The sequence below is a fragment of the Polaromonas sp. genome, assembly GCF_029945925.1.
GTDB lineage: Bacteria > Pseudomonadota > Gammaproteobacteria > Burkholderiales > Burkholderiaceae_C > Polaromonas.
The window spans coordinates 1-48,210 of sequence record NZ_JAQSDN010000026.1 but is presented as its reverse complement, the minus strand read 5'-3'; the positions used below and the strand labels follow the sequence as shown (position 1 = coordinate 48,210).

The 48,210-nt window shown below is 66.0% G+C and carries 42 protein-coding genes, 3 tRNA genes and 1 pseudogene; 24 read left to right on the top strand and 22 right to left on the bottom strand.

The genetic code is table 11. From position 1 onward, the window contains the following. Window positions 1–317 precede the first annotated feature (317 nt). The 6 genes from PSV40_RS06745 to PSV40_RS06720 all read right to left on the bottom strand — a co-directional run bounded on the left by PSV40_RS06745 (window position 318) and on the right by PSV40_RS06720 (window position 4,315). Entirely contained in the window at window positions 318–626 is a 309-nt protein-coding gene (locus tag PSV40_RS06745) for a hypothetical protein (protein WP_300535830.1), read from the bottom strand. Window positions 627–927: 301 nt separating this feature from the next. After that, window positions 928–1,389, bottom strand: a complete 462-nt coding sequence (locus PSV40_RS06740; protein WP_300535827.1) for a GNAT family N-acetyltransferase — start codon at window positions 1,387–1,389, stop codon at window positions 928–930. 34 nt (window positions 1,390–1,423) lie between these two features. Then, window positions 1,424–2,395, bottom strand: coding sequence for an alpha/beta fold hydrolase (locus tag PSV40_RS06735; RefSeq protein WP_300535824.1), 972 nt, complete (start codon window positions 2,393–2,395; stop codon window positions 1,424–1,426). A 26-nt stretch (window positions 2,396–2,421) separates the two neighbouring features. Next, entirely contained in the window at window positions 2,422–2,898 is a 477-nt protein-coding gene (locus PSV40_RS06730) for an OsmC family protein (RefSeq protein ID WP_300535822.1), read from the bottom strand. Beyond that, on the bottom strand, window positions 2,895–3,812 hold the full coding sequence (locus PSV40_RS06725; RefSeq protein WP_300535819.1) for an alpha/beta hydrolase: 918 nt from the start codon (window positions 3,810–3,812) through the stop codon (window positions 2,895–2,897). Before PSV40_RS06725 ends, PSV40_RS06730 begins: the two co-directional genes overlap by 4 nt. Before the next feature lie 2 nt (window positions 3,813–3,814). Next, a complete protein-coding gene (locus tag PSV40_RS06720; RefSeq protein ID WP_300535817.1) occupies window positions 3,815–4,315 on the bottom strand; it encodes a nuclear transport factor 2 family protein in 501 nt (166 codons plus the stop codon). Between the two features lie 154 nt (window positions 4,316–4,469). Here PSV40_RS06720 and PSV40_RS06715 point away from each other — a divergent pair, with 154 nt between their 5' ends. Then, the gene (locus PSV40_RS06715) at window positions 4,470–5,453 is read left to right on the top strand and encodes an LLM class flavin-dependent oxidoreductase (RefSeq protein WP_300535814.1); all 984 of its coding nucleotides are present in this window, start codon (window positions 4,470–4,472) and stop codon (window positions 5,451–5,453) included. A 180-nt stretch (window positions 5,454–5,633) separates the two neighbouring features. Here the strand turns inward: PSV40_RS06715 and PSV40_RS06710 are convergent, their stop codons facing one another. Further along, a complete protein-coding gene (locus PSV40_RS06710; RefSeq protein ID WP_300535811.1) occupies window positions 5,634–6,071 on the bottom strand; it encodes an FKBP-type peptidyl-prolyl cis-trans isomerase in 438 nt (145 codons plus the stop codon). Window positions 6,072–6,370: 299 nt separating this feature from the next. Beyond that, window positions 6,371–7,186 (bottom strand): hypothetical protein, encoded by an 816-nt coding sequence (locus PSV40_RS06705; RefSeq protein WP_300535809.1) that lies wholly within the window; start codon window positions 7,184–7,186, stop codon window positions 6,371–6,373. Window positions 7,187–7,392: 206 nt separating this feature from the next. Here PSV40_RS06705 and arsA point away from each other — a divergent pair, with 206 nt between their 5' ends. Further along, entirely contained in the window at window positions 7,393–9,207 is a 1,815-nt protein-coding gene (gene arsA / locus PSV40_RS06700) for an arsenical pump-driving ATPase (RefSeq protein WP_300535806.1), read from the top strand. Here arsA and PSV40_RS06695 read toward each other — a convergent pair. Next, window positions 9,202–10,086, bottom strand: coding sequence for a LysR family transcriptional regulator (locus PSV40_RS06695; RefSeq protein WP_300535803.1), 885 nt, complete (start codon window positions 10,084–10,086; stop codon window positions 9,202–9,204). The genes arsA and PSV40_RS06695 overlap by 6 nt on opposite strands. Before the next feature lie 96 nt (window positions 10,087–10,182). Here PSV40_RS06695 and PSV40_RS06690 point away from each other — a divergent pair, with 96 nt between their 5' ends. Continuing rightward, complete coding sequence (locus PSV40_RS06690; protein ID WP_300535801.1) at window positions 10,183–11,223, top strand: epimerase; 1,041 nt, start codon at window positions 10,183–10,185, stop codon at window positions 11,221–11,223. Further along, window positions 11,220–12,389, top strand: coding sequence for a nitroreductase family protein (locus tag PSV40_RS06685; protein ID WP_300535799.1), 1,170 nt, complete (start codon window positions 11,220–11,222; stop codon window positions 12,387–12,389). Before PSV40_RS06690 ends, PSV40_RS06685 begins: the two co-directional genes overlap by 4 nt. A gap of 24 nt (window positions 12,390–12,413) precedes the next feature. Here PSV40_RS06685 and PSV40_RS06680 read toward each other — a convergent pair whose 3' ends face one another. Genes PSV40_RS06680 through PSV40_RS06670 form a run of 3 tightly spaced genes read right to left on the bottom strand, consistent with a single transcriptional unit; the run spans window position 12,414 to window position 14,702 of the window. Further along, window positions 12,414–13,658, bottom strand: coding sequence for an MFS transporter (locus tag PSV40_RS06680; RefSeq protein WP_300535797.1), 1,245 nt, complete (start codon window positions 13,656–13,658; stop codon window positions 12,414–12,416). 7 nt (window positions 13,659–13,665) lie between these two features. Beyond that, the gene (locus PSV40_RS06675) at window positions 13,666–14,175 is read right to left on the bottom strand and encodes a CinA family protein (RefSeq protein ID WP_300535841.1); all 510 of its coding nucleotides are present in this window, start codon (window positions 14,173–14,175) and stop codon (window positions 13,666–13,668) included. Further along, window positions 14,169–14,702 carry a phosphatidylglycerophosphatase A gene (locus tag PSV40_RS06670; RefSeq protein ID WP_300535838.1) on the bottom strand — a complete coding sequence of 178 codons (534 nt, stop codon included), beginning with the start codon at window positions 14,700–14,702 and terminating at the stop codon, window positions 14,169–14,171. Before PSV40_RS06670 ends, PSV40_RS06675 begins: the two co-directional genes overlap by 7 nt. Before the next feature lie 694 nt (window positions 14,703–15,396). On the opposite strand from PSV40_RS06670, the gene pgaA reads away from it, so the two are divergent. The 4 genes from pgaA to PSV40_RS06650 are packed head-to-tail and all read left to right on the top strand — an operon-like array spanning window position 15,397 to window position 21,698. Then, window positions 15,397–17,760 carry a poly-beta-1,6 N-acetyl-D-glucosamine export porin PgaA gene (pgaA, locus tag PSV40_RS06665; RefSeq protein ID WP_300535794.1) on the top strand — a complete coding sequence of 788 codons (2,364 nt, stop codon included), beginning with the start codon at window positions 15,397–15,399 and terminating at the stop codon, window positions 17,758–17,760. Continuing rightward, window positions 17,757–19,892 carry a poly-beta-1,6-N-acetyl-D-glucosamine N-deacetylase PgaB gene (pgaB, locus tag PSV40_RS06660; RefSeq protein ID WP_300535791.1) on the top strand — a complete coding sequence of 712 codons (2,136 nt, stop codon included), beginning with the start codon at window positions 17,757–17,759 and terminating at the stop codon, window positions 19,890–19,892. The genes pgaA and pgaB overlap by 4 nt, the downstream gene beginning before the upstream one ends. Next, the gene (gene pgaC, locus PSV40_RS06655; RefSeq protein WP_300535788.1) at window positions 19,889–21,166 is read left to right on the top strand and encodes a poly-beta-1,6-N-acetyl-D-glucosamine synthase; all 1,278 of its coding nucleotides are present in this window, start codon (window positions 19,889–19,891) and stop codon (window positions 21,164–21,166) included. The genes pgaB and pgaC overlap by 4 nt, the downstream gene beginning before the upstream one ends. Beyond that, window positions 21,156–21,698, top strand: coding sequence for a PgaD family protein (locus tag PSV40_RS06650; RefSeq protein ID WP_300535786.1), 543 nt, complete (start codon window positions 21,156–21,158; stop codon window positions 21,696–21,698). The genes pgaC and PSV40_RS06650 overlap by 11 nt, the downstream gene beginning before the upstream one ends. Before the next feature lie 62 nt (window positions 21,699–21,760). Here PSV40_RS06650 and PSV40_RS06645 read toward each other — a convergent pair whose 3' ends face one another. The 4 genes from PSV40_RS06645 to PSV40_RS06630 form a co-directional block, all read right to left on the bottom strand. Next, the gene (locus PSV40_RS06645) at window positions 21,761–22,657 is read right to left on the bottom strand and encodes an alpha/beta fold hydrolase (protein ID WP_300535783.1); all 897 of its coding nucleotides are present in this window, start codon (window positions 22,655–22,657) and stop codon (window positions 21,761–21,763) included. 7 nt (window positions 22,658–22,664) lie between these two features. Further along, window positions 22,665–23,162 (bottom strand): LysR family transcriptional regulator, encoded by a 498-nt coding sequence (locus PSV40_RS06640; protein ID WP_300535780.1) that lies wholly within the window; start codon window positions 23,160–23,162, stop codon window positions 22,665–22,667. A gap of 233 nt (window positions 23,163–23,395) precedes the next feature. Continuing rightward, window positions 23,396–25,066 (bottom strand): FAD-dependent oxidoreductase, encoded by a 1,671-nt coding sequence (locus PSV40_RS06635; protein ID WP_300535778.1) that lies wholly within the window; start codon window positions 25,064–25,066, stop codon window positions 23,396–23,398. 8 nt (window positions 25,067–25,074) lie between these two features. Further along, window positions 25,075–26,055 carry a tripartite tricarboxylate transporter substrate binding protein gene (locus PSV40_RS06630; protein WP_300535775.1) on the bottom strand — a complete coding sequence of 327 codons (981 nt, stop codon included), beginning with the start codon at window positions 26,053–26,055 and terminating at the stop codon, window positions 25,075–25,077. Window positions 26,056–26,176: 121 nt separating this feature from the next. On the opposite strand from PSV40_RS06630, the gene PSV40_RS06625 reads away from it, so the two are divergent. Next, on the top strand, window positions 26,177–27,106 hold the full coding sequence (locus PSV40_RS06625; protein ID WP_300535772.1) for a LysR family transcriptional regulator: 930 nt from the start codon (window positions 26,177–26,179) through the stop codon (window positions 27,104–27,106). Here the strand turns inward: PSV40_RS06625 and thiL are convergent. The 5 genes from thiL to apaG form a co-directional block, all read right to left on the bottom strand. Then, a complete protein-coding gene (gene thiL, locus PSV40_RS06620) occupies window positions 27,094–28,068 on the bottom strand; it encodes a thiamine-phosphate kinase (RefSeq protein WP_300535835.1) in 975 nt (324 codons plus the stop codon). The two genes, PSV40_RS06625 and thiL, sit on opposite strands and share 13 nt — an antisense overlap. A 159-nt stretch (window positions 28,069–28,227) precedes the next feature. After that, window positions 28,228–29,385, bottom strand: coding sequence for a YbdK family carboxylate-amine ligase (locus PSV40_RS06615; protein ID WP_300535769.1), 1,158 nt, complete (start codon window positions 29,383–29,385; stop codon window positions 28,228–28,230). After that, window positions 29,378–30,634, bottom strand: a complete 1,257-nt coding sequence (locus PSV40_RS06610; protein ID WP_300535766.1) for a cation:proton antiporter — start codon at window positions 30,632–30,634, stop codon at window positions 29,378–29,380. Before PSV40_RS06610 ends, PSV40_RS06615 begins: the two co-directional genes overlap by 8 nt. Before the next feature lie 294 nt (window positions 30,635–30,928). Then, window positions 30,929–32,923, bottom strand: coding sequence for a site-specific recombinase (locus PSV40_RS06605; RefSeq protein WP_300535763.1), 1,995 nt, complete (start codon window positions 32,921–32,923; stop codon window positions 30,929–30,931). A 3-nt stretch (window positions 32,924–32,926) separates the two neighbouring features. Next, window positions 32,927–33,334 carry a Co2+/Mg2+ efflux protein ApaG gene (gene apaG, locus PSV40_RS06600; protein ID WP_300535760.1) on the bottom strand — a complete coding sequence of 136 codons (408 nt, stop codon included), beginning with the start codon at window positions 33,332–33,334 and terminating at the stop codon, window positions 32,927–32,929. 97 nt (window positions 33,335–33,431) lie between these two features. Here apaG and rpe point away from each other — a divergent pair, with 97 nt between their 5' ends. The 5 genes from rpe to gph all read left to right on the top strand — a co-directional run bounded on the left by rpe (window position 33,432) and on the right by gph (window position 40,031). Beyond that, window positions 33,432–34,127, top strand: coding sequence for a ribulose-phosphate 3-epimerase (gene rpe, locus PSV40_RS06595; protein ID WP_300535757.1), 696 nt, complete (start codon window positions 33,432–33,434; stop codon window positions 34,125–34,127). Between the two features lie 97 nt (window positions 34,128–34,224). Further along, on the top strand, window positions 34,225–35,844 hold the full coding sequence (locus PSV40_RS06590) for an adenylate/guanylate cyclase domain-containing protein (RefSeq protein ID WP_300535755.1): 1,620 nt from the start codon (window positions 34,225–34,227) through the stop codon (window positions 35,842–35,844). A gap of 131 nt (window positions 35,845–35,975) precedes the next feature. Next, window positions 35,976–38,507, top strand: a complete 2,532-nt coding sequence (locus tag PSV40_RS06585) for a PAS domain S-box protein (protein ID WP_300535753.1) — start codon at window positions 35,976–35,978, stop codon at window positions 38,505–38,507. 56 nt (window positions 38,508–38,563) lie between these two features. After that, entirely contained in the window at window positions 38,564–39,262 is a 699-nt protein-coding gene (locus PSV40_RS06580) for a VIT family protein (RefSeq protein WP_300535750.1), read from the top strand. Window positions 39,263–39,281: 19 nt separating this feature from the next. Beyond that, a complete protein-coding gene (gph, locus tag PSV40_RS06575) occupies window positions 39,282–40,031 on the top strand; it encodes a phosphoglycolate phosphatase (protein ID WP_300535833.1) in 750 nt (249 codons plus the stop codon). A 21-nt stretch (window positions 40,032–40,052) separates the two neighbouring features. Here the strand turns inward: gph and PSV40_RS06570 are convergent, their stop codons facing one another. Beyond that, complete coding sequence (locus tag PSV40_RS06570) at window positions 40,053–40,640, bottom strand: chalcone isomerase family protein (RefSeq protein ID WP_300535747.1); 588 nt, start codon at window positions 40,638–40,640, stop codon at window positions 40,053–40,055. A gap of 490 nt (window positions 40,641–41,130) precedes the next feature. Between PSV40_RS06570 and trpE the strand changes: the two genes are divergently transcribed. The 10 genes and pseudogenes from trpE to PSV40_RS06520 all read left to right on the top strand — a co-directional run bounded on the left by trpE (window position 41,131) and on the right by PSV40_RS06520 (window position 48,208). After that, window positions 41,131–42,630: an anthranilate synthase component I gene (trpE, locus tag PSV40_RS06565; protein WP_300535744.1), complete on the top strand. Its 1,500-nt coding sequence runs from the start codon at window positions 41,131–41,133 to the stop codon at window positions 42,628–42,630. Between the two features lie 10 nt (window positions 42,631–42,640). Next, the gene (locus tag PSV40_RS06560) at window positions 42,641–43,213 is read left to right on the top strand and encodes an aminodeoxychorismate/anthranilate synthase component II (protein ID WP_300535742.1); all 573 of its coding nucleotides are present in this window, start codon (window positions 42,641–42,643) and stop codon (window positions 43,211–43,213) included. Between the two features lie 66 nt (window positions 43,214–43,279). Next, window positions 43,280–44,326 (top strand): low-specificity L-threonine aldolase, encoded by a 1,047-nt coding sequence (ltaE, locus tag PSV40_RS06555; RefSeq protein ID WP_300535739.1) that lies wholly within the window; start codon window positions 43,280–43,282, stop codon window positions 44,324–44,326. Between the two features lie 10 nt (window positions 44,327–44,336). Then, window positions 44,337–44,888: pseudogene (locus PSV40_RS06550) on the top strand (LysE family translocator); the annotation flags it as partial. A 250-nt stretch (window positions 44,889–45,138) separates the two neighbouring features. Continuing rightward, window positions 45,139–46,182 (top strand): anthranilate phosphoribosyltransferase, encoded by a 1,044-nt coding sequence (trpD, locus tag PSV40_RS06545; RefSeq protein ID WP_300535737.1) that lies wholly within the window; start codon window positions 45,139–45,141, stop codon window positions 46,180–46,182. A 3-nt stretch (window positions 46,183–46,185) separates the two neighbouring features. Then, the gene (gene trpC, locus PSV40_RS06540; RefSeq protein ID WP_300535735.1) at window positions 46,186–46,986 is read left to right on the top strand and encodes an indole-3-glycerol phosphate synthase TrpC; all 801 of its coding nucleotides are present in this window, start codon (window positions 46,186–46,188) and stop codon (window positions 46,984–46,986) included. 16 nt (window positions 46,987–47,002) lie between these two features. Beyond that, a complete protein-coding gene (locus PSV40_RS06535) occupies window positions 47,003–47,773 on the top strand; it encodes a uracil-DNA glycosylase (protein WP_300535732.1) in 771 nt (256 codons plus the stop codon). A 62-nt stretch (window positions 47,774–47,835) separates the two neighbouring features. Then, window positions 47,836–47,921: transfer RNA gene (locus PSV40_RS06530), tRNA-Tyr, on the top strand. 84 nt (window positions 47,922–48,005) lie between these two features. Next, a tRNA-Gly gene (locus tag PSV40_RS06525) sits at window positions 48,006–48,079 on the top strand. Between the two features lie 54 nt (window positions 48,080–48,133). Beyond that, window positions 48,134–48,208: transfer RNA gene (locus PSV40_RS06520), tRNA-Thr, on the top strand. Window positions 48,209–48,210: the final 2 nt, after the last annotated feature.

The following is a 48,210-nucleotide window of genomic DNA, read 5'->3' as shown; positions in this document are numbered from 1 at the left end:
ACCGTCAACGCAGCAAGGTGCTCTTTGGCCAGGGCTTATTCAGCGTAGCCCTAAAGCCCACAAGCCCTGCGGCAGATCCCACCACGTAGCAACCGATGGCGATGCCAAAGCAAACCAGAGCGCCGCCGTGAAACCCCCTGATTTGACGCTTCGCACGCACGGGCGTATCAGGGGCCGGCGAAAGAAACTGCGCGTCACATTCGCCGCACTGCTGCGACAGAGGTTTTACGAACGCACCGCAAGCAGGACATCTGGCCATTGCGGTCTAACGTTGAAGGCCAGGCGCGGCCAAGGGCCGTCGCCTCTGGGCCGACCAGTTAAACCGCTTGCGCATAGACCAACTTTCCGTCACGGTGGACCCTCGCTTCGTGGTACGGGTAAACATGGTTCCCACAGTGCTCAGTGAACACTGCAATTGCGCGCTTTGCATCACTCACAAGGTGTAGGGCGCACTCGAACTGCACGACTGAACCATCCATCAATTCCACCCGCAATTTGCCGTGGGGGAATTCAAACCAAGGGCGAACAGGCGACAGCACTTCTTCGGCGGTTTTCTGGAAGTAGGTAGCCAGCTCGGGCGCCCACTCGCGTTCAATCTGTTGAGCTAATGCGGCAACGGGATACATGCGGTTTAACGTAATGTCGACCGCAAAACCTGCGGTTTAACTTGGTCATCAAAATCTCCTGCAAATGGCGTGGCTGTTGGGTTTTACCGCAATACGCTGCAAATTCATACAGGTATAAAAAATTTGCGAAACACCGCAAATTCCCTTTTTGCACTTCCCGACGCGCAGGTCAGGCAAATTCAATAGTCTTTTTGGGCTTCAGCCCAATGGGGACGGGCGCAAGCAGCTATCTATTTTGTAGCAGATCAAGCTAGCCGCTGGACGTCACAGGTCCATGGCAAGCAGCACCGTCGCGTGGCTTTCAAACCTCCTGCGAATAAACGATGAAGCCCATGTGTTGGGCCACCTTGTCATAAAGAAGCCGGCGGGCTGAATTGGTGGTGTGTGTTTGCCAGTACACCCGTTTGATGCCCGCTGCCTTTGCCTGCGCGTACACACCTTCGATCAAGGCGCGCCCGACACCCTGGCCGCGAATTAGCGGATCGGTGAACAGGTCCTGCAGGTAACAGGTGAGCTCGATGCGGGTGGTGCTGCGGTGGTACAGGTAGTGGGTCAGGCCGCAGAGCTTGCCGTCGCGCTCGGCGACCAGGGCAAAGACGGGTTCGGCTGGATCAAAAAAGCGCTGCCAGGTGATTTGCGTGATTTCCGGGGCCAGCGCGGTCTTGCCTTCGCGGCCGTAAAAGGCGTTGTAGCCGTCCCAGAGCGGCGTCCAGGCGGTGAAGTCGGTTTCGCGGAGCGGGCGAATCAGAATGGCAGAGGCCATGGGGTCGGGGGGGCTGGTTGTTAATGGCTTGTTGTCAAGGGGCGGATTTGCCTTCGTAGACGCGCGCCAGCAGCAGTCCGAAAGCGGGCAGGCTGGCGGCCGGCGTGGGGCGAAGCACGCCTTCGGCTTGCAAGATGGCAATCAGCTTTTTGGGGGCCACCTGCTTGTCGCCGACGATCTCGACATGGCCCGCATCGACTTCCACCCGGCGCGCCCGCGTGTCGGTTTCCACCAGCGGGTTGCGCTGCTCCGCCAGCGAAAAAATGTCGTCGCCTTCCACACAGCGCCCGTTTTCTTCACGCCGGCAAGTGCCGCTTTCGTTGGTGTCTATCTTCAGGTAGTTGGCCACTTGTGGCGCCAGGGCACCGGGCTCGCGAATGAAGGACGAGGAATAGGTGATGTCGGCCCATTTCGGGCCTGTCACCAGGTAACAGCTCAGCGGCACCATGCCCAGGGTGAGCGGGTAGAGCCAGGTCTTGCCGCAAGTTCTGGCCGACTCGATGCCGGCAAAAGGCCCGGAGATGGTCACCAGGCGCACATCGACAGCGCGGCCCGAGGGCGCTGCGCCGAAAGATTCCGTCATCGACCTGCGCGCAACCAGCGCGCCCTGGCTGTGGCCGATCACCGTGACCTGGGGGACCCTGGATTGCGCCGCGAGCTGGCCGACGGCGTGCCTCAGCTCGTCGGCAACTTCGGCGAGCCTGGCACGGTCGTCATAGGTGAAACAGGCCGTTTGCTGGCCGTGAAAGGCCAGCACCTGGGCCAGCCCCCGAAACTGGCCGGAGGAGCCAAAGCAGCCATGCACCAGAATGTGGACCGGCTGGGTCGAATCAATACGCAAGGTGCGGTCCGGGCTGTCGGTGCAGGGGCCGAGGCCGGGAATGTTCAGGCTGATGTCCGGCGACGGCAGGCGGCCCGGCTCGAGATCGGCGGGGTTGAGCGCTTCGCGCGAAGCGCAGCCGGCCAGCAGGCCGAGAAGGGCGATGAGAATGGCGATGTGTTTCATGTCTTCCTTTCAAGCATGGCGTCGGCTCATGCCAGCGTACCGTACACCGGCTCGCAGCGCACCTCGGTCTTGACCGAGTTGGCGATGAAGCAGGCGTCGTGTGCCTCATGGTGCAGCCGGTCCAGCTCTTCGCGGGTCGGCTGGCGTTCGCCGGAAAACTCCACGTCGGGCCGCAGGGTCACCAGGGTCATGGCCATTTTTCCATCAGCATTCCTTTCCATGACCCCTTCCGCGGCGTCGAAGTAGCGGTCCACGCAGAATTTTCGTTTGGCCGCAATCGACAGGAACCACAACATGTGGCAGCTCGACAGCGAGGACACAAAGGCTTCCTCCGGGTCCAGCGCCGAGGCGTCGGACATTGGCAGCGGCACCACATGCGGTGAGGACGAACCCGGCACCTCCAGGCCCCCGTCAAAACGCAGCAGGTGCCGGCGGCTGTAGCGGTTGCCCGCAAAGTCGCCTTCGTTGCGCAGCCATAAAACTTCAGCGGTGTAGTGCGTCATGGTGATTTGAAGAAGGTGTGCAGGGCGTGCGCCGTTTCCAGCGGCAGCTCTTCGGGGATGAAATGCCCGGCCGGCAAAGCCTGGCCGCTGACGATGCCGGCGCATTGCGCCTGCCAGAGGTCGAGCGGCTGGAACAGCTGCTGCACCACACCGCGCTCACCCCACAGAACATGGGTGTCGCAGGCGATCTTGCCGCCGCGCGCCCGGCTCTCGCGGTCGTGCACCAGGTCGATGCCGGCGCTGGCGCGGTAGTCCTCACAGGCGGCGTGGATCGCCTCGGGTGTGCAGAAGCAGCGTTCGTATTCGATCAGCGCCTCGGGTTCGATGTAGCTCAGGCCCCGGCTGCCCCAGCCGCCGAGCTTGGCGTGCAGGTAGGCGACGGCGCAGCCGCCAATCATGGTTTCGGGCAGGGGGGTGGGCTGGATCAGGTGGAACCAGTGGTAATACGCGGTGGCAAAACGCATGTCGGTGGCGTTGTACATGTCCAGCGTGGGTGCAATGTCGATCAGGCACAGCCGGTCCACGCGCCCGGGGTGGTCCACGGCCAGGCGGTGCGCCACGCGGCCGCCGCGGTCGTGGCCGCACAGGCGGAAGTTGCCGCGGCCCAGCGCGTCCATCACACCGATGGCATCCTGGGCCATGTTGCGTTTGCTGTAGTTGCTGTGGTCGGGCAGGCCGGCCACCTTGGACGAGTCGCCGTAGCCGCGCAGGTCGGGCAGGACCAGAAAAAAGTACGCCTGCAGCGCCAGCGCCACGCGGTGCCACATCACATGGCTTTGCGGAAAACCGTGCAGCAGCAACAGCGTCGGGCCGGCGGCATTGCCGCCGTAGCGGGCGAAGATGGAGGTGCCGTTGACTTCGAAGTCGCGTGCTTCGAAGCCTTCAAACCAGGCCTGCGGCAGGGTGGAGGCCATGCTCAGTGCCCGCCCTGTTTGCGGCGCGCCAGGTAGGTGTGCAGGTTGGCCGCGGCCGTTTTGCGGACCTTGCTGCGCAGAAAGGGCGTCCAGCCCAGCAGCAGGCCCGGTGTGCCCAGCGCCTGGCGCGCCCAGGCCCAGAAGTCGAAGCGGTCACGGTGGGTGGCGATCAGCCCCTGCGGCGTAAAGGTGAAGCGCCCGTCGATCACGTTGTGCACCATGCGCCCGGTGGCGCTGAAGCGGTAGTGGGCCTCCCAGTGCGCCTGGCCGGCGGCCGCATCGGCCTTGACTTCGCTGTAGTCGAGTTTCCACACCTCGCGCCCCCTGGCCCGGGTGGCGTCGCACAACATGTGCCACATGCCCGTGACCTGCTCGTGCCCGCGCAGCGAAAACGCCTCGTCGTCAAAGGACGCGTCGGGCGCATAACACTGCGCCATGGTGTCCGGGTCCAGGCGCGCAAAGGCACTGTAGAACTTCTCCAGGGTCTGCTCGTTGGGGTGCATAAACGCTTTCGGAAGTGAGGGCGCGCGGCGGGGATCAACCCGCGAAATCGTACACCGTCCGGGTGCGCCTGCGCAGCGACCTGTAACAGGGGGCAGGCACCCCGGCGACAGGCCGGGCATTGATAATGCGCCAACGCGACCCATCTGCTCCACCATGATCCCATTTTCCGTTCTGGACCTCTCCCCCATCGTGGAGGGCGGTGACGCCGCGCAGTCCCTGCGCAACACCCTGGACCTGGCGCAACACGCCGAACGCTGGGGCTTCCAGCGTTACTGGCTGGCCGAGCACCACGGCATGGCCGGCATTGCCAGTGCGGCCACGGCGGTTGTCATGGCGCATGTGGCCGGCGGCACCTCGCGCATCCGCGTGGGTGCCGGCGGCATCATGCTGCCCAACCATTCCCCGCTGGTGATTGCCGAGCAGTTCGGCACCTTGGAATCGCTGTTTCCCGGCCGCATCGACCTCGGGCTGGGCCGGGCGCCGGGCTCCGACCAGGCGACGGCACGTGCGCTGCGGCGCGACCTGAACGCCGACCCCAACGAGTTTCCGCAGGACGTGGTTGAACTCATGCATTACTTCGAGCCGGTGTCCGAGGGCCAGCGTGTGCGCGCCGTGCCTGGCGCCGGCCTGAAGGTGCCGGTCTGGATTCTGGGCTCCAGCCTGTTCGGCGCGCAGCTGGCGGCCCAGCTCGGCTTGCCGTTTGCGTTTGCCTCGCACTTTGCCCCGGCGCAGATGATGCAGGCCATCGAGGTCTACCGCGGCCGCTTCCGCCCCTCGGAACAACTGGCGCGCCCCTATGTGATGCTGGGCTTCAATGTGTTTGCGGCCGACAGCGACGAGCAGGCGCAGCTGCTGTCGTCGTCGATGCAGCAGGCCTTTGTCAACCTGCGCAGCGGCCGGCCTTCGCGCCTGCAGCCGCCGGTGGCCGGCTACGAGGAGCGCCTCACGCCGCCCGAGCGCGCCATTCTGGAACAGACACTGTCGTGTTCGGCCATAGGCGCCCCGACGACGGTGCGCCATGCGCTGGAAGCCTTTGTGGCCCGCACCGGCGCCGACGAGCTGATGATCACCTCCCAGATCTTCGACCACAAGGCGCGCCTGCGCTCTTACGAGATCACTGCGGGCCTGCAGGACTGAGGCTGGTCGGAGGACATCCTTCGACAGGCTCAGGACGATCGGACAGGAAATGAGCCAGCGCGGCGGCTTTCAAAACAAGCAGGGGCCGCGGGTCCGGCTTTGCCGGCCCGCAGGCGCAGCGGCCCCCCCGGGGGGCAGCGTATTACACGCAGCCGAAGGCGAAGTGAAAAGCGTGGGGGCTTATTTCTTGACTTCCAGCAGCTCAATCTCGAACTGCAAGGTTGCATTGGGCGGAATCACGCCGCCTGCGCCGCGCGAGCCGTAGGCAATCGCCGCCGGGCAGGTCAGCTTGGCCTTGCCGCCCACTTTCATTTTCTGCACACCTTCGGTCCAGCAGGGGATCACGCGGTTCAGCGGAAATTCCGTGGGTTCGTTGCGCTTGTAGGAGCTGTCGAACTCCTTGCCGTCCGGAAAGCTGCCGCGGTAGTGCACCTTGACGGTGTCGGTGGCGGCCGGGCTGGCGCCGCTGCCGTCTTTCAGCGAGCGGTAGACCAGCCCGCTGGCCGTGACGGCCGCACCGGCCTCCTTGGCGGCAGCGGCCGCAGCCGCATCGGCTTGCGCCCAGGCGGCGGGCAAAACAAACAATGACAAAACGCTGGCGCAGAGGATGGATCGCATGAAAATTCCTTAGGGGATGGTCAGAAAGGCCGATTGACTTGGTGCAGCCATGTTAGCGCGGTGCAAAAAGTTGCATGAAGCGAGTGAGCGGGAATGAGCAACCGCGGGGGTCTTCATATCAGCCGGGGCCGCGGATCTGGCTCCGCCAGTCCGCAGGCGCAGCGGCCCCCCGGGGGCAGGGCGCTACACGCAGTGAGCAACCGTGGGGGCCCTGTTTTTCCGCAGGGCCGCCCCAAGGAAAAATGCGCCCCCTCGGGGGGCAGCGCAGTACGCGAAGCGACAAGCGTGGGGGCCAGGTTCTACCGCGGCGCATCGCGCAGCAGGTCCCGGTTGTCGTTCCACCAGGGGTCGTTGACGCCTTCGAGCAGCTTGTCGAAGGCAAAAGCCTTCTGGCTGATCACCAGCCGGGCCGCGCAACGCCGCACGGCGTGAAAGGATTCGTCCGTGCTGTCCAGGAGCGGGCAGCGGGCGCTGAGCTTCTGGAAATAGTAGGGCGGCCAGGTGCCGGTGGTGTTGACCTCCTGTCCGGACAGCCAGTACACCCCGTCGGTGCGGCCGGCCCTCCAGCGCTCGTACACCGGCGCGGGCAGGCCCTGCTTGAAAAGGTAGTTGCGCAGCCGGTCGGTGGGCGCCTTGTCCCGCGCGGAAGCCGGCGGTTGTTGCAGGCCAATCCGCCCGGCGGGCAACAGGCGCCAGGCGCCCGCCAGCCAGACGATGGCACAGGCGCCCGCGCAGTCGGCGGTGGTGACCGTGTGCGGGTACAGGGCGGCCAGGGTGTCGGCCAGCAGCAGGGCTTCCGCGGTGTCGCCGCCTGAAATGGCCAGTTCGACCCGCCCCAGGGCGTGCCAGGCGTCAGCCGGTTTGCGCCGCACCAGCTCGGTCAGGCGGGCAGTGTCGCCCGGAGCCAGCTCACCGCTGATTCTCAGGCTGCGGGCCACACCGGCCAACGGGCCGTCGGGGAAGGGGTTGCTGTAGCTGAACTCCAGCGCGTGGGCGCAAGGCAGGGCCAGCAAGGACCCCAGCAGGGGCAGCAGCAACATCGGTGCGGGGCCTGGCACGCGGCCGGTCGCACCGGAGCGGTGCCAAAGCGTCTGGAGCCAGCGGGGTATCAGCATTCAATCCTTGTCAAACCCGTCAGCCGCGCTGTGGGTGCTTCTGTCCAAAAAACAAAACAACTTTACACGTCCCGCCTCTGCGGCGCTGCAGGGCAAGGCCTACTTTACACAGCCCGCAAAACCCTTCACCACGAAACCCTGGCCACTGTCGGCCTGGCGTTGATCTGCGGCAAGCCAGCCTGGCGCCCGTGTGTCATCCTGTCGCCATGAACACAGCCACCGAGTCTGCCCCGGGTTTTCTTTCTGGCGCCACGCGTTTTCTTTTTTTTACCGGCAAGGGCGGGGTGGGCAAGACCTCCTTGTCGGCCGCGTCGGCCATTGCACTGGCTGATGCAGGCCGGCGCGTGCTGCTGGTCAGCACCGATGCCGCTTCCAATCTCGACGAGATGCTGGGCGTGCCGCTGCGCAACCAGCCGGTGGACGTGCCCGGCGTGCCGGGTCTTGCCGTGCTCAATATCGACCCCGACGCGGCCGCCGAGGCTTACCGCCTGCGCGTGCTCGCCCAGCTGGAAGCCGATGCCAGCGAGGACGAACGTGCCACCGTGCGTGAGCAGCTGTCCGGCGCCTGCACCACCGAGATTGCCGCGTTCGACGAATTTGCCGCCTTGCTGGCCCAGGAGGGCGATGGTTGGGACCACGTCATCTTCGACACCGCGCCCACCGGCCACACCTTGCGCCTGCTCAGTCTGCCCAAGGCCTGGAGCGGTTTTCTGGCCGGCAACGACCGCGGTGCCTCCTGCCTGGGCCCGCACTCGGGTCTGAAGATGCAGGAAACGCGCTTCAACGCCGCCCTGGCCGCGCTCAGCAACGCGGCCATCACCACCGTGGTGCTGGTGACGCGGCCCGACCCGCGCCCCATGCAGGAGGCCGCGCGCACCGCCGATGAGCTGCGCACCCTGGGGCTGTCCAATCAGCGCCTGGTGGTCAACGGCGTGTTTCACGCCACCGTGCAGGAGGGCGGCAAGGTGGACCCCACCGCCCGGGCCGTCGAGGCGCTGGGCCTGCAGGCTCTTGCGCAGATGCCCGACGCGCTGGCGCACCTGCTGCGCGACGAGGTGCCGCTGCGCGCTTTCGACACCGTGGGCCTGCCGGCGTTGCGTGCGTTGTTGGGGGTCGGTCCGATGCCGGCGACCGTGACCGATGCTGCTGCAGGTGTGGCCCCCTTGCCGGCCGAGCCGCTGTCCCGCCTGGCCGACGAACTGGCGGCCCTGGGCCACGGCCTGATCATGGTGATGGGCAAGGGCGGCGTCGGCAAAACCACCATTGCCGCAGCACTGGCCGTGGGCCTGGTGCAGCGCGGCCACAGCGTGCACCTGACCACCACCGACCCGGCCGCCCATGTGGCCGAGACGCTGAACGGCAGCCTGCCCCACTTGAAGGTCGGCCGCATCGACCCCCAAGCCGAGACCCAGGCCTACATCGCCAAAATCATGGCCACGCGCGGCCAGACGCTGGACGAACAAGGCCAGGCGCTGCTGCTGGAAGACCTGCAGTCGCCCTGCACCGAAGAGGTGGCGGTGTTTCATGCCTTCAGCCGCGTCGTCAACGAGGCGCGCAGCGCCTTTGTGGTGCTGGACACCGCGCCCACCGGCCACTCGCTGCTGCTGATGGACGCCACCGGCGCCTACCACCGGCAGATGATGCAGCAGTACGAGGGCAGCAGCAACGCCGTGCACATCATCACGCCGCTCATGCGCCTGCAGGACGCGTCCATGACCCACGTCATCCTGGTGACCCTGCCCGAGGTCACGCCGGTGAGCCAGGCCGCGGCATTGCAGGACGATTTGCGCCGCGCAAAAATCGAGCCCTGGGCCTGGGTCATCAACAAAAGTGTGGCCGCCACCGGCACCACCGACCCGCTGCTGCAGGCCCGCCTGGCCGGCGAACACCGCCAGACCGCGCGTATTGCCGGCGGCCTGGCGCGCCGCACGTTTGTGCTGCCCTGGCTGGCCGAGCCGCCGGTGGGCGTGTCGGCCCTGGGCGCGCTGGCTGCGCCTGCCGCCCAGGCGGCGAAGTCATAGCGCCTTCGGCACCGCCTGGCTCAAAAAGTCATACACCGCGCGAATGCGGCGACTGGTGCGGATTTCGCGGTGCACGGTGAGCCAGATCGGAATCGGCGGCACCTTGATCATGGGCAGCACGGCGACGACGTTCCTGTCGGTGGCGGCCAGGTAGTCGGCGATGAATCCTATGCCCAGACCGGCGCGCACGGCCTCCCAGTACGCGATCAGGTCGTCGCAGCGAAACGCAAATGCTTCGCGTGTGACCGGCAGGCCAAAACCCGCCATGCCCTTGAGAATGGCCTCGTCGCGGTCGCTGCCCACCAGTTCGTGGTTCAGCAGATCCTGCGGCTGCTTCGGCGTGCCGCGCCGGCGCAGGTAGTCGCGGTGCGCATAAGTGCCCAGCGTGACCTTGGCAATGCGCTTGACCACCAGGCTGGCCTGGTCGGGCTGCACCATGCGCAGCGCGATGTCGGCCTCGCGCCGCAGCAGGTTGCTGACCGCGTTGCTGGCCACCAGCTCGACCTGGATGTCGGGCAGGGCCAGGCGCATCTGCGCCAGGATGGGTGGCAGCACAAAACAGGCCACCGGCTGGCTGGCGGTGATGCGCACCGTGCCCGAGATGCCCGGCTCCAGGCCCGACACGTTGCGCGCGAGTTCGTTGGCGGCGTTGTCCATAGCGCGGGCCGACTCGGCCAGCTGCAGCGCCGTGGCGGTGGGCAGCAGGCCACGCCCGGTGCGCTCGAACAGCAGCACGCCGAGCTGGGCTTCCAGCTCGGCGATGTGGCGGCCGATGGTGGGCTGGCTGGCGCTGAGCACGCGCGCCGCAGCCAGCAGGCTGCCCTGGTCCAGCGCCGCCAGGAAGGAGCGCACCAGGCGCCAGTCGAAGTTGTTATTCATGAGTGAATACCTGATGTGAAGCGTTAGGGGATTGTCGAACAGCTGGCAGGTTTCCACAATCATGCCGACGTCCACCGCTTTCTTAAGGAGATTTCCATGACTGAGTCTTCCACCGTTCTCATCCTCGGCGCCCGTGGGCGTTTTGGCCTGGCGGCCACGCGCGCCTTTGCCCAGGCGGGCTGGCGGGTGTTCGCCCAGCTGCGCCCGGGCGCCAGCGGCCCGGTGATTCCCGGTGTGGTGTGGCTGGCCGCGCAGCCCGGCGATACGGCCCGGCTCGCCGCCGCCGCACATGGCGCCGCGGTGGTGGTGCAGGGGCTCAGTCCGGTGTACACACACCAGGCCTGGCGCCGGGACCTGCCCGGCTTGACGCAGGCCGCCATCGACGTCGCGCGAGAACTCGGGGCCTTGCTGATGCTGCCGGCCAGCGTCTACAACTTTGGCGCGACCATGCCGCCGCTGCTGCGCGAGGACACGGTGCAGGCGGCCAGCACCTTCAAGGGCGGCCTGCGTATCGCCAGCGAAGCGCAGGTGCGCATGGCCACGCAGGATGGCCGCATGAAGGCGGTGGTGATTCGCGGCGGTGACTTTTTTGGCAGCGGCACCGGCTCGTGGCTGGACGAGGTGATGGTCAAGGCGATTCAAGGCGGCAAGTTCACCTACCCGGGTCCCCTGAACGTGCCGACCGCCTGGGCCTGGCTGCCCGACATGGCGCGCAGCTTTGTGGCGGTGGCCGGGCAGCGGCATCGGCTGCCGGCCTTCGAGACCCTGCACTTTGCCGGCTACAGCCTCACGGGGCAGGACTGGGCCGATGTATTGGCCGACATTGCGTGGGAGCGCGGCTGGCTGCCCGCCGGCGGCAAGCTGCGCACCCGGTCGCTGTCCTGGCCGATGATGCGGGCGCTGAGCTTGGTCATGCCGAAAATCGCGGCGCTGTGTGAAATGCGCTACCAGTGGCACACGCCACATGCGCTGGTCAACACCCGCATGGCCGCCCTGACCGGCGCCGAGCCCCACACGCCGTTTCCCGAGGCGCTGCGTGCGGCACTGGCAGAGCTGGGCCTGTTGACCTCGCGCAAGGAGGTGGCGGCAAAAGGCGCTACGGTGACGGCACAAGCCTTTGAACGGAGCGTCTCATGAACCTGAACCGCAGAAACTTTGTTCGCATCGCCGGTGGCGGGGTAGTGCTGGGCGCCACAGCCGGCTTGGCCGGCTGTTCATCCGAGCTGCCGCCCGAGGCGATTGCTGCCTGGAACGGCCCCGCGGCTGACACCGTGGACGTGCGCCACTGGATCCTCAGCTACGCCATCCTCGCGCCGCACTCGCACAACCTGCAGTCCTGGCTGGTGGACCTGCGCCAGCCCGGCGAGATCATGCTGTACTGCGACCTCACGCGGCTGTTGCCCGAGACCGACCCGCAGTCGCGCCAGATCATGATGAGCCAGGGCACTTTTCTGGAGTTGCTGGACCTTGCCGCCAAACAGAAAGGCCTGCGCGCCGACATCACCCTGTTCCCGCAAGGCGAGTTCGGTCCGGCCACGCTGGACAAGCGACCCGTTGCGCGCATCGTTTTGGCCGCAGATGCCGACATCAAGCCGGACCCGCTGTTTGCCGACATCCTCAAGCGCCACACCAACCGCGAAGCCTATGAGATGCGCGAGCCCGCAGCTGGTGCCCTGCAGGCCATTGCCGCCAGCGTTGCGCCCTTTCCCATCCGCACCGGCTTCGTGGGGCCCAGCCAGCCGGACCTGCTGCAACAACACCGCGCCATCGCCATGGAGGCCTGGCGTATCGAGCTCGTCACGCCGCGCACCGTGCTGGAGTCGTTCAAGGTGCTGCGTGTTGGCCCGAGCGAAATTGCCGAGCACCGCGACGGCCTCACCATCAACACCCCCATGGTGCGTGCGCTGACGGCGCTCGGCCTGTTCGACCGCAGCAAGGCGCCAGGGCCGGATGACACGGCCACCACCGGCCAGATCAAGGATTTCAATACCAAGATCGCCGCGACACCGGCGTTTTTCTGGATGGTGACCGAAGGCAATGCGCGTACCACCCAGGTCAACGCCGGCCGGGCCTATGCCCGTGCGCAGCTCGCGGCCACCGCACAGGGCCTGGCCATGCAGCCGCTGTCGCAGGCCTTGCAGGAGTACCCGGAACAGGCCAAACCCTATGCCGACATCCATGCCCTGCTGCAAGCGCCACAGCCACGTTACACGGTGCAGATGTGGGCGCGGCTGGGTTATGCGCCGAGAGTCGGCCCGTCGCCACGGCGCGGTTTGCAGGCCCACCTCATCACTGCCGCTTAGCGAGGGGCCGATCGGGCCAGCGCGTTATGCCGCGTGCGCCTGGGCTTTCATCGGGCTGAGCGTGCGGCGCAGCAAAAAAAACACGACGGCGAAGTTCAGCAGGTTCCAGGCAATGCCATTGAGAAAAGCAGCGTTGTAGGAGCCGGTGAGGTCAAACACCTTGCCCGACATCCAGCCACCCAGCGCCATGCCCACCATGGTGAACATGATGACGGTGCCGACGCGGGCGCCGGCTTCGGCAGCGGGAAAATGCTCGCGCACGATGATCGCGTAGCTCGGCACAATGCCGCCCTGAAACAGGCCGAACATCGCCGAGATCACATACAGCGAGACCATGCTGTCAAACGGGATGAACAGCAGCAGCGCCACGGTTTGCAAGGCCGAGCCCAGCAGCAGCGTGCGCAGCCCGCCGATGCGGTCGCAGATGGCGCCGGAAATCAACCGGCTCACAATGCCGCAGGCCAGCATCAGCGACAGCATTTCAGCGCCACGCGCCGCGCCGAAGCCGAGGTCGGTGCAATAAGCCACGATGTGCACCTGCGGCATGGACATGGCCACGCAGCAGGACAGGCCGGCCACACCCAGCAGCGCCTGCGCCTGGCCCAGCGTCAGGCCGAAAGGCCGGTCGCTGGCGGCGACACCCCGGACAGTGACCGGCGCCAGCGCGAGTGCCGGCGGGCGCTGGCGCATCAGCTGGGCCAGCCCCAGCATCGCCAAGCTGCAGAACACGGCCAGTCCCCAGTAGGTCTGGCGCCAGCCCACGCTTTCCACAAAGTGCTGGATGATGGGCGGCCAGAGGGCTCCGCCCAGGTAGTTGCCGCTGGCGCACACCGCCACGGCAATGCCGCGGCGCCGCACAAACCACAGCGAGGTGTCGGCCAGCAAGGGCGAAAACGTGGCGGAGCTGCCCAGCAGGCCAATCAACACACCGTGCGCCAGCGCAAACAGCCAGACGCTGCCCGACAGCGCGGCTGCGCCGAAACCCAGGCCCATGCCGATAGCGCCCACACTGAGCGGCAGCGCCACACCGAAACGGTCAGCCAGCCGGCCCATGAGCATGCCACCTATGCCAAAGCCGACCATCAGCAGGGTGTAGGGCATGGAGGCATCGGCGCGCGCCACGCCGAAGTCGGCCTGCACCGCCGGCAACACCACGGGCACCACATACATGCCGGCGGCGCCGACGGTCATCAGCGCCAGGGTGACCAGCAGGCGGCGCCAGGCCGTGGCCGAGTCAATCAGATGGGCAGCAGCAGGGATGGCGCGCATGAGCGGCTCAGTCCAGCAGTTCCACCAGCCGCCGCAGCGCATGTTGCACGGTGGCCGCACGCACGGCCGCGCGGTCGCCGTCGAAACGCTGCATCTCGCTGCTGAGCCGGCCGTCCACCATGAAGCCGAACCAGACCGTGCCCACCGGTTTGGCGCGGCTGCCGCCGGTGGGGCCGGCCACACCGGTCACCGCCACGGCGACCCGGGCCTGGGAATGCCTGATGGCGCCTTGCACCATGGCGCGCGCGACTTCTTCGCTGACGGCGCCATGGTCGGTGATCAACGCCGCATCCACGCCCAGCATGTCGGTCTTGGCCTCGTTGGAGTAGGTGACAAAGCCGCGCTCGAACCAGTTGCTGGAACCCGCCAGATCGGTACAGGCGGCGCTGATCATGCCGCCGGTGCAGCTTTCGGCGCTGGCCAGCAACCAGCCTTTTTTGAGAAGCAAATTGGCCAGCAGCCCAACCAGGGCGGGCGCAGGCAGCTCACCTTTTGATAGTGAAGAAGGGCTCACCAGAAGCTCCAGGCGGCGATCACCAGCAGCGTGCAGAACGCCGCCGCGAAGTCGTCCAGCATGATGCCGAAACCACCGCGCCAGCCAAAACCCTTGAAGGTCCTGTCGGCCCAGGCCATGGGCCCGAACTTCACCGCGTCAAAAAAGCGGAACAGCACAAAGGCCGCGAGCTGGCCCCACAGGCCCGCCGGCATGACCAGCCAGAGAATGAGCCAGAAGGCCACGACTTCGTCCCAGACGATGCTGCCGGGGTCGGCCACGCCCATGTTTCTGGCCGTCACCGTGCTGGCCCACCAGCCCAGCAGCGTGGCCACGGCAATCAGCAGCCCCATCTGCGGCGTACTCAGCCAGGGCGCCATCGCCAGCCAGGCCAGCCAGGCCCACAAAGTGCCGGCCGTGCCGGGCGCCACCGGGCTCAGGCCCGAGCCGAAGCCCAGCGCCAGCAGGTGGGCCGGGTGCGCCAGCATGAAACGGGCCGTGGGGCGCCGCGGGACAGGGGTGGCCGCCGTAGCCGGCGCGGAAGTGAACATCGGAGGAGCGTCGGGCAAACGGGTCATGGATCTGAGGCTGCTGGTCGGTTGCTCGAGCCGGCAAACCAGGTGGCCTGCTTGTCGATGCAAGCCCGATTATGGGCAGGCCCGCGGGGCGCGGCAACCGCTGCGGCATGTGCCCGTCGCTGGAAGCCCGGCACCCGACCGTCCGTCAAAGTAAAAATGGCCGCCAGTCCTTGTGGGGCGGGCGCAGATTGCTATGTTATTAATAGCGAAGGCGTTGACCGGCAAGCGGACGGGGATCACCCGCCGGCCGCGCGGCGCAGCAGCCGATGCCGGAAGGGCCCGTGGACCTGGCTTTTTTGGTGCGGCCCTTGCGTCTGTTTCAAATGGTTGCATTTGTTGCGGATAGCGCATGTAACGAATGGTCACGGCACCCGATCGCCCATGTCGTCATGCCGTACAGAAGGAAGGCGCCCCGCGCAGGAGCCCGCCGAAAGGGTCCGGCTGCCGGGCCAATGCCTCAAACAGAGCACCCTGGACAGGCGATAGGCAAGCCGCAGCGGGCGTTCTAACCTTCTCTTCAACATGTGCCGGGATTTGCTGACACGCCTTCAGAACAACGGCGAGAAGCAGGCCCCCGGTGATGGCAGCGAGCCCGGAAAAAGTCACAGAACCACACCGGGATTTCCTTTCGTTGCATTGATTGACGTGGTCAGAAAAAAGGGAGTGTATGAAAGTCCGCCTAACCCGCGATGGGAAACGTCCTGCCAGGACAGCGCTGCGGCCGGGCGCCTGGTCGGTGGCACTGCTGTGTGCGCTACCTGCCTCGCCGGTGCCGGCCGTGCCGGCTCTGGCCGCCGATGTCCAAGGCGCCGCCTGCGACTGGAAGAGGCGCGACGAGGCCCTCCACACGGGGGGCTGTGCGCGGCCGCTGGCCGTGCCGGTCCTGCAGCGGGCCCAAGACGCGCTGGCCGGCCCCCTTGATGCCGAACGAGAGCCGCTGGCGTTTGACGTCATCACCCTGGCCGCCGCAGACCCTGACGCCGCCGCGCCGGCCCGGGCTCTCACGAAAGAATTGCCGGCCGCGGCGGTGGAAGCTGCGGCAGCACCGGCTGCAGGTACCGGACTTGCCCAGGCGGACGGCCCGCGGCTTCAACCGTTTTTGGGCAACACGCCCGTCGAGGGCTGGCGACGGGCAGACAGTGACACGCGCCAGGATGCTGCGCCGCTGCTCGCAACAAGTGTTGCCGCCACCACCGCCTGGGAAGAGGCCGAAGCCGCAGAGCGCGCGGCGCCGGGGACTTTCACATCCCTGCAACTGATGACACTGCAGCAGGAGGCGCTGGCCCAGCAACTGCGCTGGGCCGTGGCCGCACGTGACCAGCGCATCGGCATGGTTCGCTTCGAGGCCCTGGACCGTGTGCTCGAAGCCTTCGCGGGCGCTGAACTGCGGCAGAAGGCCGCCGCAGCCCAGGCTGCCCCCGCCGATGCAGCCGCCTGGAATGACCTGTCCGTAGCCCTGTTGTCGGACCGCTTGCTGGCGCTGCTGGAGCGCGGACGGCCGGCTGAGACGATTGCGCTGTATGAGACCCTGCGCGCCTCGGGCGCGGTACTGCAACCCTATGCCCTGGTGGCCGTGGCTGACGCGCTGGCGCAGCAGCGCAGGTCGGTCGATGCCGTTGCGCTGTACGAAACGGCGCTGCTTGACGAGGGCAGCGGCCGGCGGATGCCGGTGGAGGCCTACTTCGGGCTGATCTACGCCTACCTGGATACCGGACGCTTCGAGGAGGCCGAGTCGCTGCTGGCAAAACTCGAGGCCGACACGCCGCCCCTGCTGCGCCTGCCGGCCGTGGCCGGGCGGGCCAATCCCGAGTACTCGAGCGTGAAAGGCATGCGCGGCTTTTTGCTGATGTACACCGGCCGCGTGGAAGAGGCCAGACAACACTTCGATGCCCTGATCGAAGAGGCCCCGTTCAATGCCGGCTACGCCCAGGGGGCGGCAGAGGCCGAGCTGCTGCGCGGCCATCCGAGGGCGGCGCTGGCGCAGCTGGAGGCGCTCAGTGCGAACCATCCCTACGACCGCAACATCCGCGCCGACTACGCCCAGACGCTGCTGACACTCAACGAATTTGCTGCCGCGCGGCGCATCGGAGAGTCGCTGGCAGCCGACTACCCCGACTCCACCTTCCAGCGCAAATTTGAACGCCAGCAGCGTGCCGCCACCGGTGCTTTTCTCGAGGTGGCCGCCGGCCTGGACACCGGCGGGGGCAACGCACTCGCGGACCGGTCCTGGAGCCTGGACACCCGCCTCAGTTCCGGCCTGCTCGGCGACGAATGGCGGGTGTTTTACGACCAGATCCTGGGCCGCGGCGAAACCGGGGACGAGCGGGCGCGCTGGGCGCGCGGCGGCCTCGGCCTGGGCTGGCAGCGCGGGGGCTGGCTGGCCGAAGGCAAGGTCCAGCAAGCCAACCAGGGCCCGTACCGCAGCAGCGCCGCGGCGCTCGTCAGTTACCGCGCCGACGACCACTGGCTGCTGTCCGCCACCGCGGATGGCAACAGCAAGGACGTGCCGTGGAAAGCGCGGGCGGCCGGCATAGGCGCCCGGGACGCCGGTGTCAGCGCAGCCTATATGGTCGACGATGGCCGGCGCTTCGACGCGTCATGGCAGCAGGTCAGGTTCAGCGACACCAACCGGCGCAATGCGGCGTCCGCTTCCTGGCGTGAACGCTGGGTCAGCGGCCCGCGGTTCCAGCTGGAGTCGCTGCTGGGCGGGTACGCCAGCCGCAATAGCCGCCAGGACACGCCCTACTTCAGCCCGGCACGCGATGCCAGCGTGCAGCTCTCCCTGCGCGGTCAGTGGCTGAGCTGGAAAAGCGACGACCGCCAGTTTTTCCAGATCCTCGAGATTGGCGGCGGCCGCTACCACCAGGTCGACTTTGGCAGCAAGCCCATGTGGGGCCTGCGTTATGAACACCAATGGAACCTGGGGCCCAAGCTGCAGCTGCGTTATGGCCTCAGCCTGTCCCGTCATCCCTACGACGGCGTCAGCGAGCGGCAACGGGGTATTTTCGTCAGCCTTCTGGTGCCACTATGAGCCCGACCAATCTTTCCGCTGTTCTGCAGGCCTATGGGGCCTGGCGCCTGTTCGGCTTCCTTGCCGCTTGCGTGCTGCTGGCCCTGCCGCCGGCGGGCGCGCAACCACTGCCGCCCGAGGACCCCGAGGATGGCCAGACTTTTCGCGTGTTGTCCTTCCATGACGTGCGCGACAACGTGCGCGCCAGCTTCGAGGACGACCCGGAGGAAACAGCCATCGACGAACGCACGCTGACCGACGTGTTTGCCTGGCTGGCCCACAACAAGTACCAGCCGGTCAGCCTGCATCAGATCGTGGATGCACGCGCGGGCCGCCAGCCCCTGCCGCGCAGGCCGGTGCTGCTGACATTCGACGACGGCTACAGCAGCGTTTACACCAAGGTGTTCCCCCTGCTGCAACGCTACCGCTACCCCGCCGTGGTCGCCCTGGTCACCAGCTGGCTGGAGGTACCGGACAACGGCAGTGTTCCCTACGGCGCCAGGCAGTTGCCGCGCGACCGTTTCCTGCGCTGGGATCAAGCCGCGGAGATGGTCCGCTCGGGCCTGGTAGAACTGGCCAGCCATACCCACGCGATGCACCAGGGTGTGCAGGCCAATCCCCAGGGCAACCTGTTGCCCATGGCGGCCACCCACCGCTACGACCCCGCCACCGGCCGCTACGAGGACGACGCAGCGTATGTCCAGCGTGTCGAGGCCGACCTGCGCCTGAGCCGCGAGTTGATCGAGGCACGCACAGGCGCAAAGGTGCGCGCCACCGTCTGGCCCTATGGGGCCTACAACGCGCGGGCGTTGCTGGCCTCGGAGCAGGCGGGCATGCCCATTGCCATGCGGCTGACCGATGGCCCGAACAGCCCGGACGTGCCGCTCAGCGAAATCCGGCGTGCCCTGGTGGTCTACAACCACCAGGCTTCCGACTATGCCGGGCTGCTGCGTTCCAGGGTGGAGGGACGGGCACAACAGGTCAACCGGGTCATGCATGTGGACCTGGACTATGTGTACGACCCCGATCCGGTGCAGCAGGAAAAAAACCTGTCCGTCCTGATCGAGCGCGTGGCCACCGTGGCACCCTCCTCGGTTTTCCTGCAGGCCTATGCCGACCCGGATGGCGACGGCGTGGCCGATGCGCTGTACTTTCCGAATCGCCACCTGCCGGTACGCTCCGACCTGTTCGGGCGCGTGGCCTGGCAGCTGAAAACGCGGGCCGGCGTCAACGTTTATGCCTGGATGCCGGTCATGGCCTTCCAGCTGCCGGAGAAGAACCCGGTCGCCACAAAGATCGTGGTCGCCCAGCGCGACAACAGTGTCGTTGCCGCTCCCGCTCCCGGGCGTTACCACCGCCTGTCGCCCTTTGACGCCGGCGCGCGCGCGCTGATTGGCGAAATTTACGACGACCTCGGCCGCCATGCTGTTTTCAACGGCGTCCTGTTTCACGACGATGCCACGCTCTCCGACGACGAGGACGCCAGCCCGGCAGCACTGGCCGCCTACGAACGCTGGGGCCTGCCCGGAGATGTAGCGGCGATCCGGCGCGACCCGGTGCTGATGGCGCGCTGGACCAGCGCCAAGACCCAATACCTCATCGAGTTCACCCAGCAACTGGTTGCGCGGTTGCGGGCCTGGCAGCCGGTGCTGATGACGGCCCGCAATCTCTACGCCGGGCCGCTGCTCGATCCGACGGCAGAGCAATGGTTTGCGCAAAACTACGAAGCCTCGCTCGCTGCCTACGACTACGTGGCCCTGATGGCCATGCCCCGCATGGAAGGCCAGAAGGAGTCGACAGCCGGGGCCTGGCTCAGCCGGCTGGCCTGGCGGGCGGCGACCACGCCGCATGGTCTCAACGGCACGCTGTTCGAACTTCAGGCGATCGACTGGCGCACCGGCAAGCCGGTGTCCGACGCCGAGCTGACGCAGCAGTGGCGCCTGCTGCAGCGCCAGGGCGTGCGCCACATCGGCTACTACCCGGACGACTTCCTGAAGGATCAGCCGACGCTCAAGACCTTGCAGCGCTCGCTGTCGGTGCGCTCGCTGCTCAAGCGCTCGGTGCCCAACGGATCCTCGCCGCAAATTGTGCCCCCGCAGCCCGCGGGCCAAGGCACGCTTACAGCGGGTGGCGAAGCAGGAGCGCAGCCATGAGCAACGCATACTTCCTCTCGCACACGCTGCCAGTCCTGCTGTTCGGCTTTGTGTTCTATTACCCTTTCTTCATGGCCTACGTGTGGATGGCCGGTGGCCTTGCCCATGCCTGGGTTTTCGAGCGGCGGCGCGACGTTGCCATCGACCCGCTGGCCGCGTTGCCGGCCACGCCGCTGGTGACCGTGGTGGTGCCCTGCTTCAATGAGGCGCCGCACCTGCGTGAGGTCATCGAGCAGCTGATGCGCACGCGTTACCCCAACTACGAGGTGATCGCCGTCAACGATGGCAGCACCGATGGCACGGGCACGCTGCTGGACGCCATGTCCCGGGAGTACAGCCGCCTGCGGGTCATCCACAACGCCAGCAACCAGGGCAAGGCTGTCGGGCTGAACACCGCCTGTCAGCTGGCGCAGGGTGAATTCATCCTGGGCATCGACGGGGACGCGCTGGTCGATGTCAATGCCATTGCCTGGATGCTGATGCCCATGCTGCGCTCCGAGCGCATAGGCGCGGTCACCGGCAACCCCCGCATCCGCACCCGAACCACCTTGCTGGGCCGGATGCAGGTGGGCGAGTTCTCCTCGATCATCGGGCTCATCAAGCGATCGCAGCAGCTGCTGGGCGTGCTCTTCACGGTGTCCGGTGTGATCGCGATGTTCCGTCGGCGCGCGGTGCTGGAGGTCGGCTTCTGGAGCCCCGACGTGCTCACCGAGGACATCGACATAAGCTTTAAGCTGCAGCTCGCGGGCTGGCGCCTGTACTTCCAGCCCTGCGCCCTGTGCTGGATCCTGATGCCGGAAACGCTGCGCGGACTGTACCGCCAGCGCCAGCGCTGGGCCACCGGCGGCATCCAGACCATGATGCGCTACAGCGGCCGGATCCTGCAGCCGCGGCAATGGCGGCTGTGGCCAATCTACATTGAATACCTGACCAGCGTGGCCTGGGCCTATGCGATGGCTGTGGCCGTGGTGTTCTTCTTCATGAGCCCCTTGTTGCCCGACGATTCGGCCTGGCGGTCCAGGCTGCTTCCGCACTGGCAGGGCACCCTGCTGGCCATGACCTGCCTGCTCCAGATGTTCCTGAGCTTGTGGATAGACCGCAGGTACGACCGCAACCTGCTGCGCTACTTCGTTGCAACGATCTGGTATCCGATCGCCTTCTGGGTCATCACCATGTTGACCACCGTTATCGCCCTTCCCACCGCGATGGCACGCCGCCGGGGCAAACGTGCCGTCTGGATCAGCCCTGACCGAGGAGTTTCCAATGCGCCCTGAAATTTTTGCTCCCCCTGTGTTGCCTGAGGCCGGCAAGCTGCCGCCCGAACGCCTGCCGTCCTGGGGTCAGCCCGAGGTCGACGAGCCCATCATCGATGCCGCACGCATTCCGCTGCATGCATTCGGCGCAGGTCGTTCGAGGCGGCGAACGCTGGCGATGTATGCCTGGTTGCGCGTCGTCCGACCGTCCCTGACCCTGGCGGTCTGGCTCGTTGCGCTCTGGTATGCCTGGCCCCATGTTCTGGGCGTGCCCTCGCAGCCCGAGGTCCTCGAGCTTCTGGAACTCTATGCCTTCATCGTCAGTGTCATCCTTCTGTTCATGCTGGCCATTGCGCCGCTGCGGCACATGCAGCACCAGCGTGAGCGCGCGTCGGAGGACCGGGAGCCGTCCTCCCTGTTCGCCCTGGCGACCTACATTGAGGTGCCGCCTTTGCGCCTGCTGGCGTGGCAGCTGACCAAGCAGCTCATCGTGCGGCACAAACCCGACGGACACCTCGAAGATGCACGGGATTCGAGCATCGGCGACCTGTAGCAGCTGCACTTGATAAAAAGGGCCTGCAGCCCAATGAGGGTGTGCGCAAGCAGCTATGTTTTTCATAGCGATCTAAGGGGTGGGCTTTCTTCCAGCACCGCCCGCAACACGGCATCAAAGGCCTGCGGCTGCTCGAACTGCACCCAGTGGCCCGCATTGTCTATCCAGTGCATGCCCCGAAAGTTGGGCGCCGACCGCAGCGCCAGCGCCAGCGCTTCGTGCCGTTCGCGGTACAGCGCATCTTCGCGGCCGTAAATCGCGTACACCGGGCAATGGATGTCTGCCAGTGTCCGCGCCAGCACGTCGGTGTAGGCCAGGCGGCGGCCCTTCATGCGGTCGCGCAGCGTGTTGTCGCTGTGCACACGCAGCGCCAGCGCGGTGATGGCCTCGGGCCGGTAGAGCATCAGCGCGGCGAGGTTTTTGCGGTGCACGGCCTCGCGTTCGGCCGGGTCGGGCAGGTGCCGCCAGGCCGTGAGCGTGACGGTGTTTCTCGACGCCACGCCCAGACCGGGCGAACCAACCAGCACCAGACGCGCCACGCGCGCCGGCCACTGCGCCGCCAGAAAGCCGGCGACCATGCCGCCGAAGGAAAAGGCCACCAGGTCGCAGGCGGCATCGCCCAGCAGCACCTGCAGGCCCGCTTGCACCGGCGCAGCCAGCGCGTCGGCGTCGTTGCCGCTGGCGGGCGGCGCCGAGTCACCAAAACCCGGCAAGTCGGCGGCCAGCACCTGGCGTCCACTGCCCACCAGCGCGTCGATGTTGCGCAGCCAGTGGGTCCAGCTGCCACTACCGCCGTGCAGCAGTACCACGGGCAGGTGCGGCGCGCCGGCCGAGGCCTGATCGGGCTGCCACCGGTGCCAGACCATGCTGCCGCTGCCGCAGGGGGTTTCGAGGCGGGTGGCACTGGCCAGCAGGCGCTGGACGTCGGGGGGCGGGGCGCTTGACGTGTCGGTTTGCATCAGGGGGTTATACCCCCAGCGGGCTGAACACCCTCGGCGTGGGCAAACCAGCCGGCCCAGTGGTCCAGGCAGGCCCTGATCCTGGGCAGAGGGTCCCCAGGCTGCTCGTCCACAAAGTCAGTTCCACACACAGTTTGGGTTTGGGGTGGCGCGCGTGAAGGCTCTCGAAGCTGGGGATCAGCAGGCACCCGGCCACCACCGTGCAGGCTGACACGCGCACCCGGCCGCTGGCCTGGCGCGACTGGCTGGCAAACTCGCCCTCCAGCTCGTCCCGCGTGCCGGTCAGGCGCCGGCAGTATTGCAAAAAGGTCTGACCCTCGACGGTCGGCGTCAGACCGTGGGTGGAGCGGTGGATCAGCCGCGCGCTGCAGGCTGTTTCGATGCGCACCAGCGCACGCGAGACCTGGCGCACCGGAACGTCACGCTCGCGCGCCACGGCCGAGAGGGTGCCGAGCTCGGCCACACGGGCAAACAGGTGCATGTCGTCGAAGCAGAGGTCGCGCATGGCGTCATGGAACCAGCCGCAGGCGCCCCTGCCTTTGCAGCGAGCGTAAAACCCAATTGCACGCCGCGCTGTTTCCCGCGGGCGAGGCCTTGCCTACAGTTGCCTGCACCAGCCACAGCCGGCCACCGATGGGGGTTATGGTGGGCAAACCCAGGAGGCGCGGCAGACGGCGCGCCCGGCCGTGCCGGCATGAGCGCGCAAGCTGCACGCGGCGGCGCGGGATTGCCGCGGGATCAGGCGGCCAGGCGCATGGCTTGGCGCCCGGCCCCGCGCAACACGTCCACCAGTGCGGCCGGATCGGCGGGGAGCTGGTTGCCGCGCCAGACGACATGCTGGTCGGCGCGGCACAGCACCAGCTTGTGCCGGTAGGCTTCGGGAATGTCCTGGGCGTCGACATCGAGCAGCGTGAGCGGCAGCCTGCGTGCCTGGGCCGCCAGTAGCAGTGCCGTGACATCGACGGCACCGTTAAAGCGCAGCAGGGTGTAGCCCGGTCCGAAGGCGTCGTACAGCGAACGTCCGTCCGGCAGCCAGAAGTGCGGCGCCCGGCAGCCCGGCACGGTGGACGGCGTGAACGCGCCCATGGTGTAGGCCGGTGGCGTTTCACCGTCGTCCGTCATGATGGGTGAGCCGCTGTAGAAGTAGCCAAAATTCAGTCCGGCGCAGCAGAACTGCTGGACGTTGAGCTCATACGCTTCCTGGCCGATCGCGGCGCGCAGGGCGTCACCCTCGGCGCCGGCCTGCTCGATGTTGGCGGGTACCGCACGGCGCGCCTTGATCATCTTCTGCGCATGCTCCATCGCGAACCGCGAAACCTGTCCGGTGATCGGCTGGCGCTCGGCCTCATAGGCGTCGAGCATGGTTTCCTCACCCCAGCCCTGCAGGCGTGCGGCGAGCAGCCAGGAGAGGTTGATGGCATCGGCGATGCCGGCATTCATACCGTAACCCGCATAAGGCACCCACAAATGCGCGGCATCACCGGCGATGAAAACATGCCGGTCGCGAAAGCGGTCGGCCACGAGGCGGCGGCCGACCCAGTCTTCCTTGCTGAGGATCTCGTAGCGGAAATCCGGGCTGACGCCGAGGATGTCGCGTATGGCCTGGTCGCGGTCTACAGAATCGAACTCGGGTTCTTCGGCATTCAGGTGGTTGTGCACCAGCCAGGTTTCCTGGCCGTCAATGGCAAACATGGTGCCGCAACGCCGCGGATTCATCGAATAGTAAGACCACGCGCGTTTGCCCGGGATCATGGCTGCCAGCGCGGGCGCGCGGATGAAGGTGGACTGCACGCGCTGGATCACGGCCGTGCCTTCGAGTTTGGCGCCTATCTGTTTGCGCACGGAGGAACTGCCGCCGTCGCAGCCCACCATGTAGCGGCAACGGATGGTGCGCGAAGCGCCGCTGTCGAGGTCGGTCGCCACGGCGGTGACGCCGGCCGCATCCTGTGCGAAGCTGGTGACTTGCGTGCGGTTGAGCAGCGTGACCTGCGGCAGCGCGGCGGTGTGTTCCAGCAGGATGGGTTCGAGGTAAATCTGGTTGATGCGGTGCGGCGGCTCCGGCGTGGGCCACCAGCCATCCGGTCCGGCCGTGTCGGTATAACGCTCCTGCCGGCACGGAATCGGGATGCGTGTCAGTTCGATGCCGGTGACGCTGGTGCGAAACACCACGTCGTTGGGATAGTCCGGCGGCAGGCCGGCGTCGCGCAGCTTGTGCGCCACGCCGAGCCGGCGAAACTGCTCCATGGTGCGCGCGGCCACATGGTTGCATTTGACATTCGGCGGTTCGGCATAACGGCGGATCTCGGCGATCACCACGGAGACGCCGCGTGAGGCCAGGTCCATGGCCAGCGTCAGGCCCACGGGGCCGGCGCCGACGATCAGTACATCGGTGGTCAGTTCAGCAGGCATGTCGGTCCTCAGTCAATTTTGGTGCCCGAGGTCTTGATGACCCTGGCCCATTTCACGGTTTCGGACTTGATGTAGACCTCGAACTCCGCGGCCGTGCCGGGCGCCGGCTCGACGCCGAGGTTGCGCATGCTGGCCTTGATCTCGTTGTCGTTGAGCGCCGCCGTGATTTCCGCATTCAGGCGGGCAATCACCGGCGCCGGCGTGCCGGCCGGCGCCACCACGCCAAACCAGCCGGTGGAGTCGTACCCGGTGAGCCCGCCTTCGGACACCGTCGGAACATCGGGCAGCATGGGCAGGCGTTGCGGGCTGGTCACCGCATAGGCCACCAGCTTGCCGGCCTTGATGTGTTGCAGGGCAGACGGCAGGTCCACCACGGCCAGGGGAATCTGGCCGGCCAGCACGTCGAGTGCGGCCGGGCCGGAGCCGCGGTAGGGCACTTCCACAAACTGGGTGCCGGACATCTGGCCAAAGAGTTGGGCCGACAGGTGCATGGCCGTGCCGTTGCCACCGTGGCCGATGGACAGCTTGCCGGGTGTCGCCTTCGCCAGCGCTATCAGCTCGCGCTGGTTTGTGGCGGCCACGGAAGGGTGGCCGATCAGCACAAAGGGAATGGCGGCCAGCATGGTGACCGGCCGGAAATCCTTGACCGGGTCGAAGGGCATCTGGGCATACAGGCTGACATTGGCCGACAGGCCGCCGGCCGCCCCCACACCCAGGGTGTAGCCATCGGCCGGCGCCCGCGCCACCGCGGTCAGGCCGATGTTGCCGCCGGCGCCCGGCCGGTTGTCCACCACCACCTGCTGGCCGAGTTTTTCGTTGAGCCGGGGCACCAGCATGCGCACCACAACATCGGTGCTGCCCCCGGGCGGGAAGGTCACGACGATGCGGATGGGCTTGTTCGGGTAGTCGGGGGTTTGCGCCTGGCCGGCTCCGGCCAGGACGGTCACACCGGCGGTCAGCGCCAGCAGGGTGCGCATGATGCGTTTCATGAATGTCTCCTTGTTGTAGGGGTGTCGGCCGGGGCGGGCTGACCTTGTCTCCGCCCTCATTGGAGCCCAAATTGATTCATTCGTATAACGATAAATTTCGAATGATTTATGATTTTGATTCATGAATAACTCCTTCACACCCACGGTGCGCCAGTTGCGCGCCTTCGTGGCGGTCTATCGGCTGGGCAAACTTAGTGCCGCCGCAGAACAGCTGTTTGTGACGCAATCGGCCATCAGCGTGCTGATCCGGCAGATGGAGCGAGGCCTGGGTGCGCGCCTGTTCGACCGCACCACCCGCTCCCTGCAACCGACCCAGGCCGCCAAAGAGGCCCTGGTGGTGGCCGAACGCATCCTGCGCGACGTCGAATCACTGGGCAGCAGCTTCCGCGATCTGGGCGGGCTGCGGCGTGGTCGCGTCTGCGTGGCGGTCACACCCACGCTGGCGGCGTTTGTGATGCCGCCGGTGATCCGCCGTTTTGCCTCGCTGTATCCGGACATCCGCGTGGTGGTCGATGACTGCGCGCCCGACCAGTTCATGTCGCGGGTGATCGGCGAACATGTGGATTTCGGCATTGGCACGCCCGAGAAGATGCTGGCCGACGCCGACCTGCAGACGCTGGTGCCTGACCACCTGAGTCTGGTCTGCCGGCCCGATCACGCACTGGCACGGCAGAAGGTCGTGCGCTGGGCCGATCTGGCGGGGCATCCGGTGATCACGGTGCGGCCGGGTTATGGCATCCGTCCGATGATCGACGCGACCGCCTCTGGCGCGGGTGTTGCGCTGAACGTGGTCAACGAGGTGTCGTTTCTCTCCACGGCCCTGTGGATGACGGCCGGCGGACTGGGTGCGTCCATCATGCCCTCGGCGTTTGCCACGCACGGCGCCGAGCCGGGCCTGGTCATCAAGACGCTGACGGGGCCCCGCGTGTCACGCGACATTTCGGTGGTCACCAAGCGCGGGCGTTCACTTTCGGCGGCCAGCCAGGGGTTTGTCGATGTGATGCATGCGGTGCTGGGCAAGCCCGGGCGCGCACGAACTCAGGCAAAGTGATCGAAGGACGCATACCGGCCCGGCACGGCATGGCCCGAGGCGTCGATCAGCCGCAGGCCGGGCGGGTGTTCGATGACACCGATGCGGGTCACCGCTGTCTGCGCCTGCAGCGCCGCGGCCTGCACCGCCGCCCGCGCCGACACCGGGGCGGTGAACACCAGTTCGTAGTCGTCGCCGCCGGCCAGCGCGCAGCGCAGCCGGGTTTCATGAGGAAAATGGCCTTCAGCCCTTGCTGGATCTGCGCCATCAGCTAGTAAATTTATAGCAACCGAGGTGTCGATGCGGGCGCCGGTGCCGGAGGCCTCCAGGATGTGGCCGAGGTCGCCGAGCAGGCCGTCGCTCACGTCGATGGCCGCTGTCGCGATGCCGCGCAGCGCCATACCCAGCGCGACACGCGGCGTGGGCTGCTCCAGCCGCGCGCGCGCGGCCGCCAGCCTTTCATGCGGCAAGGCGATGTTGCCGCGCAGGGCTTCCAGTGCCAGCCTCGCCTCGCCGAGTGTGCCGCTGACATACACCTCGTCGCCGTCGCGCGCGCCGGAACGCAGCAGTGCCTGCCCGCGCGGCACCTCGCCGAACACGGTGATGCAGATGTTCAGCGGCCCCTGCGTCGTGTCGCCGCCGACCAGTTCGCAGCCGTGCGCATCGGCAAGTGCGAACAGGCCGCGCGAAAACGCCGCGAGCCAGGCTTCGTCGGCCCGCGGCAGCGCCAGCGCCAGCGTGAAGGCCACTGGCTGCGCACCGCAGGCAGCGAGGTCGCTGAGGTTGACTGCCAGCGCCTTGTGGCCCAGCGTGAGCGGGTCCACGTCGGGAAAGAAATGCCGGCCCTCGACCAGCATGTCGCAGGAAATGGCCATCTGCATGCCGGCGGCCGGCTGCAGCAGCGCGCAGTCGTCGCCGACGCCCAGCACGGCGCGGGTCGTGGGACGTGTGAAATAACGTGCGATCAGGTCGAATTCACCCATGGGGGGAGCATAACGGGTGGCAGCGTTTGTTGTGGGTGTCATGGACGGTTGAGGTCTGCCTGCTGGCCGGGCTACCCCCGGCTTGCTGGCAAACCTCCAACAGCAGAAGCAAAGAAGACTTCAACAAGCTCAGCTTGAGCCGCATCAAGACGCTGCCGCCTAAACCGGCAAACCCCGAAACTTCAGCGCGGCCTGCCGAATCACTTCGGCCAGCAGGTTTTCCTTGGCCTGCAGCTCGCGCAGCCAGCGCGCGTCGTTGTTCGACAGCTCCACGCTGCTGCGCAGCAGGTGGATGCCGCTGCTGGCGCCCAGCGGACCGGCGTGCGGGCCTAGTTTGTCCATGGTCATCAGGATGTGGTCGCGCAGGGCCATGTGTTCGCCGGTGGCCGGGTCCACGTAGACCGCCTCCAGCCCGAAGCGGCAAGCCTGGAAGCGGTTGTAGGTGTAGACCAGGTAGTCGTCTTCGGTCGGCGTGAAGGGCTGGTCGTTCATGAACCAGGAGGCCAGCGACTGCACGTAACCGGACAGGGCGGCGGCCCGGCCTATGGTCAGCGGGGTATCGAAGACGCGGATCTCGATGGTGCCGAACTCCGGCTTGGGCCGGATGTCCCAGTAGAAGTCCTTCATGCTCCTGACCACGCCTGTGTGTGTCATTTTCTCGAAGTAGACCGTGAACTCGTCCCAGGTCAGCGCCATCGGCGCGCGGCCCGACAGCGGAAAGGCAAACACCGAATTGAGGCGCGCCGAATCAAAGGCTGTGTCCTGCCCCTGGACATAGGGAGAGGAGGCCGACAGTGCGATGAAGTGCGGAATGTAGCGCGACATGCGGTGCAGCGTCAGCAGCGCGGTGTCGGCATCGGGGCAGCCCACATGCACGTGCTGGCCGAAAATCGTGAACTGCTTGGACAGGTAGCCGTACAGCTCGGACAGTTCGCGAAAACGCGGCTTGTCGTAGATGCGGCGCTCATGCCACTGCTGGAACGGATGGGTGCCGCCGCCGACCACGGCGATGTTGAGTTTGTCGGCGCATTTGACCAGCGCGTCGCGAATCTGCGTGAGCTGGCCCAGCACCTCGGACGAGGACTGGCAGACGCCGGTGGAGATCTCGATCATGCTCGAGGTCATTTCGGGCACCACGCTGCCGGGCAGCGGGATCTTGTCCATCAGGCGCAGCATGTCTTCGGCATACGGGGCGAGATCGTAGTCATGGGTGTTGACGAGCTGCAGTTCCAGCTCGACGCCCAGCGACAGCGCCTCCGATTTCTGGAAGGGCTCCAGCCCGCCGGGTGCCAGTTGTGTTGGGGTGTGTTTACTCACGGAGCTCTCCGGTTGAGTTGGCCCAGGGCTTGTGCGTCCAGGGTCTGGAGCTTTCACCGGCGCGGTAGATGGCGAAGGTGGCGAGCATCGCGCCCAGCACTTCCATCAGCAGGATGGCCGGCAGCGCAATGCTGGCAATGCGGGGGCCCAGCGACGCCGACGAAGCAACAAACTGGGACACGATGAGCAGCGCCACCGAGGACATCGGCGACATCGCGCAGCCGACCCACAGGGCCTGTTTCCAGCTGGCGCCGCTGCCCACATTGCCGAGCGCGACGCCGGTGATCTTGGCCAGGGCCCGTGCCACGACCAGGGCCGCCACCAGTCCGGCCACCTGGCCGCTCCAGTCGGCCTGCGCGGCCACCACGGAGACCAGCACGAACATCAGCATGGTCAGCATCGCCGAGGCGGTGCCCATCTGCCGCGGCCAGGACCAGGGTCGGGGGTTGAGCTGCTTGAGCATCATGCCGCCCAGCAGCGCGGCCAGCGGCGCCGAGCCGCCAAAGTGGGCGGCCAGTGCGGCGCCCGCGGCGATCAGGGCGAGCAGCAAGATGGCGGTGTTCTCGCTGGTCGGGCTCATCACGCGCAGGGCCGACCGCAGCGCCAGCGCCAGGCCGGCACCGACCACCACCGACAGGCCCAGCACCACAGCCACCGGGTAGAAGGTGTCGGTGAGGCTTTGCTCGCCGCGGCCCATCATGCCGGCGCGGGCGCTGCAAAGCGTCAGCGCATACAGCGTGCTCAGGGTCGACAGCACCATGGCCCGCTCGGTCACGGGACCGGAGGCGCGGGTGTCGATGATCACGCGCGACAGCACCGCCGGCGAAGCCGCCATGGCCAGCAGGGCCAGGGGCTCGGCGACAACCTCACGCATGCCGAAAAAGGTCAGCGCCCAGTAGACGGCGACAAAGGTCAGCGTCGATTCGGCCAGGCTTTGCACCAGCACCATGGGGTTGTGGCGGAACCAGCGCAGCGGAATGCGGCCGCCCGCTTCAAACAGCACGACGGCCACGCCGAGTTCCAGCAGAAACAGGCCCGTTCCCTGCAGCGGCCAGGCCGCGCCGGTGAATCCGGCCAGACCGGCAAAGGCGCCGACCGCCGAATAACCCACCACCTTGGGGACACCGGCATAACGCTGCACCAGGTGCCCGGTCAGCGCGGCCAGCGCCAGCAGGATGGACCACTGAACTGTGGGCAGACCTGCCGAGGGTTTGATCCATTCGGCCCAGATGGCCATGACTTCATTCATGGATGAGTGTCTCCGCTGATTGATTGAAATTCATGCAGCGCCGCGCCAAGGTACGCGGGTGCTCGATGGGGGCATGCCGCCGATGCGGCGACAGGCCCCGGGGCCTGCTGCGGTTCATTGTTGCGGCCGGTGGTTGCAGGCCGGGCAGGCGCCCATGGAAAAAGGAGCCCTAATTTACAACGTTTCACACGCTTTGCACGTAGGACAATCACTGACATGCGGACTTGCTTCGCTGCTGGCGTGCCTGTTGTCAGGGTGTTGACAGTTCCCGTGCCAATTTCCTGGGCGAAAAAATCAATCAGGCAGAAAAAAGCTGGCGGGCTTGCTGCGCCAGCGGGCCCAGATCGCGGAACGGATGCGGCGGCGGTCCACACCGCTGACACTGTGGGCGCGCAGCGCCAGCCGGAAGGCGAAGTAAAAGCTCACCCCCAGGTTGAGTGCACCGATCAGCGGGATGGATGCCACACACCACCACAGGGCCGGTTGCCGCAGCGCGTCCCAGCCGAGGGCGGCAGCGGCTGCGGCCAGCTGGCCGGAGGATAGTGTGACGTGGCGCACTTCGAGCTCCAGCCCGAAAAAGCCGGTCATGGGCGGAATCAGCCCCAGCATGAAACCCAGGGCGATGTTGGACGTGAAGCCCGAAATGTTGTCGCGCATGAAATGGGCCCAGCGCCGCGCCCGTGCAACGCCCAGTGCCCGCGTGATGCGCGGGTTGTAGCGCATGGCGGATGCCAGGCGGTAGAGCACAAACCAGTTTTCCACCCAGCCGCCTATGATGCTGGCGACAAACAGCACCACACCGGTGAAGGCGGCCCACAGCAGCGTGGGGCCGAGCAGGCTCAGGGTATGCAGCACATGCCCGGCTTCTTTCGCGTCGATCATCGGCCGCCCCAGCCCATACTGCATGGCGATGCTGATCAGCAGCACCACCGGCACGACCACAAGCACGTTGCCGAGCACTGCCGCCACCTGGGAGCGCACCAGGTGGGTGACCTCGTCGACAAACTCGCTGACCGCTTCGCCGGTGCGCAGGTCCTTGAGCTTGGCAGCCATGGCCGGTGCCGTCATGGCCGGCTGCTTGGTGGCCAGCGTGAAGTGCAGCAACTGGATCAGCACAAAGCTGGCGGCATACACGATGCTGGCCAGAAAGCCGCTCCAGAAGGCCGACAGCGCCAGCCCCACCACCATGAACTTGAGCAGCGTCGTGATGGCCGTCACGGCGCCGCCGCCGGCCGCCGTGCCCAGCATGCTGGTGTAGGCCGCCCGGTCGCGCGTGATGTAGTGCTCACCGGTCTCGGCGCCGCGCTCGGCCACCTTGGCGGCCAGCAGGGTGGAGTTGCTGGCCACCAGCGCGCGTATGCTGCGCCGTTCTTCGGCCAGCAGCACCAGCCGGGCCAGCAGCTGCATGGCGCTGGTGGCGGGTTTGTCCGAGAGCAGGCAGTCGAGGAGCTCGCGAATACGCAGGATGCGCTCGCGCAGCTGGCGCAGGCGAAACACCAGGCCGACCGAGATGCCGTGTTCGTCGAGATGGGCATACACCGACGAGGCTGCGCTGCGGCAAGCCTCCAGCCGGCTCTTGAACTGGTCCAGCGTCAGGTGCAGCGCGCCGCTGTCGGGCCCGTGAAGCAGCAGCGCGGCGCGTAGCGCTTCAAGATCGGCTTGCAGGCCGTGAAAGGGCCGGGCCAGCAGGCTCTGGGGGCTCATGCGCAGGCGCAGTTCCGGCGAGAAGCCGGTGGCGCAGACCTGGCTGGTGCAGTAGGTCAGGGACTCCAGCAGCGTGGCCTGCCAGTCCTGTCGCAGGGTGCTGGCGCCCTGTGCGACGGCTTCGCCGCCGGCCGGTGCGGCGATGGGCGGGCCCAGCAGGGCGCCCAGGCGGCCCAGCGTGTCCTCGTCGAGCAGCTTGAGCCACTGCGCGTCAAACGGCACCGGGAACAGCAGCATGAACAGTTCGGTGGCATGGGTGGTCTCGGGTGTGCCCGGCAGCAGCTTGTAGCGCAGCCGTTCGCCCAGTTCGCTGAGAAAAGCGGCACGCGGCGCAAAACCGAAATCGGCAAACAGGGGCGTGGCATCCACCGTTTCGACCAGGGTGAGCCACCATAGACGCAGCCGCTCCGGAAAACCTGGCCGGGCATGCGCCGCGTCGAGGAACAGCCGCACCCGCGACAGCGCCGCCTGCGCATTGCCGGCGTCCCCGCGTATCCAGTCCAGCAGGTCGCTGAGCCAGAGGTGCCGCACGGCCAGTTCGGCCCGTGGATCCAGCTGGTCCAGCAGCTCGCTCAGGGTCCGCATGACCTAGTGGAGGACACGGCCGCCGCCGGCCTGGCCGGGGCCGCCGGCATCGCCCGCCTCGAGCACAAACATCGGAATGGCCGCCTCGAAACGTTCACCATCCTCGGCGACACAAAAGTAGCTGCCATGCATGGTGCCGGTCGGTGTGCGCAGGCGCGAACCGCTGCTGTACTGGAAGGACTCGCCCGGCTTGAGCAGCGGCTGATGACCCACCACGCCCAGACCCTTGACCTCCTCGGTGTGGCCACGCGCGTCGCTGATGATCCAGTGGCGCGAGATCAGCTGCGCCGCGACTTCGCCGGTGTTGGTGATCGTGACGGTGTAGGCAAAGCCATACACCTCGTCTTCGGGTGCAGATTGGTCGGGAAGGTAGTGCGGCTGGACGTCGCAGGAAAATTCGTATTTCGGCATGGGGCTCTCGAGAGAGCGCCCATGTTAACCGTCCTGTGGCGAGCAGGGAAAACCAGGGGGAATGGGCAGGACGCGCGCTTGCTGCGACAATCCTGTCATGAGCCAGAACAAGCCGCCGGTGTACCGGATTGCCCCTTCGATTTTATCCGCCGATTTCGCGCGCCTGGGTGAGGAGCTCCGGTCGGTCATCGAGGCCGGCGCCGACTGGATCCACTTTGACGTGATGGACAACCATTACGTGCCCAACCTGACCTTCGGGCCCATGATCTGCAGCGCCCTCAAGCCGCACGCCAAAAAGACCGACGGCACCGCCGTGCCGATCGACGTGCACCTGATGGTGCAGCCGGTGGACAGCCTGGCTGCGGCCTTTGCCGATGCCGGCGCCGACCTGATCAGCTTCCACCCCGACGCGTCCGGCCACGTGCACCGCAGCGTGCAGGCCATCAAGTCCAAAGGCTGCAAGGCCGGGCTGGTGTTCAACCCGGCCGCGCCGCTGGACGTGCTGGACTGGGTCATCGACGACATCGACCTGATCCTGATCATGAGTGTCAACCCCGGTTTTGGCGGCCAGAGCTTCATTGACTCGGCCCTGCGCAAGATCGAGCAGGCGAGGAAACGCATTGATGCCTCGGGCAAGGACATCCGTCTGGAGGTCGACGGCGGCATCAAGCTGGACAACATTGCGCAGGTGGCTGCGGCTGGCGCCGATACCTTTGTGGCAGGCAGTGCGATTTTCGGCCAGCCGGACTACCGGGCGGTAATCGCGGGAATGCGGGCAGCGCTGGCGGCATAGGCCGATAGCGCAGCCTGCGGGTGAACCAGGGGCCGTGCCCTGGCTGGATTGGAAGGGCCGGACCATGGAGACTGTGGGCAGACCGGAAGCGGAGGAATTGAAGCAGAGCAGCCGCGCGAACCTGCCGGCGCCGCTGCACAGGCACCGCATCCTGGTGATCGAGGACAGCGAGGACATCCGTTACCTGCTCACGGCCCTGTTGCAGGACAGCTACGAGGTGACGGCGGCTGCCGCCGGCGAGGCCGGCCTGGACATGGCACGGTCGGCCGAGCGGCCCGACATCATCCTGCTCGACGTGGTGATGCCGGGCATGGACGGCTACGAGGTCCTGGCCCGGCTCGGCCGGGACCCGCGCACCGCCGATATCCCGGTCATTTTCCTGACGGCGCTGGGCAGCGAGGACGAAGAGCACCGGGGTCTGGACCTGGGCGCCACCGACTATGTGACCAAGCCCATCAGCCCGCCGGTGCTTCTGGCCCGCCTGAAGCTGCACCTGGAGCGCAGTGCCAATGCCAGGCGCCTGAAAGTGTTGTCCGAGCAGCTCTCGCGTTACCTGGCGCCGCAGGTTTACCAGTCGCTTTTTGACGGTTCGCGCCAGGCGGAAATCCGGACGCAGCGCAAAAGACTCACGGTGTTCTTTTCCGACATCAAGAATTTCACCGAGTCGACGGCGCAGTGGCAGCCCGAAGAGGTCACGCTGCTGCTCAACAGTTATTTCGCGGAAATGTCGCAGATTGCCGCCGAATACGGCGCCACGCTGGACAAATTCATCGGGGACGCCATCGTCATCTTTTTTGGCGACCCGCATACGCTGGGCGTTCGCGAGGATGCGGTGCAGTGCGTGCGCATGGCGATTGCCATGCAAAAACGCATGGAAGGGCTGCGGGCCCGCTGGCGGGACATGGGCATCCACAGGAATTTCGAGATACGCATCGGCATCAACTCGGGGTTTTGTGACGTCGGCAATTTCGGCAGCAGCCTGCGCATGGAATACACCATCATCGGCCGCGAGGTCAACCTGGCGTCCCGGCTCGAGCAGGCCGCCGAGCCCGGCGAAATCCTGATCTCCAGCCAGACCCATGTCCTGGTTGAGGGCGAGGTCCAGTCCGATGCGCGGGACGCCATCCTGGCCAAGGGCTTTGCCCAACCCATCCCGGTGTATGTGGTGCGCCCGGAAACTACGGGAATGCCGGGCGATCCGGAGATCATCCGCTGCGACCGGCCGGGCCTGCACCTGGAAATCGATGCGGCCCGCCTGACTGTGGCGCAAAAGGCCGAGGCCGTGACCGAACTGCGCAAGGCGCTGGCCAGGCTGGAAGCCACGGTGACTGGCGAGCCGCCGGCAGAGGCCTGGCCCACAGCCATCGAAGGGCTGGACCTGTCTCTCGGGCTGCGCCGGGCGATGGGCGTGAAAACGCTTTACTTTTCCATGCTCGGCCGTTTTCTGGAAGGGCGCAAAGATACGCCCAAGCGCATCCGGGAGGCGCTGGACGCGGGCGACCTGAAGGCGGCGGAACTGCTGGTCCACTCCCTGCGCGGCTTGGCCGGTCAGATCGGCGCCACGCAGGTGCCGGGTCATGCCCAGGCGCTGGAGCAGGCCCTGCACGGGGAGCAGCCGCGCGCAGCGCTGGATGCCTTGCTGGAACGGCTGGAGGCCTCGCTGGGCGAATTGATCGCGGCGCTGGAGGCCGGCTTGCCTGCGGCGGCAGCACCATGACCGCAAGGCTGCGGCCAGCGGACGGCGGCCGGCATGCGTGCAGGGTCGGCTGGTGTATGGTCCGTACAGGCGGATCGGGAAAAGCCACCCGGCACGGATTCCCGTACCAAGCCCCCGCATGAGGCCCCGCCATGAAGCTGCCCTTTCGCACCAACATCACCATTGCCCTGGGCTTGGGCCTGCTCCTGATGGCGCTGAGCACGGTCACGTCCTACCTCACCATCAATTCGCTGCTTGAGGACGAGAAAAGCGAGGAAAAAATCCAGGCGACGGTGGTCCTGCTGGAGCGGCTCGTCTCGCAGTTCAAGACCGCGGAGTCCCTGCAGCGGCGTTATCTCCTGACCAACATCGACCAGGACCTGGCGGCGTACCGGCAGGCCGGGGCGGGTTTGCAGGAGGTGCTGCTGGGCGCCAGTGGCCTGCCGATGGCAGGCGAGCGCCTGGAAGACCTGCGTACCCTGCAGGGGCTGATCGTCCGGCGCCTGGATCTCATGGAAAGGGCGGTCAGCGCCCGGCAGCAGGCGGGGCTGGAAGCGGCGACCGTGCTGGACGGCAGCGACCTCAATCGCCGGCTTCACGACGAGATCGAGGAGCTCGCCGGCCGGATCAAGAGCGCACAGGTGCTGACCCTGGAGCGTTCCGAGCAAAACGCCCGGCGGACAGCGCAGACGGTCCGGATGCTGATCCTGCTGAGCGGCCTGCTCTCACTCGGGCTGCTCGGCTGGACCATCCGCGCCGTGATCCGCGCTCAGGCCAACAGCCGACGCATCCAGGCGGAGCTTGCCGACAGCGAAGCCATGAGCCGCGCCATCACCGAGAGCATGGCCGATGGCGTCATCACTGCGACGTCGGAGGGCCTGGTTGTCAACGCCAACAGTGCGGCCCGGCACCTCTTCGGCTACCGGCTCAAGGACTTGCTGGGGCAACCTGTGGCCATGCTCTTACCGGCGCGCTGGAAACCGGGTTTTTCCGCTTTTTTCGCCACCCTGGCCGACCGGCCAGCAGGCTTCAAGGAGTCCGATACCGAGGTCATGGGCGTGCGCCGCGATGGCAGCGAGTTTCCGGTCAATGTGTCTTTCGGCGACGTCAATGTGGGCGGGCGGCGGCTTTTCACGGCCATCATCCGCGATATTTCCGAGCGCAAACGCATCGCTGATGCGTTGCGCGACAGCGAAGCCCAGTTGCACCAGCTGACTGACAATGTCCCGGCCCTGATGGCCTATGTGGACAGCGAGCAGCGTTTCCAGTTTCACAACAAAGCCTATGAAGAGGTGTTTGGCTTGCCGCGGGAAAAAATCCACGGCAAAACACTGCTTGAAATCGCGGGCCCCGAGTTTTACAGCCGGATAAGCGGCCATGTGCAGGAAGCGCTGTCCGGTTATGCGGTGCGTTACGAACGGGAGCAGGTCACCGCCAGCGGCGAGCGGCGCGAATACGTGATGAGTTATCTTCCTCGCTACAGTGAAGACGGCGAAGACGGTGAGGAGGACAAGGTCATCGGGTTTTTCTCGCTGGGCACCGACGTCACCGAGCTCAAACGCATCGACCGCATGAAGAGCGAATTTGTCTCCACGGTCAGCCATGAACTGCGCACGCCCCTGACCTCGATACGCGGCTCGCTGGGGCTGGTCTCGGGGGGGGTGGCCGGTGCGCTGCCGGAGCGGGCCAGAAGCCTCGTGGAAATCGCCAAAAACAACTGTGAGCGGCTGATCCGCCTGATCAACGACATCCTCGACAGTGAAAAAATCGAGTCCGGCAAGATGCAGTTCGAGCTGCAGCCGCAGGAATTGCTGCCCCTGCTGCAGCAGACACTGGCGGACAACGAAGGTTTTGCCGCGCAGCACCAGGTCAAGCTGGCCCTGCATGCGCCCAGGCAGCCCCTGAAGGCCCTGGTGGACAGCGACCGCCTGCTCCAGGTGATGACCAACCTGCTGTCCAATGCCATCAAGTTTTCTCCCGCGCAAGGCACGGTGCTGGTGCTGCTGGGCCGGCACGCGGGCCGTGTGCGTGTCGAGGTCAGTGACAACGGACCGGGTATCCCCGAAGAATTCCGCGAGCGCATTTTCCAGAAGTTCTCGCAGGCCGACTCGTCTGACACACGCCAGAAGGGCGGGACCGGCCTCGGCCTGGCCATTTCGAAAGCGATTGTTGAACGGATGGACGGAAGCCTCGGCTTCACCTCCAAAGTCGACGTGGGAACCACCTTCTTTTTCGAGCTGCCGGAGTGGCGCGAGGCGCCCCCGGTCACGGCGCCCATGAGTCTTTGCGGCATCAACCGGCCGCGCATCCTGGTGTGTGAAGACGACCCGGATGTGGCCCAGCTGATAGGCATGATGCTGGACAAGGCCGGCTTCGATGCCGACATTGCCCACACGGCGGCGCAGGCCCGTGACTACCTCAAGATGGAGTCGTATGCGGCCATGACGGTGGATGTTCATCTGCCCTATGAAAACGGGCTGCAACTGATCCGCTCCCTGCGCCAGGACAAACGCACGACAGACCTGCCGGTTCTGGTCCTGTCGGTAACGGCCGCGGAAGCCCGGCTGTACGCCGGCAGCACACTCGCGGTGACGGCCTGGCTTGAAAAGCCGATTGACGAGCGGCGCCTGCTGGGCAGTCTGCGGCAAGCCATCGACAGCCGGCGTACCCATGGCAAGCGGTGAGCCGGCGTGGTCTTCGGCTATGCTTTCCCTTGCGCCATCCACCTTCCACCCCGATCATGAAATTCTCACGCCATATTGAACGTCACCGTACCGACCGCATCGGCTGGCTGCGCGCGGCGGTGCTGGGGGCCAACGACGGCATTGTGTCCACCGCCAGCCTGGTGGTCGGCGTCGCCGCCGCGCATGCAAGCCAGGAGAGCATTCTCGTGGCGGGTGTGGCCGGGCTGGTGGCAGGGGCGATGTCGATGGCCGCGGGGGAGTATGTCTCGGTCCACTCGCAGGCCGACACCGAAAAAGCCGACCTTGAGCGTGAACGTGCCGAGCTGGCGCTGGACCCCGCCGCTGAACAGCGCGAGTTGACCGGCATTTATGTCGCGCGGGGGTTGGCGCCCGAACTGGCGCAGCAGGTGGCGGTTGCGTTGACGGCGCATGACGCGCTGGGCGCCCACGCGCGGGACGAGCTCGGCATTTCGCAGGCGTTCAGTGCACGGCCGGTGCAGGCTGCACTGGCCTCGGCGGGGAGTTTTGCGGTCGGTGCGGTGTTGCCGCTGGCCGTCGCCGCCTGGGCGCCCGCGCAAGGCCTCATCGCCTGGGTGTGCGCAAGCTCACTGGTTTTTCTCGCCCTCCTGGGTGTTGTGGCCGCCCGCGCCGGGGGCGCCGGCGTGCTGGCCAGTGCGTGGCGCGTGACCTTCTGGGGCGCGCTCGCGATGGCGATCACGGCAGGTGTAGGCGCATTGTTCGGCGCGGTGGTTTGAGGCCTGCAGGGAAACAAGCCTGGTGTCCCTGAAGCACAGCCTGTTCGATGCTGCGATTGTTGACCTGGACGGCACCCTGGTCGACACCCTCGGTGATTTTGTGGTCGCCCTGAACCGGATGCTGGCCGATCTGTCGCTGTCGCCGGTCGAACGATCCGTGGTCGGGGCGCGAGTAGGCAAGGGCTCGGAGCATTTGATCGGTGCCGTCCTGCATCATGTGCTGAATACGCCTGCAGCCCCTGATGGACGGGCGCCAACAGCTATCAATAATGAAGCAGTGGAGCGGCTGTTCCCGGCTGCCTGGAACAGCTACCAGCGCCACTACCTGGCCATCAACGGCCAGCATGCCAGCGTCTACCCGGGCGTGGTGGAGGGTTTGCAGCTGCTGCAGCGCCAGGGCCTGAAGCTGGCCTGCCTGACCAACAAGCCGACCGCGTTTGCCGTGCCCCTTCTCAAGGCCAAGGGTCTGGACGGTTTCTTCAGCCTGGTGTTCGGCGGCGATTCGTTCGAGCGGAAAAAACCCGACCCTCTGCCGCTGCGCAAGACCTGCGAAGCATTGGGAAGCGCGCCCGCACGGACCTTGATGATCGGTGACTCCAGCAACGATGCGCAGGCGGCGCGGGCTGCGGGTTGCCCGGTTTTGCTGGTGACTTACGGCTACAACCATGGCCAGCCCGTGCGCGGTGTGGACGCCGACGGTTTTGTCGACACGCTTGCTGCGATGGACCTGGCCGCCCTGAAAACAACAACGGGGCTTGCGCCCCGTTAAACATCACAGCCGGCGCTGGGCTCAGGCGGGTTTGCCCAGCAGGGCGTCCTTGAGTTTCCAGTCTGCGGGCACGGGGCCGAGCCAGATACGCATCAACGCGTTGAAAAATTCCGGCTCCTTGAAGGGCTCGCCTTGCGGCACGCCCTTGACGGTGATCACGGTGCCGGTGCCTGGCACCCAGTCGATCATGAAGACGTCGCCGGCGACCAGTTTTTTCTGGTCCGAGAAAATCTGCCCCATCTTGATCAGGCCGGGGATCAGTTTGGACATTTCGGTTTTGGGCGCGTTGTCCTGCACCCCCCGCGTGAAGAGCTTGCCGAGTTCGTTGGAATCGATCTCACGCAGCATGGTGATCTGCAGGCGCTTGGCGCCGGGCGCGGCCAGCACCTCTTCCGGGGTGGCGGCTTTTTTGCCGAGGTACAGGCCGGCCGTGTAGACCTTGAAGACGGCCTTGAAGCGCACGCCGGCGCCATTGAGCACCAGCTTGCTGCCGCGCATGTCGATCTGGTCTTCGAGCTTGACGCCGCCCACTTCCACGGTGGCCGCTGCGGCGCTGAAGGCCAGCAAAAGCGACATGGCGCCCGCTAGGCATGGTTTCATCCAGGTCATAAGAGGTCTCCAGAAAAAGAACGGTCGTTCGTTAATGAAGGTATTTTGGTCCGGCACCTGGCTACCCACAAGAGGGTTTGCGAGATAAGCATTACTACTAGTTACATTCGCCCGCGGCTGTGGAGGCGCCTGGCTTTTTTGCTGTTCTTTTTGTCGGGCTTTCGGTGAACGTCGTTTTCCTGCGCCTATTGCCTATTGCCTTTTGCCTCTTGAAGGGGACTGGGTTCCTTCGGTCCGTCTGCCTTTGCTACACTTGGCCTTCCATGTTCATTCATCGCATCATTCAGACAGGTAGCAGCTACCGGGGAGCCTGGCCCTGGCGGGCCTGACAGCTCTCGCATGCCGAGGCCGGCCCGCCTCGTTGCCGTGCAAGCCTGTTTTGATGCGCTCTTGCCCTCCTGCAACGAGCATCCTTGCCCCGGTTTTCGGGGTGTACTGAATGAAGGTGGCCACGCCGGCGCGCGTGGGTCCACCGGTGAAGGAACTTGCCGTGATCACTGAACTTGAATTCAAAAGCCTTGCGCAGCAGGGCTACAACCGCATTCCGCTGATGGCGGAGGCGTTTGCCGACCTCGAAACCCCGCTCTCCCTGTACCTCAAGCTGGCGCATTCGAGGGACGGCGGAAAATTCAGCTTTCTTCTCGAATCGGTCGTCGGCGGCGAGCGTTTTGGCCGCTACAGCTTCATCGGCCTGCCGGCCCGCACCCTGGTGCGCGCCAGCGGGTTTGGCGCCGACGTGCTGACGGAGGTTGTGCGCGACGGCCAGGTCATCGAAACCTCGAAAGCCAATCCGCTCGATTTCATTAGCGACTACCAGAAGCGTTTCAAGGTCGCGCTGCGGCCCGGCCTGCCGCGTTTTTGCGGCGGTCTGGCCGGCTACTTCGGCTACGACACGGTGCGCTACATCGAGAAAAAACTCGAAGCCTCCTGCCCGCCCGATACCCTGGGCTGTCCCGACATCCTGCTGCTGCAGTGCGAAGAGCTGGCGGTGATCGATAACCTCTCGGGCAAGCTCTACCTGATCGTCTACGCCGACCCGGCCCTGCCCGAGGCCTACGCCAACGCCAAGAAGCGCGTGCGCGAACTGAAGGAGCAGCTCAAGTACTCGGTCAGCGCGCCGGTGGTCAAGCCGACCCAGGGCTACCCGGCCGAACGCGACTTTGCCAAGGCCGATTACCTGGCCGCTGTCGAGCGCGCCAAGCGGCTGATCGAGGCCGGCGACTTCATGCAGGTGCAGGTGGGCCAGCGCATCAAGAAGCGCTACACCGAGTCGCCGCTGTCGCTGTACCGCGCGCTGCGTTCGCTCAACCCCAGCCCCTACATGTATTACTACCACTTCGGCGACTTCCACGTGGTGGGCGCCTCGCCGGAAATTCTGGTGCGGCAGGAAAAAACGGACGAAGGTCAGAAGATCACGATCCGCCCGCTGGCCGGCACGCGTCCGCGCGCTTCGTCGCCCGAGCTTGATAAGGCCGTCGAGCAGGAGCTGATCAACGACCCGAAAGAACGCGCCGAACACGTGATGCTGATCGACCTGGCGCGCAACGACATCGGCCGCATCGCCAAAACCGGCACGGTCAAGGTCACCGAGGCGTTTTCGGTGGAGCGTTACAGCCACGTGATGCACATCGTCAGCAACGTCGAGGGCGTGTTGCTCGACGGCATGACCAGCATGGACGTGCTCAAGGCGACTTTTCCGGCCGGCACGCTGACCGGCGCGCCCAAGGTGCATGCGATGGAACTGATCGACCAGCTCGAACCGACCAAACGCGGCCTGTACGGCGGCGCCTGCGGCTACCTCAGTTATGCGGGCGACATGGACGTGGCGATTGCGATTCGCACCGGCGTCATCAAGGACCAGATGCTCTACGTGCAGGCGGCGGCCGGCGTGGTGGCCGATTCGGTGGCCGAGCTCGAATGGAAAGAGACCGAAGCCAAGGCGCGCGCCTTGTTGCGGGCTTCCGAGCTGGTCGAAGAAGGCCTGGAATAAGGAGCGGATCATGAAACTCTTGATGATCGACAACTACGACTCCTTCACCTACAACATCGTCCAGTATTTCGGCGAGCTTGGTGCCGAGGTCGAGGTCTTCCGCAACGATGAAATCACCGTCGAAGGCATTGCCGCGCGCGCGCCGGACCGCCTGGTAGTTTCACCCGGTCCGTGTTCGCCGGCGGAGGCCGGCATTTCGGTGGCGGCCATTCAACACTTCGCCGGCAAGCTGCCGATCCTGGGCGTCTGCCTGGGCCACCAGGCGGTGGGCGCAGCCTTTGGCGGCAAGATCGTGCGTGCGCAGCAGCTGATGCACGGCAAAACCAGTGTGATCACCACCACGCAGGAAGGCGTGTTTGCCGGTCTGCCCAGGCAGTTCACCGTCAACCGCTACCACTCGCTCGCGATCGACAAGGCGTCCTGCCCGGAGGTACTGGCCATCACCGCCTGGACCGACGACGGCGAGATCATGGGCGTGCGCCACAAGGAACTCGCGATCCAGGGCGTGCAGTTCCACCCTGAATCGATACTGACCGAACACGGCCATGCAATGCTGAAAAACTTCCTCGAGCAGAGCGCCTAGTCGCGGCTCTGTTTGCTATTAAAAGCGTAGCTGCTTGCGCATATTCCATAAGGGCTGGTGGCATAAATGACGACAAAAGTTGACCTGAGAAGCGACACCGTGACGCAGCCCACCGAGGGCATGCGTGCCGCGATGGCCCGCGCGCCGCTGGGTGACGACGTGTTTGGCGACGACCCGAGTGTGAACGCGCTGCAGGACAAGATCGCGGCGATGCTGGGCTTCGAGGCGGCGCTGTTTGTGCCCACCGGCACCCAGAGCAACCTGTGCGCGATTCTGGCCCACTGCCAGCGCGGCGACGAGTACATCGTCGGCCAGATGCAGCACTGCTATCGCTGGGAAGGCGGCGGCGCGGCGGTGCTGGGCAGCGTGCAGCCCCAGCCGCTGAACCACCAGGCCGACGGCACGCTGGCCCTGGCCGACATCGAGGCCGCGGTCAAGCCGGACGATCCGCATTTCGCCCGTAGCCGGCTGCTGGCGCTGGAAAACACGCTGGGTGGCAAGTTGCTGCCCATGGCTTACATCGAAGCAGCAACCACGCTGGCGCGAAGCCAGGGGCTGGCCCGGCACCTGGACGGCGCGAGGCTGTTCAATGCTGCGGTGGCCCAAGCCGCCACCACGGGCGCAGAGGCGCGGGCAGAAGCCCGGCGCATCGCCGGCTGCTTCGATTCGGTGTCCGTCTGCTTCAGCAAGGGTTTGGGCGCGCCGGTCGGTTCGGCGCTGTGCGGCTCGGCCGAATTCATCGCCCGCGCCCGGCGCATCCGCAAGATGGCCGGCGGCGCCATGCGGCAGGCCGGCGGGTTGGCGGCCGCGGCCGCGTATGCGCTGGACCACCACATCGAGCGCCTGGCCGACGACCATCTGCTGGCAAAACGGCTGGCCGATGGGCTGACCGGCCTGGCCGGCCTGCAGGTCGAGGCGCCGCAGACCAACATCCTGTTTGTGGACCTGGTAGGCAGCGCGCGCGACCAGTCCGAGGCCTTGCTGCAGCACCTCGCAAGTCAAGGCATCCAGGCCACCGGCCTGTACCGCCTGCGTTTTGTCACCCACCTCGACGTGGATGCGGCCGGCGTGGACCGGGCGATCGCGGCGATGCGCGGCTTCTTCAGCAACTGAGGGGCATTCCATGGCGACCGGACAACTGCTGCTTTTCATCGCTGCCGGCGTGTTGCTGAACCTGACGCCCGGCCCGGATGTGCTCTACATCGTGACCCATGCCCTGCGCCGCGGCGCGCGCGCCGGTATGGTGGCGGCGCTGGGCATCACCGCGGGCTGCTTTGTGCACATCATCGCGGCGGCAGGGGGGGTCAGCGCCTTGCTGGCCGCCTCGGCCACGGCGTTCACCGTGCTCAAGTGGGCCGGCGCCGCCTACCTGGTGTATGTCGGCATCCGCCTGCTGACCCGCCAGGGCGCCGAATTTGCTATCAATTCAGAAGCTGATGGCGCCCGTGTGGTAAGGATTGGAGGCCTGAAAGGCATATTTTTCCAGGGCTTCTGGACAAACGTGCTGAACCCCAAGGTGGCGCTGTTTTTCCTCGCCTTTGTGCCGCAGTTCATTGCGCCCGGCGTGGACAACAAGCCGCTGGCGTTTTTGCTGCTGGGCCTGCTGTTCAACTTCAACGCGCTGTGGGTCAACATCGGCTGGGCGCTGGCCGCCAGCTGGTTGACCCGGCGCATGGGCGGGCAGCGCAGCCCATGCAGTGACGAGCGTGAGGGCTCTCCTGGTCAAGCCGGGGCCGCGGATTTGGCTTTGCCAGTCCGCAGGCGCAGCGGCCCCCTCGGGGGGCAGCCCAGTACACGAAGTGACAAGCGTGGGAGCCTGTTTACCTGGCTGGACCGGGTGGCCGGCGCCATGTTCATTGGATTTGGCATCAAGCTGGCCCTGACCGACAATCCTTCCGACTAACTCGAGAGACAAGAGCACGACCATGCCCATGAGCAACAAAATCACGCCCCAGGAAGCGCTGCAGCGCACGATTGAACACCGCGAGATCTTCCACGACGAGATGCTCAAGATCATGCGCCTGATCATGAGCGGCGAGCTCTCGCCCGTCATGATGGCCGCGCTGATCACCGGCTTGCGCGTCAAGAAGGAAACCATCGGCGAAATCACCGCGGCGGCGCAGGTGATGCGCGAGTTCTCCACCAAGGTCCACGTGGCCGACAAGACGCACCTGGTGGACATCGTCGGCACCGGCGGCGACGGTTCGCACACCTTCAACATCTCGACCTGCTCGATGTTTGTCGCGGCGGCGGCCGGCGCCAAGGTCAGCAAACATGGCGGACGCAGCGTCAGCAGCAAGTCCGGCAGTGCCGACGTGCTCGAAGCCCTGGGCATCAACATCAACCTGAAGCCCGAGGCGATTGCCCAATGCATCGCGGACGTCGGCGTCGGTTTCATGTTTGCGCCCAACCACCATCCGGCGATGAAAAATGTCGCCCCGGTGCGCAAGGAACTCGGCGTGCGCACCATCTTCAACATCCTCGGGCCGCTGACCAACCCGGCCGACGCGCCCAACATCCTGATGGGCGTGTTCCACCCCGACCTGGTCGGCATCCAGGTGCGCGCGTTGCAGCGCCTGGGCGCCGAACATGCGCTGGTGGTCTATGGCAAGGACGGCATGGACGAAGTCTCACTGGGTGCGGCCACGGTGGTCGGCGAACTCAAGGGCGGCGAAATCACCGAATACGAAATCCATCCCGAGGACTTCGGCCTGGCCATGGCCAGCAACCGCACGCTGCGCGTGGAGACACCCGAGCAGTCGATGGCCATGCTCAGGAGCGTGCTCGACGACGAGCCCGGCGCGGCGCGCGACATCGTCATCCTCAACGCCGGCGCCGCCCTGTACGCGGCCAATGTGGCCGAATCCATGCTGGCCGGCATCGCGCTGGCCCGCAAGGCCATCACTTCCGGCGCCGCCAAAGGCAAGCTCGCGCAGCTTGTTTCCACTTCCCAAGCCCTGGCGACCTGAACCATGTCCGATATCCTGAACAAGATTGTGGCCGTCAAGCGCGAAGAAGTCGCCGCGGCGATCAAGCGCAAACCCCTGGCCGCGATGCGTTTTGACGCCGAGTCGCGCGTGCTGACACGTGATTTTGTCGGTGCCCTGCGCGCCAAAATCAGCGCCGGCAAACCCGCGGTGATTGCTGAAATCAAGAAAGCCAGTCCCTCCAAGGGCGTGCTGCGCGCTGACTTCATTCCCGCCGACATTGCCCAAAGTTATTCTGAGCATGGCGCAGCGTGTTTGTCGGTACTCACTGACAAGGATTTTTTCCAGGGCAGCATCGATTACCTGAAACAGGCGCGCGCCTCCTGCAGCCTGCCGGTGCTGCGCAAGGATTTCATCATCGACCCTTACCAGGTCTACGAGTCGCGCGTCATGGGCGCCGACTGCATCCTGCTGATTGCCGCCTGCCTGGACGATGCGCAGATGAAGGCGCTCGAGGCGCTGGCCTTCTCGCTGGACATGGCTGTGCTGGTGGAAGTGCATGACCGCGCCGAGCTGGAGCGCGCGCTCCAGCTCAAGACGCCGCTGCTGGGCATCAACAACCGCAACCTGCAGACCTTCGAGGTGTTGCTGGACACCACGCTGGGCCTGGTCAAGGACGTGCCGGCCGACCGCCTGCTGGTGACCGAATCCGGCATCACGACCGCGGTCGACGTGGCGCGCCTGCGCGAGGCCAAAGTCAATGCTTTCCTGGTCGGCGAGGCTTTCATGCGCGCCGAAGACCCCGGCATCGCGCTGGCGGAGCTGTTTCCGGATGCTACTGAATAAATAGCTGCTCACGCCCATGCCACAAGGACTGCAGGTCGATTTGGCCTTTGAAAACTTGCCCAGGCCGCTGCCGGAGGACACCGGCCACGGCCGGCACCTGGCGCGCTGGAATCCGGCCGACTGGCCGCTGGCGGCCGATTGGGCGCCGGAAGTCGGGCATTTTCTGGCCAGTAAAACCGGCCAGCAGCTGGGTGTATTTATCGAACAGCGACTCGCGCAAGGGGCCGTCATCTACCCGCCGCAGCCCTTCCGGGCCCTGGCGCTGACGCCGCTGGCCGGTGTCGAGGTCGTGATCCTGGGCCAGGACCCTTACCATGGCCCGGGCCAGGCCCAGGGGCTGGCTTTTTCGGTCCCGGACGGCGTGAAACCCCCACCCAGCCTGCGCAACATGTTCAAGGAGCTGGCGCGCGACCCGGCGGTGGCGCCGGAAGTGCACAGCGGCGGTTCGCTGGAACGCTGGGCCAGCCAGGGGGTATTGCTGCTCAACACCAGCCTGACGGTGGAGGAAGGCCAGGCCGCCAGCCATGCCAGACAGGGCTGGGAAGTGCTGACCGACCGGCTGATCGCTGCGGTGGCGGCCAAACCCGAGCCGGTGGTGTTCATGCTCTGGGGTGCGCACGCCCAGACCAAGCAGGCCCTGATTCCGGCCCGGCACCTGGTGCTGACGGCCAACCACCCCTCGCCCCTGTCGGCGCTACGGCCCCCCAAACCCTTCATCGGCTGCGGGCATTTCAGCGCCGCCAATGATTTTTTGCGCAGCCATGGCCACCGGCCGGTGAGGTGGTAAGCACTTGTTGTTCAGGATTGCCGGATGTCAAATTTCCATGGCATAATCTGAGGTTCGCCAAAGGAGAGGTGGCCGAGTGGTTAATGGCAGCAGACTGTAAATCTGCCCTCTAACGAGTACGCTGGTTCGAATCCAGCCCTCTCCACCAGCGATAAATTTTGATAGGCAGGCGTGGCCTGGATGGTTGGTATGCCGTGTTTCGGGGTTGTCTTGAAGTGAAAAGGCGGTCGATGCGGGAGTAGTTCAATGGTAGAACCCTAGCCTTCCAAGCTAATGACGCGGGTTCGATTCCCGTCTCCCGCTCCATCACAACAAGCGCTGGTTTTTGTATTTGGCAGGTAAGCAGAGTTTTTGAATTTGGCCCATTTGGCTCAGTGGCAGAGCACTCCCTTGGTAAGGGAGAGGTCCCGGGTCCGATTCCCGGAATGGGCACCATT

Bases quoted from the DNA above. Each gene is read 5' to 3' on its own strand.
- PSV40_RS06580 (WP_300535750.1), top strand. From the start codon at position 38,564: ATGAAATTCTCACGCCATATTGAACGTCACCGTACCGACCGCATCGGC.
- PSV40_RS06570 (WP_300535747.1), bottom strand. From the start codon at position 40,640: ATGACCTGGATGAAACCATGCCTAGCGGGCGCCATGTCGCTTTTGCTG.
- PSV40_RS06720 (WP_300535817.1), bottom strand. From the start codon at position 4,315: ATGCACCCCAACGAGCAGACCCTGGAGAAGTTCTACAGTGCCTTTGCG.
- PSV40_RS06650 (WP_300535786.1), top strand. From the start codon at position 21,156: ATGCGCCCTGAAATTTTTGCTCCCCCTGTGTTGCCTGAGGCCGGCAAG.
- pgaA (WP_300535794.1), top strand. From the start codon at position 15,397: ATGAAAGTCCGCCTAACCCGCGATGGGAAACGTCCTGCCAGGACAGCG.
- PSV40_RS06630 (WP_300535775.1), bottom strand. From the start codon at position 26,055: ATGAAACGCATCATGCGCACCCTGCTGGCGCTGACCGCCGGTGTGACC.
- ltaE (WP_300535739.1), top strand. From the start codon at position 43,280: ATGACGACAAAAGTTGACCTGAGAAGCGACACCGTGACGCAGCCCACC.
- PSV40_RS06745 (WP_300535830.1), bottom strand. From the start codon at position 626: ATGTATCCCGTTGCCGCATTAGCTCAACAGATTGAACGCGAGTGGGCG.
- PSV40_RS06605 (WP_300535763.1), bottom strand. From the start codon at position 32,923: ATGCGGACCCTGAGCGAGCTGCTGGACCAGCTGGATCCACGGGCCGAA.
- trpC (WP_300535735.1), top strand. From the start codon at position 46,186: ATGTCCGATATCCTGAACAAGATTGTGGCCGTCAAGCGCGAAGAAGTC.
- PSV40_RS06740 (WP_300535827.1), bottom strand. From the start codon at position 1,389: ATGGCCTCTGCCATTCTGATTCGCCCGCTCCGCGAAACCGACTTCACC.
- PSV40_RS06725 (WP_300535819.1), bottom strand. From the start codon at position 3,812: ATGGCCTCCACCCTGCCGCAGGCCTGGTTTGAAGGCTTCGAAGCACGC.
- PSV40_RS06715 (WP_300535814.1), top strand. From the start codon at position 4,470: ATGATCCCATTTTCCGTTCTGGACCTCTCCCCCATCGTGGAGGGCGGT.
- pgaC (WP_300535788.1), top strand. From the start codon at position 19,889: ATGAGCAACGCATACTTCCTCTCGCACACGCTGCCAGTCCTGCTGTTC.
- PSV40_RS06695 (WP_300535803.1), bottom strand. From the start codon at position 10,086: ATGAATAACAACTTCGACTGGCGCCTGGTGCGCTCCTTCCTGGCGGCG.
- arsA (WP_300535806.1), top strand. From the start codon at position 7,393: ATGAACACAGCCACCGAGTCTGCCCCGGGTTTTCTTTCTGGCGCCACG.
- rpe (WP_300535757.1), top strand. From the start codon at position 33,432: ATGAGCCAGAACAAGCCGCCGGTGTACCGGATTGCCCCTTCGATTTTA.
- PSV40_RS06670 (WP_300535838.1), bottom strand. From the start codon at position 14,702: ATGTTCACTTCCGCGCCGGCTACGGCGGCCACCCCTGTCCCGCGGCGC.
- PSV40_RS06685 (WP_300535799.1), top strand. From the start codon at position 11,220: ATGAACCTGAACCGCAGAAACTTTGTTCGCATCGCCGGTGGCGGGGTA.
- PSV40_RS06585 (WP_300535753.1), top strand. From the start codon at position 35,976: ATGAAGCTGCCCTTTCGCACCAACATCACCATTGCCCTGGGCTTGGGC.
- PSV40_RS06635 (WP_300535778.1), bottom strand. From the start codon at position 25,066: ATGCCTGCTGAACTGACCACCGATGTACTGATCGTCGGCGCCGGCCCC.
- PSV40_RS06625 (WP_300535772.1), top strand. From the start codon at position 26,177: ATGAATAACTCCTTCACACCCACGGTGCGCCAGTTGCGCGCCTTCGTG.
- apaG (WP_300535760.1), bottom strand. From the start codon at position 33,334: ATGCCGAAATACGAATTTTCCTGCGACGTCCAGCCGCACTACCTTCCC.
- trpD (WP_300535737.1), top strand. From the start codon at position 45,139: ATGCCCATGAGCAACAAAATCACGCCCCAGGAAGCGCTGCAGCGCACG.
- PSV40_RS06560 (WP_300535742.1), top strand. From the start codon at position 42,641: ATGAAACTCTTGATGATCGACAACTACGACTCCTTCACCTACAACATC.
- PSV40_RS06645 (WP_300535783.1), bottom strand. From the start codon at position 22,657: ATGCAAACCGACACGTCAAGCGCCCCGCCCCCCGACGTCCAGCGCCTG.
- PSV40_RS06690 (WP_300535801.1), top strand. From the start codon at position 10,183: ATGACTGAGTCTTCCACCGTTCTCATCCTCGGCGCCCGTGGGCGTTTT.
- PSV40_RS06735 (WP_300535824.1), bottom strand. From the start codon at position 2,395: ATGAAACACATCGCCATTCTCATCGCCCTTCTCGGCCTGCTGGCCGGC.
- PSV40_RS06535 (WP_300535732.1), top strand. From the start codon at position 47,003: ATGCCACAAGGACTGCAGGTCGATTTGGCCTTTGAAAACTTGCCCAGG.
- PSV40_RS06680 (WP_300535797.1), bottom strand. From the start codon at position 13,658: ATGCGCGCCATCCCTGCTGCTGCCCATCTGATTGACTCGGCCACGGCC.
- PSV40_RS06610 (WP_300535766.1), bottom strand. From the start codon at position 30,634: ATGAATGAAGTCATGGCCATCTGGGCCGAATGGATCAAACCCTCGGCA.
- PSV40_RS06730 (WP_300535822.1), bottom strand. From the start codon at position 2,898: ATGACGCACTACACCGCTGAAGTTTTATGGCTGCGCAACGAAGGCGAC.
- PSV40_RS06710 (WP_300535811.1), bottom strand. From the start codon at position 6,071: ATGCGATCCATCCTCTGCGCCAGCGTTTTGTCATTGTTTGTTTTGCCC.
- PSV40_RS06705 (WP_300535809.1), bottom strand. From the start codon at position 7,186: ATGCTGATACCCCGCTGGCTCCAGACGCTTTGGCACCGCTCCGGTGCG.
- thiL (WP_300535835.1), bottom strand. From the start codon at position 28,068: ATGGGTGAATTCGACCTGATCGCACGTTATTTCACACGTCCCACGACC.
- PSV40_RS06640 (WP_300535780.1), bottom strand. From the start codon at position 23,162: ATGCGCGACCTCTGCTTCGACGACATGCACCTGTTTGCCCGTGTGGCC.
- pgaB (WP_300535791.1), top strand. From the start codon at position 17,757: ATGAGCCCGACCAATCTTTCCGCTGTTCTGCAGGCCTATGGGGCCTGG.